This window comes from Microcoleus sp. MON1_C5 (assembly GCF_036701875.1).
Taxonomy (GTDB): domain Bacteria; phylum Cyanobacteriota; class Cyanobacteriia; order Cyanobacteriales; family Microcoleaceae; genus Microcoleus.
The window spans coordinates 57,672-115,342 of the sequence record NZ_JAUBRN010000002.1; the positions used below are offsets into that span (position 1 = coordinate 57,672).

Below are 57,671 nucleotides of genomic sequence, written 5' to 3' on the forward strand. Positions count from 1 at the left end.
TAGCTTTAGAAAAAATCTCGTAACCGTTAACCAGTTTCTGGCGGTGCATTTCAAAATTAGAGTCGTGAGCCACCTTAAAAATCTGCTGGATTACCTCTACTCCCCTATCTTTGAGGATGTGTCTGAGATCGATAAATCCGTCTTTAATTTTTAGCTTCTGGTGCTTTGCCTCTTCTCGGATTTTTAATACTTGGTTGAGGTTTACTGCGGACAAAACTGTGCTCGATACAGTGCCAATACCAATGACAGCAGCAGTCGCTTGCATCACTGCCAAATTAATTTTCAGACAGTTAAGCATTCTGTATATTTTTTGAAACCCCTGATGAGTTTGAGCAACCTGCAGCGGCGCCAGTGTCACGTACACGGGAGCTACCAGCGGCTGTATGGGCCCACCTCCGGCTAACTGTGCGAGCAATCCTATAACTCCGCGATCGGATAGAGTTTCACTTCTTGATTGATAAAAAATTTTTGCAAGCTCCACAAACTCCCCTGTCACCGGATCTCTAGCTGCCGGGAGCAATTTTCCTGTTTTGGCAGCAGGCTGTACAAGGTTGCCACTATTGAGTCGCGCCTGAGTTGCAGGAGTGAATATATAATCCATGTGGTGACTCAGTTTCCATTCAAAAAGGCAGATGTTCTGTATTGTATGCTGTTTAGGGAAACGAGGGATTAAAGGAAATGAATGAGTATCTCAAGGCATTCCAGGCTATTACCCTGTTTAGCGATCGATTGTTGGCAGACGAATATCAATCCGTGGAGATTAAACAGTCAGCTACCCAACTCAGTTTAGATGTGGAACCTTGTATTGACGAAATTAAGCAATCTGCCATCAGACTCAAGGGGCTACTTCAGGTATGTTTCAAAGATGTATCTCAGGCTGAGGATGTCTGGAATAGCAAGCCGAGAATTGCTGGAGCATCTCCTGTTGATGTCTGGGAGCAAATTGGCGAACTAAGCGGATGCGATGTGAGAATTCGCAGTTTAGGAAAACAGGGCAAATATGATGCTGTTGTTAAAGTTCGCAAATCTTGGAGCGACAAGGCGACCAAGTTAAAAACTCAGTGGTTTTTGTGGGATAAAAACCCTCAACTATTTCAAAGAGATGCTATTGGTTTTTTTGACAAAGAGAATTTGCACAAAGAGTTACGTAATGAAGTGGATTCCCAGGCAGAGCGAGTCAGTTTAATTATGGAGAATGAACTGAGTTTAATTTTTAAAGAATTACAATCTATTGATATAGAAAAAATTGAAGTTTGTATTGACTGCTTCGACCTCAACAGTCAATCTAAATTTAGAGAGCGACTACAATCAATAGGGGGAGAGATTGTATCTAAGTTTACGGAGCCACTGAAATATTTGCCGGATTCTTATATGAAGAGTTTTAAAGATACGTTGAAAGAACCTGTAGAAACTCTCGTTCATAAAAGCAATCTCGGAATTACTTTGGTCGATTTTGAAGAGTTCTGTAAAGTGATTGGCTTAATCCTAGATAATGTGATTCTAGCTGTTTTTGAAGAGCGCATGAAACTGGCAATTAAAACCGTTGAAAAAGCGATTAAATTCTACAATAATTTTTTATATAAGCAGGCGCGGTATCAGAAAGAGACGCCGGAACAGCGAGCGGCGGAAAAAGAGTGGATCGAATGCCAGCGGCAGCAACTCAGGGAAGTTCAGCAGTATATTGATGCAGTCATCAATCATTAGTGGTTAGTTATTAGTAATTGGCAATTTGTAATTAGGAGTTACTAATTAGTGTTTTAACTACTAATTACTGACTCCTAACTGCTGAATTCACGCAAACAGGACTTACGCCGAACCTAATAAATTATTTACGGCTCCATGCACACCGCACCTTAGCGCTATAATTCGCGCGTTAAACCACTTTTTGCGTAAGTCTTGCTAAAAATAGATACAAGCCCCGTAATTACGTCATGAAAATAAAAAAATTAGACTTTAGTTCAACCTCCCACTCAAGGCTGGGGAGTTAATCTAAAATCTAAAATCTAAAATCTAAAATCGAATGACTATTGATATTGACCGCTGATTTCGTAAACGATCGCGCCCAAAGACGCTAAGCTAGCTAAAATTAGCATTCCTGCCGGCATGAATTTTTGAGTTTTAACAAGGCGCACAATAAATACTATTACTAAAACAGCGGAGATGGCTGCTGCTAATGTTAAACCCCAACTTTGTCCCATAAGCTGGGCGGTGCCGGCAAAAATTAGCAGCGAACCGCTAATCAAGCCCGAAATGAGCGAGGCTTGGCTTTTGGCCTTGATATAACCCATGATGCCGCCAACGAGTGTTAAAATGCCGTAGCCGATCGCCGCTGCTGTACCTAAATTCATTTTTAATCCTCCCGATTTCACTCTTTGCATCTAAATTTATACAGCGCGGCCTGCAATTAGTGTCACGAATTGTTAGAAAATTTATTAAAGCCAGTCAGGATATGTAACTGTTATACAATTGCCATTATGTCAGCCCTAACTTCTGGTGCGATCGCCCAAATCCGTTACCTCCAGCGCCAAGCGGCATCCCTGCTGCTGTATCAATCAGTTCTCAAAAGCCCCGCAGGTCAAGCTTTTCTCGATTTGCTGCAAGCCCTTCACCACAGCGAAGTCAGCGGTTTGGAATGTCAGGTAGCTTACGGGAACTGGTTCAAAGTTCAGGCTGCTAAAAATTTAAGCTGGAAAGATTCTCTGATTTCCGAAATTCTCAAAGACGAAAACCCCTTTTCACGCCGAGCACAGCAAACAGATTTTGCAAGTTTGCCCCCCGCTTTGGTGGAGGCCGCCCGACATGATTTACAAGTGCTGCAAAATATTTACGAATGCAGCAGCGAACAGTTGAGCAAGTGGGTGCGGGTAGCGGGTCAACTTGACGCAGTGCCTCCGATTTGGCATTCAGAAACTGTAGCAGAACAGGGAGATTTGCCGCTGCACGGGAAACTAGAAAAATGGTCGAGCGCGGCGGAATCTTTGGCAGTTTATTACCGACAGTTTGGCACGGGTTTGTTTGCCGAATATCGCGCTTTTAGGTGGCGGGGAGGGGAGTTGGCAAATATTTCGCATCCCGATGGCATAACTTTAAAAGAGTTGGTTTGCTGCGATTGGCAGCGGGATGCTCTGGTGAAGAATACGGAGTTTTTGTTGGCAGGTTATCCGGCTTTGCACGTCTTACTGTACGGGAGCCGCGGTTCGGGCAAGTCTTCTTTGGTGAAGTCGCTATTAAATGAATTTGGAGCTCGCAATCTGCGTTTGATTGAAGTATCTAAATCGGATTTGCAAGATTTGCCGCTAATTGTCGAGCAGTTGCGGGGAGTTCCTCAAAAGTTTATTATTTTTGTGGATGACCTTTCCTTTGAGGAAGATGACGATGCTTTTAAAGCTCTGAAAGTTGTCTTGGAGGGGAATGTTACTGCTCGCTCTCAAAATGTGGTAGTTTACGCTACATCTAACCGCAGGCATTTAATTCGAGAGTTTTTTGACGACAGGCCTCGCCCCCGCGATGGAGACGAAGTTCACGCTTGGGATACGGTGCAGGAAAAACTTTCCTTTAGCGATCGATTTGGCTTGACTTTAACTTTTGAGCCGGCGGATCAAAACACTTATTTAACAATTGTCCGACATCTCGCAGAACTTGCTGGAATCAAACTCGCTCCCGAGGATTTGGATCACCGAGCTAAAGAATGGGCAACTCGCCGCAATGGGCGATCGGGCAGGACTGCGCGGCAGTTTGTTGATTTCCTGAAAGCAGATTTAGCCATTTTTCACAAGTAGATCGTCTGCGCTGCGAGGGCGGGTTTTACCTGAAATATGGGAAGGGAATTCATGAGCTGAATACACTCGCCATTGCAGCGCCAAAGGGCGAAAGAAAAATTCTTAAGTTTTTCATAATTTTATTGATAATAAATAACTAACACAATTTGATATAATTATCAAAATCCCCAAAGAAACCTCCAGAGCCAGAACCCATCCTGACTCCATAAATCGACCACTAAATAATGAGGAAAATATCATGGGTTTATTTGATAAAGTATCGCAGACTCGTCAAGAAACGGACGTAACGTTAGGGCCGGCAGAAGCATTTGCGGCGATCGCGCTAATTGCCGTAGCAGCCGACGGTTACATCAATGACAGCGAAAGTAAAGCGATTAGCATGACGCTATCTCGGATGCAACTGTTCCGCAGTTATCCGGATGACGTGATGAGAAAAATGCTCGATCGCCTGCTGATGATTCTGCAACGGCAAGGAGTTGAGGTACTTTTTAATGCTGCTTTGGCAACGCTTCCCGACGAACTTAAAGAAACTGTTTTTGCTGTCACAACTGATATCGCTTTAGCAGATGGCGAGGTTTCAGAAGAAGAAGAACAACTTTTGAACGATCTTTACAGTGCATTGGGGCTTTCCGAAGATATTGCCCTCAAGATTATAGACGTGATGTTGATTAAGAACAAAGGTTAAGAAAGAAAGGGAAGGAGTGAGGAGGGCGAATTTTACAATATAAAAAATTAGCGCCTACTTACTTAGCTGACAACTTCTCCAAAAGTGCGGTTTTACCGATATGATGGTTGGTAAAATTGCGATCGAATTTGCGATCGCCGTTACTACCTCAAATGCCTTTCACTTACACCCGCACTGTTCGCTTTCAAGATACCGATGCTGCTGGAGTCGTTTACTTTGCTAACGTTTTGGCGATGTGCCACGAAGCTTACGAGGCATCTCTAGCAGCATCGGGAATCAATCTCAAAGCATTTTTCAGCAATCGCCAGGTTGCCTTTCCCATAATTCATGCTAGTGTAGATTTTTATCGCCCAATGTTTGCGGGCGATCGGCTGATGATTCAATTGATGCCGAAACAAGTTACTGGCGATGAATTTGAAATTGCCTATCAAGTATTTTCGGGGGAAGTTGCAGGAAGAAGCGCTGCTAAAGCTCTTACTAAGCACGTCTGCATAGATGCAGTTAGCCGAGATCGAAAACAGCTATCTGAAGACTTGATGCAGTGGATGAGGAAATTTGAGATTGAGATTTCAAATTAGTTCTATCTTTAAATAATAGCAGGGTATGACAGTCAAATTTCTGTTTTGTTGATATTATTTCTGACTTTTTGATATTATGTCAAATCGCAATTATGCCATTGTGGGGACGGGAGCTTTAGGCGGATTCTACGGTGCTAGACTGCAACAAGCAGGTTTAGAAGTCAATTTTTTGCTACGCAGCGATTACGATCAGGTCAGAAAACACGGTTTGATTGTCGAGTCTCCCGAAGGCGACTTCACCCTCCCCCACGTCCGCGCCTACCACAACACGCATAAAATGCCTAAGTGCGACGTAGTAATTGTAGCGCTGAAAACAACTCAAAATCACTTTTTGCCCCAAATTTTGCCTCCTTTATTAAAGGATAACGGGACGGTTTTAGTATTGCAAAACGGATTGAATGTCGAACCGGAAGTAGCTAAAATTGTTGGTGCAGAACGAGTGGTTGGCGGGCTGTGTTTTCTCTGCTCTTATAAAGTTGGGCCCGGTCACATCTGCCACCTAGATTACGGCACTATCACCCTGGGAGAATATGCCCAGGACTACAAAGCAATTGGTATTACTGATAGATTGCACCAAATTGCTAAGGATTTTAAACGTGCTCATATTCCTATTAAAATGAGCGAAGATTTGCTATTGTCAAGGTGGAAAAAGCTGGTTTGGAATATTCCTTATAACGGGCTGTCTGTAGTGTTGGATGCGAGAACTGACGAACTGATGGCTAATCCCGATACTCTGATTTTAGTCAAGGAAATGATGCGGGAAGTGATAGCGGGCGCCAAAAGTTGCGATCGCATTATTCCCGATGACTTTATCCCACAGATGCTCGAATACACTCAGAAAATGAAGCCTTACCGCACGAGCATGAAAATCGATTATGATGAATCGCGGCCCCTGGAAGTTGAGGCGATTTTTGGTAATCCGATACGGGTGGCGCAGCAAGCAGGTATTAAGTTGCCCCAAATAGAGGTAGTTTACCGAATGTTGAAGTTTGTGGATGTTCAAAGACAAGAAGCAGAGAAGACGAGAAGGCTGTTAGGTTTGTCGTAATTAGTCAGTTGACTGTTGACTGTTGACTGTTGACTGTTGACTCTTGACTGTTGTCAGGAGGCGGAAATAAGCATGAGAAATTCTGCCTTCTGCATTGATTGCGATCGCCTAATAATTATTGATATTTGAGCGCAATTTCTTGCAATTTTTCTCGATTGACTTTGCCTTGAGAATTGCGCGGCAATTGTTCGACGATTACCCAATATTTCGGTCGCTTAAACTTGCTCAACTTATCTTCTAGTGCCGCTTGCAGATTTTTGACAGTAACTTCGGAATTAGCGGGAACGTAGATAGCCGTAACGACTTGACCCCAATCTTTGTCTGGCAAGCCAATTACAGCAATATCGGCAACTAAATTAGTCGATCGCACAACGGCTTCAACTTCCGCCGGAAATACATTTTCTCCGCCTGTGATAATTTTGTCGCTGCTGCGTCCAACGATATTTAAGTAGTTATTTTTATCAAAAAATCCCAAATCGTCTAATTGGAAATATTCGCTATCGCCAAAATTTTTAGGATAATAACCCAAAGCCAAAGATTTAGCATTTACCACAATATTTCCGATTTGATTATCGCACAAAATATCGCCCTTGGCACTGCGAATAGTTATTTTAGCGTGCGGTAAAATTTTACCGGAACTGTTATTGCCAGCGAGAAAATCTTGGGGTTTTAGTGTAGCAATTTGCGAGGCAGTTTCGGTCATGCCATAACTGGGCGCTAATTTGATTTGATAGTTTCTAGCTGTTTCTAAAAGTTCCGACCACGCGGGGGCACCACCCAAAAGTACGGCCCGAAACCGTCCCAGCCAATTAGCTGTATCTGGCTTTTGCAGCAGCCGTTGCAGTTGAGTTGGAACTAAAGAAATGAAAAATTCTTCTGGTTCTATGTCGCTTTTTTTACCACTTTCTAATTCTTTAAATGGCTGAATAGCGAGTTGTCCTCCGGTAGTAAAGGAACGCATGAATTGCATTAAACCGCTGACATGATATAAGGGCAAAACGCAAAATGAGTTGATTTTGTCAACTTGAAAATATTGTTGAAAACCTTGTACTGATGCTGTTAGCGTTTCCCAAGTATGGATGGCAAAACGAATTTTTCCCGACGAACCGCCGGTGGGAATCATGATCGTATCAAAACCGCTTTTACCGGACGAATGGAATTCGCGGCTATACAAACGAAGTCCGCCTTCGCGGACTGGGATATGGGGATTTTTGGGAAGCGGATATTGTCCTAAAAATATGTCTGGTTGGACTAAATCAAAGACTTGTTCCCATTCGGGTTTTACCCAGTTGGGATTGCAGAGAAAAATGGGGCCTTTGGCGGCGCGGGCGGCGGTGAAACTGGCAAGAAATTGCACGGGTTCTGGTTCGGCGAGGCAAATTTTTGGGGGTGTTTTTTGTGCGGGATTTTGGGTGATTTCAAGAAATACCCGATCGACAATTCGGGCAAATTCGCGACTGTCACAACCGATAAGCCAGTTATCGGGCAAGCCAGACTTGATATCCAGAATATTTACTGTGAGATTTGTTGCCATAGATGCTTTCACCAAGTTTTTGGATTCAAAACAATTACCTAACCCGCTTGATTTAGTCGTGGGAGTAATCTAAAATCTAAAATCTAAAATCTAAAATCTAAAATCGAATGATTGTCATCGAACCAGCAATCGGTGCCGAAGCCGAGTGCTCTCTTATTTAAAGACAATTGTGTTGCTAAGTTTAATGCTGCTTGTTTGCCGATTTCTGTTTCAAATACTGATGAGAAAACAGCGTCTATATTGTGAGTTTGACAAAATTTTCGCAGTTGGGATGGAGAACCGCATATCGCAGGTTTAATGACGAAAATACCCCGCCAGCCTTGGCTGTAGCACTCTTGAATGCGATCGAGGTTGGCTGCAGATTCATCAAGGGCGATCGGAGTTGCATAAATAGCATTTAATTCTACCATTTCCTGAAACTGTGTTACGGGCAACGGCTGTTCCAAAAATTCAATGTCTGCAGAAACGTCACTTGCTTTTACCTCGTCGCAAGCTTGCAGCCATGTTTTAGCCTCCGAGTAACTGAGTCCCCCGTTGGCATCTAACCGCAAAAATGCCGATTCTCGATCGCACAAATTGTGCATTGCTTGGATTAGCTGCTGAAAAATCTTTAATTCTTCCTTAATTGCAGCAACACCAATTTTCCATTTAAACGTGCGATATCCCTCCAACCAAAGAACTTGCAAAGCCTGCAAAGCTGTTTCACCTGCTGGCAATAAACCGCTGAACCGATTTTGCATTTTCTCCCCATTTTGGGAAAGGTAAGTTAAATTTTCGCTTTTCTCCCCCCCTTGGCAAGGGGGGGCTGGGGGGGGTGAATTTTGCTCGTTTGATAGTGCTGACTCAAATCCAAATTGACAAGCAGGCAATTCAGCAGAAATAGAGAAAATCGTCTCTTCTGAAATATTAGTCGCCAGCGATTTACAAAAATCTAAAGCTTGCTCAAAAGTTTCGGAACCAAACCAACTCAAAGGCGCAATCTCTCCCCAACCAATTTGATTATTTTCGCCCACAAGTCGCAGGATAATTCCCGATCGAATATCCCAAATGCCGTGACTTGTTTGCAGTGGACGCTTAAATTTTCGCTGATAAGTGCGAAACTCGAATTGATAAAGCATTGGTTTTTTAATTAATCATAAAATTCTCTCACAACTGATCCAAAATTATCAATATTTTCAAAATGAATATTGTGGCCAGCTTTTGGTACAATTTCCAGAAGGGCGGCCGGACACAATTTGGCAATTTCGGTATTTATAGTTGTAAATTTATCATCATATTCTCCCGCTAGCAAGAGGATAGGGATTTGATTTTGTGCCAGTTTTCCCCAGAGAGAGGGCTGGTTGCCGATTCCCATATTGCGGAGTGATTTGGCTAACTCTAAGGGATTGTTTGCTAAGCGGGTTTCTATGAGTTTGTCGAAGTGGGGAGAGTTTTTTAAAGATTTGAATAAAGGGCGATCGTACCAGTTGAATAAAAAATCTTTAATGTTGCTATTTTCCAGCTTTTGTGCTAGCTGTGAATCGGCTTCCCGGCGGTGCGATCGCTCTTTTTCTGTTTTCAATCCTGGCGAAGCTGACTCTAACACTACTTTCTCGAATCTTTCGGGAAAATGTAATGTCATGTAAAGTGCCAATCGCCCGCCCATTGAATAGCCCAACAACAAACATTTGTCTATTTGTAAATCATTTAATAACTGGATCAATGCTTGGGCAGTATTTGACATATTGTAGTAACTTTCGTCGCCGTTGACTTGGGTTTTTCCGTGGCCGGGAAGGTCAACTGCTAAGCAGCAATAACTGTTAGAAAGTAAGGGAATGACGCTGCTAAAGTCTTGACTGCTGCCCGTGAATCCATGCAAAAATAAAAGTGTCGGCTGATTCTTGTTGCCAGTTAAGGAATAGTGAAAGTTATAATTATTAAATTTGTCCATAGACAATTATACGATTCAATGTGAGGTACGGATTGCTAAATTAAAGAAGATTTTGAGAAGTCGCCCAACTCTGCAAACTCCACGAACTCCCTCAACTTAGCAAACCATACCTCCATTTTACCGGCATTTTCGATCGCCCGATCTACAAAGCAAACCCCAACGCCAGCAGCAATCCGCTCGAAAAATGCAGCGTAACTGCGATAAACTTAGAGTTGCTGACCTTTACCGGTTGGTCGTGATAGTCTGTGACATGGTGGCCAAGGTCGATCGCAAATGGCAAACTCCCAAAAATCAACAGCGTCCAAATTGGGAACATTCCCAAAGCCACAAATACCACAGTCAAAACATAAATGCTGCCGCATAGCCACTGCAACAACTCGGCACCTTTTTTCGTACCGAGTCGAACAATTGGGGATTTTTTACCCGCTGCCAAATCGTCCTCAACTTGGTGAAAATGGGAACAAAATAAAATGATACTCGTTGTAATTCCCACGATTGCCGAAGCCGCTAAATTAGTTGCAGACCAAGTTTGAGTTTGACTGTAATAAGCAGCGGCCAAGGCTAGCGGCCCGAAGGTGAAAAAGCAAATAATTTCTCCCAAACCCTGATAGCCAAGACGAAACGGAGGCCCTTGATAAGTGTAGCCGAGAGCACAGCACAAAACTACCAGCAAAATTACTGTTGGGTCTTTTTGCCACCAGCTTATGGCGCAGATTCCCGACACTCCAACTGCTAAAAACAGATTGGCTAGCCCGAAAATTAAAGTTTTATTTCCGGTTAAGTTAACTAGAGAATGCGCTTTGTTTTTATCGATGCCTGTTTCTGAGTCAAATACATCATTGCTGAGATTCAGCCATGCTATAATCAAAATGGCTGACATTAAAAATGTCGAAAAAATTGACGAATTAATCGTTTGAGTTTCGGCAAAAGCAATTGCAGTTCCTACTGAAATAGGAATCACCGCAACGCTGTACATGGGCGGCTTGATTGCCGCCAGCCACAATTTACTATTTGAACGTTCAATTAACTTTGTTGTCATTACACAAACTTGATTCAATTGATAGCAGCGTAGTAATTTTACAATTTTATTGGTGAAGAAACTCTACTCTGTATCGGGTTGAGTGCGCGGGGGGCATCCGTTGAGAGGCTTTGCGGGCGATCGCACGCCCGGTAATGCCCGTCTGCAAACCTCTGCGGGGTCGATCGCATGAGAGCCGAGATTGAGTCGCTCAATCTTAAAGTTTTATGTCTAAATGTTTCGATCGATCGCGCGTTGGGGAAGCCCTGGAAGAGGATCGTCTGTTTTCTGCCCCAAGCGAGCCCAAACTTTCCGGGAAACTCGAAAGGTCATGTTTTGCGATCGCCCTCCCGTGCTTAGATCGAAATAGGGGTTCTAGCGGGACAAAACCGCACTCTTTCTGACAAATCTGCTATTCTCGCTTTCATGACAGTAATACCGCACCGCGCTAATCTTTTACAAGACCGCAATCAACTGCATCAGTTTCTGTTAGATTGCCAGCAGTCTTTAACGGAAAAAGATCAAACAAAGATAGTTAGTATTTCTCAGGAGATTGCCCCCGTCGATCCGCTAGTTGTACTTCAAGAGATTTCCGAACCTTGCCAGCGACACTTTTACTTTGAAAAAAGAGACCCGATTTCCGGCAACAGTTTTGCGATCGCCGCCCTAGATTCGGCCATCCATCTAACAGTAGCCGGAAGCGATCGATTTGCCCTCGCTCAAAATTTTATTCAATCTTGTCTTGCCCGAACAATTGCCATCGGTACAGAACGCTTGCCCTTCAGCGGGCCGCACTTTTTTTGTAGCTTTGCTTTTTTTGATGAGAATGTCGCCACCAATTCTTACTTCCCCCCTGGTACCGTCTTTTTACCAAAATGGCAGATTACTCGCCTGAAAGATAGCTGCACAATTGTGGCAAATGCTATCATAAATTGCGACATAAATATTAATATTGTTACGGATAATATTTGGCAAAATTTTGATAAAATTGCGTCTCGCCCTTACCAAAAAATAACTTCTATTAGAAACAGTTCGATACTTTTAAAACAAATTCCTGTGAATGATGCCACTCAATTCAAAACATCTGTCAAGTCCGCTTTAGAATTTATCAAGTCTCAATATTTCAGTAAAATTGTTTTATCCCAAGCCATAAATGTCATTTCCAAAACCCCTTTTAGTTTAATAGACTCCTTAAATAACTTGCGCCTTACTTATCCCGGTTGCTACGTATTTTCCACCAGTAACGGCCAAGGTCAAAATTTTATCGGTGCCAGTCCAGAACGCTTAATCAGCATTCACAAAAATGAGTTAGTAACAGATGCCTTAGCAGGTTCCGCACCGAGGGGGAAAAATGAAGCGGAAGATGCGAATTTAGGCAAAGGTTTACTCAACAGCGAAAAGGATATTCGAGAACATCGAGTTGTAATTGATTTTATAGTCGATCGCCTGTCGAGTCTCGGTATCAATCCCGACTTTTCTCCGGTTCCTAGGCTGCTGCAACTGTCAAACATTCAGCATTTGTGGACACCCATAAGGGCTAGAATTCCCCGTGATATTCATTTATTAAAGATTTTATCCCAACTGCATCCAACGCCAGCGGTGGCGGGCGTACCGAGAGATATTGCCCTACAGCAAATTCGCGGATGCGAAAGCTGCGATCGCTCTTTGTACGCAGCACCCCTCGGCTGGATCGATCGCACCGGCAACGGCGAATTTGCCGTCGGCATTCGATCGGCTTTAATCGATGGCGATCGGGCTATACTTTATGCTGGTGCTGGTATTGTGGCGGGTTCGGAACCCGAAAAAGAACTAGCAGAAATTCAGCTCAAATTGCAGGCACTTTTAAATGCTTTAGTTTAATTCAGCTAATTTGCAGAATGTAGAGTTGTCTGGCTAATTGATTGAGTCTGTGTTAATGTTTAATTTTCACCTCCTCAAAATGTTCTACTATGGGAAAAGGATCGTAAAAATGGTGAAGCATTCTTTTCCACTCTTGATATTCAGCGGAATTCCTAAATCTAATGGTATGAGCTTCTAAATTTTCCCATCTAACCAATAATAGATATTTTCCTTGAACTTCTGTGCAGCGATGAAGTTCGTGAGATAAATATCCATCTATAGACGCTATCAGACTGGAGGCTTCTCTAAAAGCTATCTCAAAATCACCCTCAAAGCCAGATTTGACATTAAGCACAACCGCCTCAAGAATCATAAAAATGTATCCTGACAATTATTTGAGTATAATATCCTAGCACAATACAGAGTTGAGCTACTCAGGTTTAGCAATGCCAATAGATTTTCGCAACACAAATACCGTCTGGGCTTCCGTATTAGCAGAAACTTTGCAGCGGTTGGGATTAACTACCGCCGTGATTTGTCCCGGTTCGCGATCGGCACCGCTAACAATAGCCTTTGCTCAAAACAAAAAAATAGAAACTATTCCCATACTCGACGAACGTTCAGCCAGCTTTTTTGCATTAGGAATTGCCAAAAAATCATATTTACCAACCGCACTAATTTGCACATCGGGAACCGCCGTAGCCAACTTTTATCCGGCGATAATTGAAGCCAGAGAAAGTCGAATTCCGCTGCTAATATTCACCGCAGATCGACCTCCAGAATTGCGGGACTGTCACGCCGGACAAGCGATCGACCAAGTGAAAATATACGGCAATTATCCCAACTGGCAAGCCGAATTAGCGATACCTTCTGCGTCCAGAGGAATGCTAGACTATCTGCGGCAGACGATCGTGTATGCTTGGGAGCGATCGCAATTTCCAACTCCCGGCCCCGTCCATCTCAACATCCCCTTTCGCGACCCGCTTGTACCCATTCCAGACATAGCCGTAGAAGCTTTAGAAACAGAATTTAATCCCGAAGATTTCTTTGCAGGATTAGAACCAATTTTCGCAGGAGAAACCTCTACCCCCCCCAGCCCCCCCTTGTTAAGGGGGGGAGAAGAAAGTACAATGCAACAGTGGCAAAAGTGCAGCAAAGGGATTATTATTGCAGGCGTTGCACAGCCTCAATTTGCCGAAAAATACTGTAGTGCGATCGCCAAAATTTCCAAATCCTTAAACTGGCCAGTTTTAGCAGAAGGACTATCCCCAGTCAGAAACTACGCCCAACTCAATCCTTATCTAATTTCCACCTACGATTTAATCCTGCGAAACCGCGAACTAGCAGATAAATTAACCCCAGAAATCGCCCTTCAAATCGGAGACTTACCCACAAGCAAAGAACTGCGAAACTGGCTAGCCAAAACCCAACTAAAACGCTACATAATCGACCCCAGCCACCACAACTTCGATCCCCTACACGGCCAAACAATTCACCTGCGAACCTCTGTAGAGCATCTAGCCACTGCTATTTCCCCTCAAGTCCCCCCCCTTAGCAAGGGGGGGTTAGGGGGGGTTCTAACCACTGCTACCACTAATATCCCCCCTCAAGTCCCCCCCCTAAACAAGGGCGAGTCAACTCAAATCCCCCCCCTTAGCAAGGGGGGGTTAGGGGGGGTTCTAACCTCTCCATCAAACGAATACCTCCAACTTTGGCGCAACACCGAAACCCAAGTCAGACAAACAATAGACCAAAAAATCTCACCAATTAACAACATAATCGAACCCAAAGTTTCCTGGCTGCTTTCCCAAATTTTGCCGCCAGCAACACCGATATTTATTGCCAACAGTATGCCCGTCAGAGATGTAGAGTTTTTCTGGAAGCCAAACAACTTAGAAATAAAACCTTTTGTCAATCGCGGCGCTAACGGTATAGACGGCACATTATCAACAGCTTTAGCTGTTGCTCACCGCAATCAAAGCAGCATCATGCTAACAGGCGATTTAACACTTTTGCACGATACGAACGGTTTTTTAATTAAAAATAAATTTGTCGGTCATCTGACAATCATATTAATTAATAACAACGGTGGCGGAATTTTTGAAATGTTGCCCGTTGCCAAATTTGACCCGCCCTTTGAAGAGTTTTTTGCGACGCCGCAGCAGATAAATTTTGCTCAGTTGTGTGCAACTTACGGCGTGGAACACGAGATAATAGACGATTGGGAACAGTTCAAACAAAAATTAAGTTTTTTGCCAAATAGCGGGATTCGCGTCTTAGAAGTGCCAACAGACAGGCGCGCCGATGCTCAATGGCGGCAAGATAATCTAAGTAAATTTGCCAAAGATTTGTAAATTTGTAGGTTGAGCCGGTGGAAGGAAACCCAACCTACACTAATTTAAACTGCTGGTTGAGCTAGCAGCGGATCTAACTGTCCATCTGAATCGAGTTTGTGAATGTCATCGCAGCCGCCTACGTGTTGGTTATTAATGAAAATTTGGGGTACGCTGCGGCGTCCGTTAGCGCGATCGGCCATTGCTTTTCTAGCGGCTTCGTCGCCATCAATTTTGTATTCCGTGAAATTTACGCCTTTCCACCACAGCAAAGTTTTGGCGCGGATGCAGTAGGGACAGGTTTGCCAAGTATAGATTTCCACATTGGCTTTGATGCGATCGGGCTTGCGGCCCAAAATGGGATTGAGAAAATCAAGCATTTTCGGTACTGGGGTAAAAATTAAACTGGTTGGGGGATTAACGATCATTTTAGCGAAATGCCGTCAGCCCCACGTCCTACCCAAAAATCGGCGCGGGATGGAATTGCCTGCAGCAACCTGTGGCACTGTGACCCAAGTCACAACTTTACTCTACTCGGATCACTTGCTTTCACCCTAGAGAATCACCTTCGCGCCCTTATTAATATCACCGATATTTTAAGGAAACCAGAAGATGATAGATATATCGAATTCAACCGCACTGCCATGCACCCCGTACAACTCCTCCCCGGCGCTATCTCTGAAATCCTCGCTTCTGTAACCGATACAGGCGTTTTGACTCTGGCGGATCGCTACGGTTTGATGGCCGCCACCTTCGACGACTCTCTGAATGACGAAGACAGAGGCTGTATCAACCGCTTGCTGCGGGCCGTGCTCAGAGGCCGAGTGAAAGTAGTCAACGAACTTTCAGCAGCATTCTAATCGGGATTTGAAGTTTTGTTCTGAAGGCAAGGTGAGTCAGCGGTAGATGAAAATAGTGGAAACTCAGGCAGGAGTGGAAACAGCGGTAATTTGAATTCGATTTAAAGTTTTCTCCTCTAACTCAACAACGGTTTTTTTGTCAAAGCAGCCTTTACCGGCTGCTTTTTTTTTATTTAATCGCGGATTTCCAGGTTGTACTGGCGGCAGAGGTCGATCAGTTCTTGTTGGAAGCGATCGCGCACATTGAAACTTGTGTTTTAACCACGTCTAAAGCTTCAATTTTGGGCGGGAAACAACCTAAAACCCTATCAGGGATTGAAACCTTGCCTCTTTCATTGACAAAAAATACGGACGGAAAGCCGGAAACGACCTAAAACCCTATCAGGGATTGAAACTTTCGGAAGTATTCACCAGAAGAGGAGACAGGAGGAAAGAGGGTATTCTTCTCCTGACTCCTGACTCCTGACTCCTTCTTCGCCGGAAACAAGTTTACTTCCCACACTTGTCACAGCACAGGTAGTGGTCATAGATAATCTCACCTTTGATAAAAGTGGTCGGATTCAGGAATTGATTCAAACAGCAGGGTGTAGACTATTATATTTACCGCCATACTCTCCAGAGTTTAACAAAATTGAACAAAGAAGAGTCTTGGCTAAAAAGTCAAGTTCGCAAACAGCTTGATGAGTTTGATTGCTTACATTTTGGCCACCCTTGGATGTCTTGCCTTGCATCCTAACATGAGCGGTTGCTATATGTGATTTCCCAGATTATTCAGTTGAGAAAACCTCAAAATTATGACCAATCAAACAACTTCTCCACTCCTACTCAGCCCCTTCAAAATCGGAGATTTATCCTTAAAAAATCGGGTAGTCATGGCACCCCTAACGAGAGCCAGAGCCGGTGAAGCGCGGATGCCCAACGCCTTGATGGCAGAGTATTACGCTCAGCGAGCCTCCGCTGGTTTAATCATTACAGAAGCCACAGTGGTTTCTACTCAAGCTAATGGTTGGCTCAATACGCCCGGTATTTATTCAGACGAGCAAGGCGAAGCTTGGAAACAAATTGTGACTGCGGTTCATGCCCGCGAAACACCGATTTTCATGCAGCTTTGGCACACCGGACGAGCTTCCCACAGCAGTTTTCATGAAAACAATCAATTGCCAGTTGCAGCCTCTGCCATCAAAATAAACGGAGAAGGCATTCATACCCCTCTAGGCAAACAACCCTACGAAACCCCCCGCGCTCTAGAAACCGATGAAATCTCCCTGGTTGTAGAAGATTATCGCAAGGCGGCCGAACGAGCAAAAATGGCAGGTTTTGACGGTGTAGAAATTCACGGGGCAAACGGCTATCTCATTGACACGTTCCTGCAAACAAAAACCAATCACCGCACAGATTCCTATGGCGGCACAGTTGAAAACCGTTACCGTTTTCTCAAGGAAATTGTCGAGGCGATTATCACAGTATTTCCGGCAAACAGAGTGGGAGTTAGGCTTTCTCCCAACGGTATTTACAATGATATGGGTTCTCCAGAATATCGCGAAGATTTTCTGTATTTCGCAGGGCAGTTAAATGCCTATGATTTAGCTTACCTTCACTTGGTGGACGGTTTGGCTTTTGGCTTTCATGAATTGGGAACGCCCATGATGATAGCAGAGTTTCGCGATGTGTTTGCAGGGCCGCTCGTCGGCAACTGCGGATATACTCAAGAACAGGCTGAAACGGCCCTGAGCAGCAAAGTGGCGGATTTAATTGCTTTTGGTCGGGATTTTATCAGCAATCCTGACTTGGTAGAGCGTTTTACTAATGGTTGGCCGCTCAATCCGCCTGCTGAAGTGGGCGTCTGGTATTCTTTTGGGCCTGAAGGTTATATCGATTTCCCTACCTATCAGGAACCAGCAGCTATTTCTTAGTTGAGTTGTTTGGGGCGGGTTTATCAATAAATACCGAGTATGTGCATCATAGATAATGGTGAACCCGCCCCTAAAAGATTTATGGTTAATTTCTCAAAATAGGAGTCGGAGTTGGAGCCATATTTAATTTTCATCGCCCGTTGAGAGCGAGCATCTCCTATTTGTAAAAACACTTCTTCTGCCTCCGGCCTCCTGGCTTCTGCCTCCGGCCTCCTGGCTTCTGTCTCCGGCCTCCAATTTTGGGCTTGGCTGCAAAAGTGAGAGGCTCCCAGTTGAGATCGAGAACGTTTCCCCATATCCTAATAACCATAGGGTACTTCAAAACATCCAAGCTGCTAGCTCAGCGTTTGAGTGCCTGAAAAAAATCAATAGCGGAAGCGCTTTTAACAAGATGGCACAAAATCACAAATCAACGGTTATCATTACCGGCGCTTCCTCCGGCGTCGGTTTGTACGGCGCGAAAGCTCTCGCAGACAAGGGATGGCACGTAGTCATGGCCTGTCGGGACGTGCGGAAAGCCGGAGACGCCGCCCGAGAGTTGGGCATACCTGAAGGCAGTTTCTCCATCATGGAGATTGACTTGGGCGATTTGGAGAGCGTGCGTCGGTTTGCTCGGGCATTTAAGGCCAGTGGCCGGCCTCTGGACGCTTTGGTGTGCAACGCGGCCATTTATATGCCTTTGATTAAGGAACCGCTGCGGAGCCCGGAGGGTTACGAGTTGACGATGACTACCAATCACTTGGGTCATTTCCTGCTGTGCAACCTGATGATGGAAAATATGAAGCCTTCCTATTATTCCGATGCGAGAATCGTGATTTTGGGAACTGTGACTCACAATCCAGACGAGTTGGGCGGGAAGATTCCGCCGCGCCCGGATTTGGGCAATTTTGAGGGTTTTGAAGCCGGTTTCAAAGACCCGATTTCGATGGCTGACGGCAAGAAGTTTGAACCGGTCAAGGCTTACAAAGATAGCAAAGTTTGCAACGTGCTGACGATGCGGGAATTGCACCGCCGCTTTCACGAATCCACGGGGATTACTTTCACTTCGCTGTATCCGGGATGCGTTGCGGATACGCCCCTGTTCCGCAACCACTATCCTTTGTTTCAGAAGCTGTTCCCGCTGTTTCAGAAGAATATCACCGGCGGTTACGTATCGCAGGAGTTGGCGGGGGAAAGGCTGGCGATGGTGGTTGCCGATCCCGAATACAAGCAATCTGGGGCTTATTGGAGTTGGGGAAATCGCCAGAAAAAAGATGGTAAGTCTTTTGTGCAAAAGGTTTCTCCCCAGGCCCGTGATGATGAAAAAGGCGAGCGGATGTGGGAGTTGAGCGCTAAGTTGGTGGGATTGACTGACGGTGCTCAAATGGGTGCTGCCGCTGGTGCGGGCCGCTCTGCATAATTCAAAGTTACAAACCCCCTTTATCAGGCTTGGCGGTTGAAACGGCGTCTACGCACAGGAGGTGGGTAGACGCGGACTCAATAATAAAGGGGGTATTAAAGTCGGATTTGGTATGATATCAATTCCGGTTGCACTCCTCCGGAATTGTTGACTGTTGACTGTTGACTGTTGACGGGCGGGTCGAACAACTGAATGGTTGAGTGTTAACTGTTGACTCGATTTTATTATTTCGATGCAACCGGAAACGATATGATGCACCCAAATCAAAGAAACCGGGTTGTTTAGTGGCTTTGCGGGTTGTAAGTCACATCTTGCACTATTCTTAAGAACAGGCAAGATGCCTGTTCCACAAGAAAATTTATCTCTTGTGGAACAGGCATCTTGCCTGTTCATAAAAAGATTATTCAGAATGGTGCAATATCTCAGTTGTAGCGCGTCTTTTCGGACACAACCCGGTTTTTGGTTTACCCGGGCGTCCAGGACTGTTCTGGTCGCTGCCTTAGCATGAAAGCGTAGGTTTTGCAACCCAAAATATCGGCTTTTTTTTACTGTTTACGATCGACTTACACGATATTTTTTCGGATAAGAATCCGGTTGGTGCGTAAGTGTTGGGAAATGAACAGCCGTCGATCGACCTTTTGGTTTGTAGCGTCGCCGAAACTGTTGGCTGCGACGGCTGTTTCCTTTTTTGCTGTTAAGATTGATTTTTACTTGAGGGTGCTAAGTTCCTGAAAATATTTTCCCCCACTTAAGCGAGATAATAATTATATTATATGGCTTGTCGATCGCAAAAACTATTTTTATTCGCTGGTATTTTTGGGTTAGTTTTGTTGGGAAAACCAGCGCAAACATCCGCTAGCACAGTTGAAATTTTGACCTCAAATGTTGAGGATTTGGCAGCAGTCAGCAGCGGAGGCGATCGAGCTTTAGCCCCCAACGATACCACTTTTGACAAACGCGAAGACTTGCCGATAAAAGACGAGGAAACGCAGTTACCCACAGAGTCAGAACAATCGGTGGCGGCGGAAACTCCCGACTTACTGCCGTCTGCAGCAAATTCAGTCGATGTGACATCTTACACCATTCTCAAGAACAGGCAAGATGCCTGTTCCACAAGGAGTGAGTTTTCTTGTGGGGTGGGCATCCTGCCCGCCCGTAAAAGGCTTATTGACAATGGTGCCACATCTCAGGCCGATCGCACATTCAGCACAAAAACTCAAGAAACCGAGCTTTTTAACTCAGATCAAAAGCTAGAAGAAAATATTGACCGACAAAAAATTGATTTGGGTATCGATCGCGACTTGCAACTGAGTCAACTGCCCAACCCAATTTTGCCGCGAGAACCCGAATTACCAGCTCCTGAGCCGCCGCAACCGCCTGCGCCGTCTCCCCTCCCACCCACCCAGCCAACACCCGCTGAAAGCGAAATTACACCGGGGATTCCGGGTACAATAAAGGTCGCTGGGTTTGAATTTGAGGGCAACACGGCTTTTAGCGATCGCGAACTCGCAGAAGTTACGCAACAGTTTGCGGGGCGCGAAATCACCTTTGCAGAACTGATCGCAGCGGAAGCAGCCGTCACTCAAAAATATGTAGCGGCAGGATACATCAATTCCGGCGCTGTAATTCTCGCCAACCAAACCTTTCCGAGAGACGGAGGTGTGGTGAAAATTCGGATTGTGGAAGGCGGATTAGATGAAATTGTGATTACTGGAAACAGGCGCTTAAATTCAAATTACGTGCGATCGCGCCTTGAGCGCGCTACTAGACGGCCCCTCAATCGCTCTCGGTTGCTGGAAGCCTTGCAACTGCTGCAACTCGACCCCTTAATTGCCAATATTTCCGCCGAATTGCAAGCCGGAAGCCGCCCGGAAAACAGCCGCTTAGAAGTGCGGGTAAAAGAAGCAGACAGCTTTAGCGCTGAAGTGTTTGCAGACAACAACCGATCGCCCAGTGTCGGCAGTTTTCGGCGCGGTGTTCGCATCAATCAAGCAAATTTGCTCGGTTTGGGCGACGGATTAGAGGTATCTTATGCTAACACCGACGGCAGCAATGAATTCAACGGCAGCTACACAGTCCCCGTCAACGCGCGCAACGGCACGATAGGGTTCGCTGCGAGTGCTGCTAGCACCAACATCATCGAGGAACCGTTTGATGCTGCTGAAATTGAGGGGAAATCGCGGACTTACGAGTTAACTTACCGCCAGCCGATTGTCGAAAAGCCCGATCGCACTTTGGCTTTGGGACTGAGTTTTTCGCGGCAAGAAAGCGATACATTCCTGTTGGGGGAACGATTTGCGCTTTCGGCGGGAGCCAACGATCGCGGCGAAACCCGGGTTTCGGCTGTGCGCTTTTTTCAAGAATACGTGCAGCGGAGTTCCAACCAAGTGTTCGCGGCGCGATCGCAATTCTCCGTCGGCACTAATCTGTTCGGCGCTACTGCGAACGATAGCGGGCGTGACAGCCGCTTTTTGGCGTGGCGCGGACAAGCCCAATACGTGCGGCTGCTAGCGCCAGAAACCTTGCTGATTGTGCGTTCCGATATTCAATTAGCCGATCGCCCCCTGCTTTCCCTAGAACAAATTGGGATCGGCGGCGTTCAAAGCGTGCGCGGATACCGCCAAGATTTGCTGTTAACTGATAGCGGTGCGATCGCGTCTGCAGAAGTGCGAATCCCGGTTTGGCGTGTCCCGGAAGTCGAAGGTTTGTTGCAAGTCGCTCCGTTTATCGATTTTGGGGTAGGGTGGAACCAGTCGGAGGAAAAGCCGAATCCTGACTCGGATAAACTGCTGGGTGCGGGTTTGGGGCTGGTTTGGCAGATGGGCGATCGGTTGAATGTGCGTTTAGACTACGGTATTCCTTTGATAAATGCTCGATCGGGCGATCGAACTTTGCAGGAAAAAGGCTTATACTTTCGGATTAATTATTTTCCGTTTTAAATTGTAGGTTGGGTTGAGTGCGATCGAACCCTACGGTTCGCTTCGCCCAACACTTTCATCTTTAGCGCTGACGGTCAAATTTTATTAAGTGGCGGCCTCGATCGCACGATTAAACTGTGCGATGTCGCAACCGGATGTTGTATTAGGACGTTGATGGGCGATCGGCTGTATGAAGGCATGAATATGCGAGGCCGGGCGGGATTGACGAATGCTCAAAAAGCGACCTTGAAAGCGTTAGGGGCTTTGATGTGACACTCCCTGGTCTCTAGCTTGCTTCCTGCAGGGTAGACACGGAGTTTTTGCGTAGGCTTCTGCAGAAATGGTTTCTATTGTTGTTCAGCGGGGATTTGTACCACTCATAAGGTTCCTGGTCAGCGGTTGCCGATATCTTTGCACCTCACCCAAGCGGATTGGGTCAATCCGCTGCACCAGGGTTGTTAGGCGGCTGATTTTTGTCCCGTTTTTTTTTATACCACTTCCAGATAAAAGGAGATATTGGTACAAGAATACTTGCCCATAACCACTCCAAATTACCAGAAACAAAAGTTGATATCTGCTGACCTACAGAAACATCTACTTTAATTGTCTTATCAAATGTTCGTATAACAAGTGGTACTTTTTGATTCGATACATTGATAATTGCTGACAGCGTAAGATACAGATTCTGATTCCCATCTTTCGTAGGGGTGACTTCCCATTTCCACTGCGTTGTTTTACCTCTGTATACAGCCTGTTCCTGTGGAACTAATGCCTCAATCTTAAAACCTTGTCCAGAAAGGTCTGCTTCCATTCGATTTGATATCTGTACTCGTTCCGACTCAATCTGCTCATGAGACTTCAAAGAAGATTGAAGCTCTTGGACAGATTTGGTTGACGATAAAAGCAATTCGATGGTTTTAGGTTCTTCAAACTGCATTTTCTTGGGTGTGTCAAATGCAATATTCCCCCATTCGAGGTTAGTCACTATCTCATCCACAATACCCATAGAGGTCGGAGGTATGGGCGAAGCACTAGGTGAAGGCATAGGCGGCGACATGGAAGGCGTAGGTGAGAATTCTGGAGGAGGCGAATCACTAGGTGAAGGCTCGCTAGGTAAAGGCATAGGCGACATGGTGGGAGCCGAACTCTGGGTGTCTGGAAGAGGAGGCGAGTATGTGATCGCCACATATGCCATAAAAATCACGATCGCAATACCAAGTAAAAAACCAAAGATTGCAAGCTTATTTCTCATAAGTATTTCTAACTAACGCCTTTTTTCATCAAAAAGTAATTTCATGCGGATAAGGTTCTCTATCGCACGATTAAACTATGGGATGTCGCAACCCGAAACTTTATTAGGACGTTGATGGGCGATCGGCTGTATGAAGGCATGAATATTCAAGGTGTAACGGGATTGACGACTATTTCTACTGACACTTTAAACTGTCCAATCTTCGATCAATAACCCTGTTACTTTACCAAAATCTCTCTGATTACGGGTTAACAAAATCAACCCACGGAACATTGCAATTGCCGTGATCCGAGCATCCATCTTTGCCCGTTTAATCCGTTGTGACTGTAATCGATCAAATGTTGTAGCCGCACCTGCCTCGAATAAGACAAGGGGCAAAACTTTGAAGTCACTAACGAGCCGCGCCATCATTGTATAACCTTTCACTACGTCATCCGGGTTCAATACTCCGGACAGTTTTTGGAACGAGACTACAAGCTTTACAGGGCAAGGAGCATAAATAAAGTCGAATTAAATGCAACTCAGGGGTGGAGCTAACATTGATTTAATTATCCACAGTCGCTCAAAGTCCTAGAGAATAAGCCATTGGGCCATATAAAAACTGTCCGGACTATTGCGGGTTACGAGCACGATTAATATAAGCGTGACAGCCAAGCATCTGTTCATGAAACGTTACAGTCGATACGGCAAAATCTGATAGTGGGTACTGAGCCATGCGCGTCGAAAGGTTGCTAAAATCTCTCCCTGCTTGACGTTGAAGAATACTCAGATGATCTGTATCCAGTAAATATTTCATAGCTCATCTTGAGCTTCGAGGAGAGACTCATCCCCTTGGCGAATCGCTCGTCCATAGGCAAGTAGCTCCTCAAAGGCAGGTTCATCTTTGAAAGACCCTATAATTTGTTGCAACCAATTCGTTGGTTGAGAAGGCACAATTTGCTTCTGCAACTGGGCGATCGCTGCTTCCACTACTGCAAGCCGTTCCTCTAAAGTGTTAATTGCCATTTGAGTATTCCCTAATTAATCCTTCCTATCCTAAAGTAATTTCATGCGGATAAGGTCGCAGTCATAAACCGACGCTCACGGTCAGCAGCATAAGCTATGCAGGCTTTTAAATCTTCTCGCGTCAGATCGGGAAAATCATCGATAATTTCTGCTTCGGTCATCTCGGAAGCCAGGTACTCAAGCAGTTCATAAACCGTAATTCGTAAGCCGCGTACACAAGGCTTACCACCGCGTTTATTGGGTTCGATCGTGATATGGTTTCGGTAGTTCATAGTTAGAATTATCGCGATCGTGTTCTCGACCTTTGCAAAATCTTAGCCTATGGCTGTGGCTCTGGCAAGGTTGTCAATCTTGTTTTTAATACGATTTAACCCTTATTCTACGTCCCTAACTGCTGCAACAACTCTTGAATGGATAAAACAGGTATAGGCGAACTCAAGAAACCTTTATTATCGCGGGTCAGAATCGCATCTAACCCTTGAGCAACTGCACCAAAAACTTGAACAGCATCTTCAAAATCAACCAAACCAGAGTTGAAAGCTGATTCCAAAACGGCTCGATCAATAGGACAAATGACCATAGCAGTCAGCGTTTCTAAAACCGCTTGCCGTGCTTGCTCAACGCTGCGAGTATGTTTGCGAGAAATGTAGAAAATATCCGTGAGCGTTGTCGCTGTAACATAACCGATTAGTTGCCCAGCATCGATCGCTTGAAACAACAACTCCGCATCTTGAAAAAATGGCTCTCGCTGCAACAGAAAATCTAGGACAATGTTGGTATCAATTAAAACTCTAACTAAAGATACTTCTCCACCCGTCGCGCTTCCAACATTGCAGCCACGTCCTCATCTGTCGGTGCGGGTTGGTCTGTCTTTAGCAAGCCTCGCATCCGCTGAATCGCACCAGAACGATCGGCCCTGGCAACTGGCTGATCTTGTAAGGACTCAATGATGGCGCCCACTAACGCAAGGCGATCGCTCGGTGGCAGTTTGAAGACCAGCTCCTTGACTTCTTGTAGTAACATAGACGGCTCCTAAGATTGAAGGTGTCTACCATCTAGTATGAATGATCGGACGCATATTCTACACACATATTTAAACAGAAACAGATTTCCTCAGCCGTCGCACTGAAAAAAGCTATCTTTATTATATTGGGGAAAAGTCCACTTTAGGGGTGAAAGAGAGTCGATCGAACACTGGGACGATCGCACTGATATAATCCAAATATATAATTCTGATGGAACCGGAAACGATATTATTTATATAACAGGATTAAAGCTATGTCTCGCCTGTCTTCCGGCCTACTTTTTGTTTTCTTATTGCTATTTCCCTCGAAAACCTTTGCCCAAATCATCCCCGATAATAGCTTGGGTCCGGAAAGTTCCCGCACAGTTCCCGATACTATCAATAACATACCCTCAGATAGAATCACTGGCGGCGCAACTCGTGGCGTTAACCTCTTTCATAGCTTGCGCGAATTTAACATCCGTGAAGGGCGGGGAGCTTATTTTGAAAATCCCAGCGGAATTGCTAACATCTTCACCCGCGTTACGGGCGGCAACCCTTCTCATATTTTAGGAACTCTGGGAGTTTTAGGCAACGGCAACTTATTTTTAATTAATCCGAAAGGAATTATATTCGGCCCGAATGCGCGGTTAGATTTGCGCGGCTCCTTTATCGGTTCAACTGCTGACAGTATTGCGTTTAATAACGGCTTTGAATTCAGCAGCACCAACCCGCAAACATCCCCGCTGTTAACCGTTAATATTCCCGTTGGTTTAAGATTTAGAGACAATCCCGGTGCAATTGTCAATCAATCGACGGCTGTAGGAAAGGTAAACCTGCCAGCCTCTGCTGTGCCCATCCCAATTAGCGATCGAGTTGGTTTAGCAGTAGAACCCGGTCAAACTTTAGCACTGATTGGCGGCGACATCCAACTGCAAGGCGGCAATTTAACCGCCAGCGGCGGACAAATTTTACTCGGTAGCGTCGCCAGTCCCGGATTAGTTAATTTTGCACTGGCTCCTCCTGTTGCTCAGCAGGGGAATTTAGCTTTAAATTATGACAATATTCAAAACTTCGGTAATATTCAAATATCCGATGGAACCCTTATCAACACCAGCGGAATTGGTGGTGGCAGAGTAGAGTTAAAAGGTGGAAATGTCGCCCTCAGCGGGGCGCGAATTTATGCGCTGACACTGGGAAATATTGATGGTAGAGGTATCGATATCAGCGCCCAAAAGTTACGATTGGAAAACGGATCGCAATTTTCTACCCTGACTCTAGGAGATGGTGCAGGAGGCAATATCAACATCCGCGCTGCTGATTCAGTAGAAATGATCGGGCTGGGAGTTGAGGGCTATCAACAGCTTTCAATTAAATATTTGGTATCGGGAACTACAGACCCGTTTGACCCGCTATTTGTGCTGTTTAATGCTAGTGCTGGCGCTGGTTCGGGGGGGAATATTACGATCGACACCGGCCGCCTGCTCTTCAACAATGGGGTAGTAGGTAGCGGTATCACTTTTGGTGGTGGAAATGGCGGAAATTTAATCATTCGCGCCAATACTTTCGAGATGGTGGGTTCTGGAATTAACAACGGAACAGCTAAAGAAAGTAGCGGTGCGGGAGGAAGCATTAGTGTTGATGTCGCGAGATTAATTATGCGCGATGGTTCTATTCTCGGTACGACGAGTTACAGCAGCGGCCCGTCAGGGAATATCAACATTAAAGCTGCTGAATCAGTAGAATTGTCTAACAGCGGCCCGACAACAGTTGTGTCAACCGGAATTACCACCCTGAGTATCGGCTCTAACGGAAGGGCGGGGAATATTAACGTTGATACCAAGCGGTTGACTCTCTCTGGGGGTTCTGCGTTTACAGTAGGAACGGGTGTGTTAATTGGCAGGTTTTTGTTTTCTAGGGATGGGGGGCCTGCTGGAAATTTAACAGTTACGGCTACTGAATCAGTAGAAATTTCAGGTATTTCTCAACTTTTGAGCAGCGGAATTCAGAGTGCTAGTGCGCTGAGTTCTGGAACTTTGAGTTCGAGTCCGGGCGGGGATATTCGCATTGATACGCCAAGCCTAACCGTGCGCGATGGGGGGGTAATTTCTACGAGTTCTTTGGGGGTGGGAGATGTGGGGAATATTACTGTTAATGCCGATCGCATTGAGGTCAGCGGCAGCGGAAATAATGGTCTTTTTATCAGTACAATTGATGCTTCGGTGGGCAAGATATTTGGTACTAATCCCCAGGCGACGGCAAATGCCGGTTCGTTGAATCTGAATGCCGATCGACTAATTGTCAGAGATGGAGCTACAGTCACGGTGCAGGCTACGGGAACCGGACGCGCTGGTAATATTAATGTTGTTGCAAATTCGATCGCTCTTGACAACAAAGCGATGATTGACGGTACGACTGTATCAGGTACAGGAGCAAATATTAACCTGCAAGCGCGAGACATCCAATTGCGCCGCAACAGCCGAATTACCACCGATGCAGGCACTTCTGACGGCGGCAATATCAACATCAACAGCGACATTCTTGTCGCCCTCCCGCAAGACAACAGCGACATCACAGCCAACGCCCGCACAGCAGGCGGCGGCCGCGTGAATATCAATGTTCCCAATGTTTTTGGTTTTACAGCAGCGAGTCGCGAACAAGTCAGAAACAGGTTGGGGCTCAGTGACGCCGAATTTGCAGCGTTGCAAGTAAGTCCTACATCTCTGCTTCCCAGCAGCGACATCGCGGCGATTTCCCAAAGTGGCGGCCCGGCTTTGCAAGGGGCGGTAACATTTAGTTCTGTGGGAGTGAATCCCGTTCAAGGTTTAGTGGAACTGCCGCAAAATGTGGTGAATCCGGCTGCGTTAATTGCTGCAAATCCCTGCATCCAAGGGGCCGAGAACGAGTTTACTGTGACGGGGCGGGGGGGATTGCCACCGAGTCCTCACGAGGTTCTCAGCAGCAATTCTAACCAGTTTAATTGGGTGGAACCAGCCGTAGGTGCAAGTCAGCAAGTAGAAGGCCAAAGAGCATCCATAGAAGTTCGGCCAACAGAAATTATTCCTGCTCAAGGTTGGTTAATAGATGAGCAAGGAAAAGTAACCCTGGTAGCCTATAATTCTGGTGGTGGTGCATCTCTTCGCAGTCCGAAACCGACGGGTGTTTGCGTACCTCAATAGGTACTCTTCAGGTTTTAGCTAATCCGTCGCTATTTTTCTAATATTAAATTAACCAGACTTCAAAGATGCGCCGCCAATCTTCCGCCCTATTTTTTGCATTCTTACTGCTGTGTCCTTTCCCTGCGATCGCTCAAATCATCCCCGATAATAGCTTGGGTGCAGAAAGTTCGCGCACAGTTCCCGACACGATTAATAACTTACCATCGGACAGAATAGAAGGCGGTGCAACTCGCGGCGTTAACCTCTTTCACAGTTTACGCGAATTTAACATCCGTGAAGGGCGGGGAGCCTATTTTGCCAATCCCAGCGGAATTGCCAACATCTTCACCCGCGTTACTGGTGGCAATCCTTCTAATATTTTAGGAACTCTGGGAGTTTTGGGAAACAGTAACTTGTTTTTAATTAACCCAAAAGGGATTATCTTTGGCCCCAATGCTCGGTTAGATCTGCGTGGCTCATTTATCGGTTCAACTGGTAGCGGAATTCTTTTTGATAATGGCTTTGAATTTAGTGCAGCTAATTCTAATGCAGTGCCATTGTTAGCGATTAATATTCCTGTGGGTTTAAGATTTAGAGAAAATCCCGGCACAATTGTTAACTCTTCCCAAACAATGGCCCCCAAATCAGCCTTACCGCCACTACCCATAGAAATTCCTGCTTTTGAAAAACTCGGTTTAGCAGTAGACCCCGGTCAAACTTTAGCATTAATTGGGGGTGACATTCAACTCCAAGGAGGAAATCTAACTGCTTATACCGGACAAATTCTTCTGGGTAGTGTCAAGAGTCCAGGTTTAGTGCAATTTGAACCAACAGCTTTAGGTCTGAATTTAAACTATGGCAATATTCAGAACTTCGGCAATATAGAAATGAACGGTGCATTTATAAATACCAGCGGGTTAGGAGGTGGGAAAGTCGATATTCGAGGTGGAAATATTAATCTTAATGGTTCAGGAATTTATGGACTGACACTCGGAAATATCGATGGTAGAGGCATTAATATCAATTCCCAAAACTTGCGAGTAGAGGGGGGGGCGCAAATTTTCGCCTCCACACTGGGAGAAGGGAGAGGAAGCGATATCAACATCCGCGCTACTGACTCACTAGAAATGATTGGGTTGGGAATTGAGGGCTATCAGCAGCTTACAGAAAATTTTCAGACATCTGGAACAGGCAATCCCTTTATTTCGCAAATTGTTCTGTTTACTAGCGCTATTGGCAGTGGAGCCGCCGGAGATATTAACATTGAAGCCGGACGGCTGTTGATGAGCAATGGGGTAGTGGGCGGCGCCCCCACCTTTGGTGCTGGGAATGGCGGAAATTTGAATATCCGGGCCAACACCGTCGAACTCGTCAGTTCAACGCTCTATAACGGAACAACGAACGAAAGCACTGGTCAAGGCGGAAACATCACTGTTGAAGCCCAACGGTTAATTCTGCGCGAGGGCGGTGCGTTTGCCAGCTTCAGCCTGAGTGATGGAGCATCGGGGAATATCGCGATTAAAGCGAGTGAATCTGTGGAATTATCGGGTAGTCTTCCTGTAGGTCTAGGGCAAACTCGGCTCGGCACGAATACTTTTGATGGGAATGGAAAAGGTGGGGATATTACGATCGACACTAAGCGGCTGAGTGTTTCTAATGGAGCCACAATTAGTTTAACTACGGGTGCGATTTTTGGCGAAGTCGTGTTTTCTACAAGTGGGGGGACGGGAGGAAATTTAACTGTGAGAGCCTCCGAGTCTATAGAAGTCAGCGGCGACTCAAGATTTTTGGCGAATGCGGGCTATGTAGCAAGTTCTTTTGTTACTCAAACTGCAAGTTCTGGTAGAGGTGGAGATATCCGCCTCTCAACACCTAGACTAACTGTGCAGAATGGCGGCGTTATTTCTGCGGCTTCTTTGGGTATAGCCGATGCAGGAGATATTACAATTAATGCCGATCGCTTAGAAGTGCAAGGTATTGGGAGCAACAGTCGGTTGAGGAGTGGAATTGAGGCCTCGGCTGGTAGGGCGTTTAATGCTGTCAATTCCAATGCTAGCGGAAATGCCGGCTCGTTGAATTTGAATGCTAATCAATTGATTCTTCGGGATAGCGCAGTCGTTAACGTTCAGTCTTTAGGAACAGGTAGGGCTGGCAATATTAATGTTGTAGCTAACTCCATTGCCCTGGAAAATAAAAGCATAATTGATGGCACCACAGTCACTGGTTCCGGTGCTAATATTAACCTCAAAGCGCAAGATATTCAGTTACGGCGCGGTAGCCGAATTACCACCGATGCAGGTATTTCTGACGGTGGTAATATCAGAATTAATAGCGGTATTTTGGTAGCTTTACCCCGAGAGAATAGTGATATTACAGCTAATGCTCGCACAGCTAGGGGCGGACAAGTTACGGTCAATGTACCAAATATCTTTGGCTTTACAAGCCTTAACCGCGAACAAGCTAGGAGTAGTTTAGGACTGACTGATGCTGAATTTGCAGCGTTGCAAGTAAGTCCGACTTCTCTAATTCCTACCAGCGATATTGCGGCTATTTCCCAAAGTAGCGGCCCGGCTTTGCAAGGTAGTGTAACATTTAGTGCTTCTGGGGTGAATCCTGCTCAAGGTTTAGTGGAACTGCCGCAAAATGTGGTCAATCCGGCTGCGTTAATTGCTGCAAATCCCTGCATCCGAGGGCAAGCAAGCGAGTTTACCGCTACTGGGAAAGGAGGAGTGCCAGCAAGTCCTAATGATGCCCTCAGCAGCGCTGCATCGCCGTTTCCGTGGGTGGAAGAGGCAGGAAGAGATGCAACGAGCAATGTAGGGGATTTAACGGATGTAGCAGATAGACCGAAGTTGGAAGAAGGGGAAATCCGGGATCGGGAAGTTGTTCCGGCGCAAGGTTGGGTAGTGAATGGGAAAGGAGAAGTTACGCTTGTTGGATATAATCCGGGTAATGCTGCTGACTCTCGCAATCCTCGACCGATTTCTGTTTGTGTGCCTCGTTGAAATTAGTTTTTTTAACCGCAGATGTAGGCGGATTAACGCGGATTAACGCAGATAAAGAATAATATCTATTTGGGTTAGTTAGTATGTGTATCTGCGGCTGTAATTTTATTTTTTAAATATGAAGCTTTCTCGATCGCTCCGGCAAGTAATTCTGTTATTTGTGATTTCCTGTCTGCTATCCGTTGCGATTCCTCCCGGAGTTGCTCAGGTTAATCCACCGCCAGCGGTGCAGCTTGTCCGTCAAGCTCGAACTCTTTACCAAGAGGAACGTTTTTCGGAAGCTGTACCGCTGTTGCAGCAAGCGGCGGCGCAGTTTGAGGCAAAAGGCGAAAATCTCGATCGCGCCGCAGCTTTGAGCAATTTAGCTGCAACCTACGGGCAGTTGGCGCTTTGGGAACAAGCAGAACAAGCTGTGAATTCGAGTTTGTCGGCTGTGCGAACACAGGCAAAAACTCCCGAACAGCAGCGGATTTTGGCTGAAACTCTCAACATTCAAGGACAGTTGCAACTCGAACGGGGGCAGACTCAAGATGCGATCGATATTTGGACGCAAGCTGCTAAAATTTTCGAGCAAATTGATATAAAAAACCAACTTTTTCAAGTTCAAATTAATCAAAGTCGGGCTTGGGAAACTCTCGGACTTTACCCCAGAGCTTGCAAAATTCTGTTAGCTTCTTTCAAGCTGGAAAACCAAACTTGCGAAGTTTCGGCAGCGGGTTTGGAAAGTTTGAAAAATGGGTCGGTTTCTCTCGAACAAGTCCGGGCAATTCATGCTTTAGGGCGGGTGCTGCGGGTTTTGGGACAACTGGAACGATCGCATGATGTGCTGTTGGCTGGACTCGAAGCAGCCCAAAAATTAGGTAGCCGACCAGAGGAGGCTGCAATTTATCTCAATCTGGGCAATACGGTACGGGCTAAAAGCAATAAACCGGGTTTGACACCCGAACAGCGGGGTGATTGGGAACGCTTTGCCCTAGAGTATTATGCTCGATCGGCACAGGCGATGCCGGATCGATCTCTCCTACAAATTCAGGCAAAGTTAAACCAATTGAGTTTGTTGGTCGATAGCCAAGATTGGTCTAAGGCAGAGGTTTTGTGGCGTTCCATCGAACCTCAAGTCGCTCAATTTGGCTCGAATCGCGCCGGACTTTACGCTCAAATCAATCTAGCTCAAAGCTTGATGAAATTAGCTCAGTCGCCTGCGAAAACTTTGAGTTTAAGCGAGATTGACACAATGCTCGATCGCTCTGTCGAACCAGCAAACAGTTTGGGCGACAAACGAATACAAGCTTATATTCTGGCAGCTAAAGGCAAACTATCGGAAATCCAACAGCAGTATCAGAAAGCGGAAAATCTCACAACTGAGGCTTTGAGTTTAGCACCGGCGTTTCAATCTCCCGATATTGCTTACCAATTGTTTTGGCAACTGGGACGGATTCGGAAAGCTCAGGGGAATACAGAAGGGGCGATCGTTCAATATACTCAAGCTGTGAATGTACTGTCTTCTCTGCGGGGCGATTTGGTGACAGTCAATCCCGAAGTGCAATTTTCGTTTCGGGAAAGTGCCGAACCAGTTTATCGGGAATTAGTCGGGCTGCTTTTGCAAGAGGAATCTCCCAGTCAAGCTAAATTGAAACTGGCGCGCCAAACGGTGGAATCTTTGCAGTTGGCGGAATTAGACAACTTTTTTCGGGATGCTTGCGCTGATGCTAAACCACAGTCGATCGAGGAAATCGATCCTACAGCGGCGGTGATTTATCCGATTATTTTGAGCGATCGTTTGGAGGTAATTTTGTCAATTCCCGGCAAACCTCTGCGCCGCTACACTACTAGGAAGTCTCAAGCCGAGTTGGAAACTGCGTTCAGACAAGCCAAAAATGTCATCCGGCCTGCTGCTTTCCCCCGCGACAGGAGGCGACCGGTTGAACAGGTTTATGACTGGTTAATCCGCCCCGCAGAGGCGGATTTGGCGGCTAGCGGGATTAAAACCCTGGTATTTGTGCTCGACGGTTACTTGCGGAATCTGCCGATGGCTGTGCTGCACGACGGTGAAAAGTTTTTGGTAGAAAAATACAGTATTGCTTTGGCGCCGGGACTGCAACTGCTGGCACCGAAACCGCTGAGGGAAGTCAAGTTAAAAGTGCTCACCGCTGCCCTCTCCGAAGCGCGTCAAGGCTTCTCGGCTTTGCCGGGGGTGAAGGAGGAAATTCAACAAATTGCAGCCGAGATGCCGGCGAGTTCGCTGCTGAATGAAGATTTTGTCAGCGGGCGGTTGCACGATCGAATTAAAGCTTTGTCTTACCCGATCGTCCATTTGGCAACTCACGGTCAGTTTAGCTCGAATGCAGCGGATACTTTTATTGTGACTTGGGATCAGAAAGTGAATGTTAGGGAGTTCGATCGACTGCTGCGAGCCCGCACTGGGGAGAAACAACAGCCGATCGAACTTTTGGTTTTGAGTGCTTGCGAAACTGCTTCGGGCGATAACCGCGCGGCTTTGGGTTTGGCCGGGGCCGCCATTCGATCGGGTGCCCGCAGCACCGCCGCCACCCTTTGGCAAGTCAACGACGAATCTACAGCTATCTTTATGACTGAGTTTTACAAGCAACTGGCTTCTTCTAAAACCAGCAAAGCTGAAGCCCTCCGCAACGCTCAATTAACCCTGCTGAAAAACCAACAGTATCAGAATCCCTATTTCTGGGCACCTTTCGTGCTTGTGGGCAATTGGCAGTAATCTTCGATCGGGAATGGGGCATCGGGAATGGGGCATCGGGCATCGGGCATCGGGAATTGGGCATCGGGAATCGGGCATCGGGAATGGGGCATCGGGAATGGGGCATCGGGCATCGGGAATTGGGAATTTGGCATCGGGCATCGGGCATCGGGCATCGGGCTTGCAGTCAACAGTCAACAGACAACTGACAACTGACTGAAATGCAGTTGGTTTTTTGTTAAAGTTTGTAAACTGTTAAGAGTGCTTTCTGCATCTAATATTTTTTCGAGGAGTCCCATGAAGCAACTTTTGATTGCTGAGCGCTTTTGCCTAATTGCCCACGTCTTCTCAATGGCTTTTGGATTGGCAGGGTTGCTGCTGATTTTACCCCGTCCCGAATTGGTGATGAGTTTGCCACCAGCAGGGCAAACGCTATTCCAGTGGGGGATGGCTGGGGGTGGAGTAGTTTATATCATCTTTGGTGCAGCAGCAGTTGCTCTCTATGCCTTGCGGACGTTGGGTTGGGGTGCAACTCTGGCTTTTTTACTGCCTTCTGTATTTTTGTCCTTGAGTAGCGAGTTGTTGGGAACGAGTACGGGTTTTCCCTTCGGCCACTACCACTATTTGAGCGGTTTGGGTTACAAAATTGCAGGGCTGGTTCCGTTTACAATTCCCCTCTCGTGGTTTTATCTGGGACTGGTTTCCTATGTAATTGCTCGCGCTGGATTAGCTGGCGGTAAAGGTGAACTCAACTGGGTGCGCCAAATAGGGGCGATCGCCCTTGGTGCTTTGCTGCTAACAGCTTGGGATTTTGTACTAGATCCGGCGATGAGTCAAACTTCTGTGCCTTTTTGGGAGTTTGAGGAACTTGGGGCATTCTTTGGGATGCCTTACCGCAATTTGGCTGGCTGGATGGGTACGGGCGCGCTATTTATGTCTGTAGCAGCTTTCTTGTGGAGAAAAACACCGATTAAATTAGAGCGATCGGAATTGGGTTTGCCCTTAATTGTTTATTTGGTAAACTTTGCTTTCGGAGCAATTATCACTGTAACTTCGTTGGATTCTCGGTTCTGGTTCCCGACATCGCTAGCGGTGCTTCTGGGCGTAGTTCCGGCGATCGCGTTAAGCTGGATCGCTAAACCCGCAGCAGGTGACGTAACCGAAACAATGCCGTCTTTGGATACATCTGTTATCGCGGCTGAAATTCCACCTCAGCCCGTGGGCGTTTTGCGTAAGTGAGTTGCTAGCGAGCAACGGCGCCTGATTTAGCAAAAATTTACACTAAATTTTGAGCTAGTTTAAAAACCCGGTTTCTACAAAAAACCGGGTTTTTCAGCGGCGATTTTTTCATTCCCAATTCCTGTAATATGTTTGAGGTCAAAATTTTATTAAATTTTTAAATTGATACCACTTACAAAAAAAATTAACTGTAAATAAGCTCCCAATCCATCTCCCAATACGGTTGCTGTTAAGCTCGATCCCCCCTAGCCAAGGGCGGGCACGGGGGCACCGCCCCTACTAAGGGGGGGACAAGAACTTACTCTTGCGTCCCCCAACAACCAGGGGGATGCGAGGGGGATCTCCGAGGAATAAATAGTTTTAACCCAACCGTATTGACCCATATCCAGTAAGTCATTCCCAATTCTTCAATTGTTTAATAGTATGGTTTCCCCGATCGCCCCGAACCTGTTCCCCCAACTGCTGACAACTATCATTCCTGTCGCACTCCTGCTGCTGCAATTGCCCGCCGCAGCCCTTCTGATGTCGCGGTTAATTAAAGGCCCATCGCGCATCCCGCCCCTGGAACCCGATTCGCCGACGCTGGATTTGTTAGGTGTTTGTACTGCGGTAGTACCGACTTTGAACGAAGCCGATCGAATTTCGCCTTGTTTGGAAGGATTAAGCCGCCAAAGTTACGAACTCCGAGAAGCGATCGTGGTTGACAGCTATTCGGTAGACGGAACCGGAGATTTAGTCAAAGCAGCAGCACAAAAAGACCCCCGGTTTCGCCTGATTAACGACGATCCGCTGCCTGCGGGCTGGGTAGGGCGTCCCTGGGCGCTGAATGCGGGTTTTTTGGCAAGTTCCGAGAAGTGCGAGTGGATTTTGGGGATAGATGCGGATACTGTGCCGCATCCGGGTTTGATTGCGAGTTTACTCAAAACGGCGAAAGCTGGAAATTACGATTTGATTTCGCTGTCGCCGCAGTTTATCCTCAAGTATCCGGGGGAGTTGTGGCTGCAACCTGCTTTGTTAATGACTTTGGTTTATCGGTTCGGGCCGACAGGGACTGGCGGGGATGTGCCGGAACGGGTGATGGCGAACGGTCAGTGTTTCTTATGTAAGCGCGAGGTTTTAGTGGCATTGGGGGGCTATGAGGTCGCGAGGGGTTCGTTTTGCGATGATGTGACTCTGGCTCGCTATGCGGCTGCTAAGGGCTTTAAGGTGGGCTTTTTGGACGGGGCAAAAGTGTTGAAGGTGCGGATGTATGAGGGGGCGATCGAGACTTGGAATGAATGGGGTCGATCGCTCGATTTGAAAGATGCTGCTTCTGGCGGTCAAATTTGGGGCGATTTGTGGCTGTTGCTGGCGGTTCAAGGTTTGCCGGTGCCGATTGTGTTGTGCTATTTGCTGTTTGGTTCCCTGCCGCCGGTTGGTGTATTTCCCCACTTTTGGCTGTTGGGATTGAATGTATTTTTGGTTGCTGTGCGATCGGCTTTGTGTTTGGCGATCGCTCCTTCTTACGATACAACTGGGGCATCGGGTAAATGGCTGTTTTGGCTGTCACCTTTAGCCGATCCGTTGGCGTTTTTGCGTATTCTAATTTCTGCTTTAAATCAGCCTACTCAGTGGCGCGGCCGAAAGTATGAATAGTCGTTAAATTTTTGCTAGACCTTTTAAAATTGGTAGAAGTGCGAGCGCCCTTATTTTATCGAATGGGCGATCGTACTTTTCTTGATTTCCTAAATCAACCGGAAATTCGCCGATATAATCGCATTGGCACTCACTCCAATCATCACACCTAACTCCTCTCCTGTCAAGACATTTTTGATGAGAGTTCCCTGAGTATTTTGAGTGATTGCTAACTGGCTAAAACTCAAACCTCCGCTTAATCCAATCAAATCTTGACCGCTTGTAAAATCAGCAATAATATCAAATCCTTGACCCGCTTTTAAGGCAAAGATATCGTTACCGCTACCGCCAATCAAACTATCACTCCCCAATTCTCCGTAAAGAATATCATCACCTTGACAACCAGTGAGAGTATCGTTGTCTTCGCCTCCGTAAATAGTATCATTTCCTTCACACCCTCCCAGGATACCTGCTTGTTCATTACCGCTGATGAAATCATTACCTTCACCGCCACAGATGGTATCCGAACCCTGATTTCCAAACAGGTAGTCATCACCTTGACTACCAAGCACTATGTCATTCCCTTTGCCTCCAAATAAGGTGTCATTATCCTTACCGCCATCGATGAAATCATCATTTCTATTCCCATAAACTATGTCATCATCTTCCCGGCTATTGATAGAGTCATTGCCTTTCCCTCCAAAGATTACATCATTGCCCAAGTTGCCAAGAATAAAGTCATTATTTTGATCTCCAAATAGGATGTCATCACCTGTGCCACCGCTGATAAAATCATTACCTATGTTGCCGTTGAGGATGTCCTCGCTGTCGCCACCATATAAGTTGTCATCCCCCGATTTGGCATCGAATATATTGCCCAAGTTACTACCGAGTAATTCATCGTTTTTGGCAGTGCCTATTGGAATTTCCGATACACCGAGTATGGTGTTTTCAACTGAGTGAGGTTGGTTTAAGTTGGGATAGGCAATATCATCGCAGATGCACTCATCGTTGGGGAGGTTATTAGTTATTGGTGTCGGTGTTTCCGCAGGGCTTGGTGTCGGTGCCGATGCCGGTGTCGGTGTTTCCGCAGGGCTGGTTGGGGGTGTTGGTGCCGGTGTCGGTGTTTCCGCAGGGCTTGGTGTCGGTGCAGGTGTAGGTGCGGGTGCGGGTGCAGGTGCGGGTGTCGGTGTTTCCGCAGGGCTTGGTGTCGGTGTTTCCGCAGGGCTTGGTGTCGGTGTTTCCGCGCCAATATTAACGTTTAAAGTCCCAAAATTGGTTGCAGCATTCAAATTGCCAAAACTATCTTTAACCTGATTTGCTTGCAACTGAATAGTGTAAGTTTCCTTATTCTCCCAACTGCCCCCAGGAGGAGTAAACGAATAAGTCGCTGTCCGAGGCGTACCATTAGTATTAGTATCGACACTGACAAATTTTCCAGGAATCTCACCCCCAGACCAAGTGATCAAAACATCAGCACTATCCAAACTTGAAACATCGACACCATTATCATCGCTGAAAGTGACCCTCAAACTTTGACTCGATCCTCCAGTGGTAGTAATGCCAGCCGTACCATTTAAACTCGCACCTGGCGGAGTTTTGTCAATGTTATAAACTTCTCCTGTTAAATCACCATTACCAGTAATTGCACCGCCTAATGCAACTCCCAAGCTATTTTTGATGCTGTCATCATCTTTCAACTTTAACTCGATCGCGCCACTTCCCGTACCTGTGTTAACTTGCAGTTGGTAAGTCTTAGCATCCACAGCAGTTAAATTGCCAATAGTTGCACCAGTTACAACAGGTGGTACTAAAATAAAGTCAGAAACATCAACTCCTGTAACATCCTCAGAGAATTTAATTTCGTAGTTAACAGTAGCCGCAGAAGTGGGAGATGGATCAAGGCGGTTGATGGATGTAACTGTGGGGAATGTGTTGTTATAAACAACGGTATTGTCTGTACTTGTACTGGCAGTATTGTTATTGCGTGCTATATCAGTAACGCCGTTAGCTTTGATACTAGCAATTACATTACCGCTACCTGTCATCCCGTCAACAGCGACGGTGTAAATAGGGCCTCCCCCTGTGATGGTTGGCCTTAATGTTCCCGTTGCTGTACTTGCAGTTAGGTCGATATCGCGGAAATCAAAACCTGTGACTGGTTCGCTAAAAGTGACGGTAAAGTTGATGGGTTCAGAAGCTGTCGGATCGGTTTGTGCTGTTGCTTGGTTGATAGTAACAGTGGGTGCAACACCATCAATAACTATGGCTTTACTACCGCCGAGGGAGTTAGCTGAGGCTAAAGCGGGGAGAGTTAATAGGGCATCTACATCCAAATTATCTTTAATGGTGCCACCGTTGAGGGTGAGGGCGTTGGTGGCGAGGTATTGCAAGTCATCGGAGGTGTCTCCGGCTTGTACTAGATAGTTGAAGGTGAGGGTTGTACTGCCGCTACCACTAACATAAGTGGCAAACCGATCTGTTATACCGGTTTCTAGTTGCAGTTGGGGAGTAGCGGTGACGGTGACAGCTTCATCGAAGGTGACGGTGATAGGAATTGTCGTACCTACGCCGTAGGTGCCGTTGGCGGTAGTAGCGCTGACAGCAGTAACTTTGGCGGTGTTGTTGAGCAGGATGGAGACGTTGTTGCTACCAAGGTTCGCCACAGCTAAATCAGGTTTCCCATCGCTGTTGATGTCGCTGATGCTTACGGATCTGGAGTCAGTGTCAGTAGGGAAGGTGACTGGGGTGGCGAAAGTGGGGGTGGTGGCTCCGGTGGCGGTGGTGTTGAGCAGGATGGAGGATCTGGTGCCCTGGTTCCCTACTGCTAAGTCAGGTAAACCGTCACCGTTGATGTCGGTGATGCTTACGGATCTGGGGCCACCGCCACTACTGAAGTCAACTTTGGTGGTAAAAGTGGGGGTGGTGGCTCCGGTGGAGGTAGTGTTGAGCAGGATGGAGACGTTGTTGCTGCCCCAGTTCCCCACAGCTAAGTCTGGTTTGCCATCGCCGTTGATGTCACCGATGCTGACGGATCTCGGCTGAGAGCCAGTAGGGAAGTCAACTTTGGTAGCGAAGGTGGGGGTGGTGGCTCCGGTGGCGGTGGTGTTGAGCAAGATGGAGACGCTAGCGCTGCTCTCGTTTGCCACAGCTAAGTCTGGTTTGTTGTCGCCGTTGAGGTCGCCGATGGTGACGAATTCGGGTTTAGTGCCAGTAGGGAAGTCAACTTTGGTGGCGAAAGTAGGTGTGCTGGCTCCGGTGGCGATGGTGTTGAGCAGGATGGAGACATTGTTGCTGTTATAGTTCCCCACAGCTAAGTCTGGTTTCTCGTCGCCGTTGATGTCGCCGATGCTGAGGGGCCAGGGCTTAGTGCCAGTAGGAAAGTCAACTTTGGTGGCGAAAGTGGCGGTGGTGGCTCCGGTGGCGGTGGTGTTGAGCAGGATTGAGGCAGTGTTGCTGTCTCTGTTTGCCACAGCTAAATCCGGTTTGTCGTCGCCGTTGAAATCCCCGAGGCTGACGGATGTGGGAGTAGTGGCAGTAGGGAAGTCAACTTTGGTGGCGAAAGTGGGTGTGCTGGCTCCGGTGGCGGAGGTGTTGAGCAGGATCGAGGCAGTGTCGCTGTCTCTGTTTGCCACAGCTAAATCTGGTTTGCCGTCGCCGTTGATGTCGCCGATGCTTAGGGAGATGGGGCTAATGCCAGTTGCGAAGGTGACATGGGTGGGAAAGCCTAGTACGCCGGTATAGGTTTTGAGGGTGGCTTTTGTCAGAGCAAGTTTGGGCGCTTGCGGGGATGGAGGGATGAGTTGAGAGATATCCCAGTTGCCGGCCTTTTTGCTGTTACCCGTGGTAGTGGGGTTAGCGGCGATGTTTGCGCCTGTGAGTTGGTAAAGTTGATTCAGGAATTGGTGGCCTCTCTCCCCGGCTGCTACGTTACATCCATATAAGATGATGCTGGCATTGGCAGTGAGGCTGTTTCGCCACCGTTGCAACTGTTGGGCGTAGTTGTGTATGTTGCTGCTGTTAAGTTCTGTTGCGCCAAAGTATAGGCTGCCAGGGCTACCATGTGAGATGATGTGTAGCGCTTCGATGCTTGTATGCTGAGCTAAAAGTGTGGTGATTTGCTCTAGGGCATCCGGCTGGCTTTTGAGGATATAGGTTGCAGTACCCCTTTTGATCCCAGAGGCTATGTGGTTGCTGTCGGGTACTGTGGGGTCAAGGATGACTATTGCCGTTAGCTTGTTGTTAATACAGCCAGCGAAAGGAAAGTTTTTGTAGAGGCGGTTAATTGGAGGTAAAGTTTTCATCTGCTTGTGCTTCTAGTAGAATGCCTTGTTGCTAAGCAGCAAAAGTTCAGTCGCTTGATGTGAGTTAAGAGGCGGTGTTTCTACCTTGTGGTAGATGGCACGCTAGGCTTTTAACTACTAGAATTTACCATCCGTTTCCTTCGAGTGTTAGTGGTTCAGTTGTTTCATTTACAAATCTTTGTATCTTTCTGGGCGATTTTACACAAATTATAAAAAGACTCAGATGATGGGGCGGTTGAAACCGCAACTACAGAAACTTTCGTCCACTCCTAGCGGACTAAAAAATTTTCTAGATTCTATGAATAACGATCGCACAAATTTCAACACAACCTACGAACACGAGATTTTTGGCGATCGCGAGTTCCCAATTTGGCTAACTCAACAACAAATCAGCCTCGCTTGCACTACCTATCAAACCAGCAGGTTAATGTTAATTGGTGCTGTGCCAGAAACCAACAGAATCTCGGCTTTTTGGCGAATATTCGATCGCGCAATGGGCCTTTTCTGCACGCCGGAACGCCTTTATTTAAGTTCAAAATATCAACTCTGGCAATTAGATAATGTCTTAGAAGCCGGGAAATTATACCAAGGATACGATAAATTATATATACCAAGAATCGGTTATACTACAGGAGATATCGACATTCACGATATCGCTGTGGATAAAAATAATCAAATCATTTTTATTAGCACTTTGTTTAATTGTATCGCTACAGTGAGCGATCGCCACAGTTGCAAACCTCTCTGGAAACCAGGTTTTATCTCACAATATATAAATGAAGACCGCTGTCACCTCAACGGTTTGGCGATGGTGGCTGGGGAGGCGAAATATGTCACAGCATCGAGTCAGTCGGATGTGGTGGATGGCTGGCGCGATCGCCGAAAAAATGGCGGTATAGTTATTGATATCGAATCTAATGATATTATCGTCACAGGATTGTCAATGCCGCACTCACCGCGCTGGTATCAAGACAAATTGTGGTTGCTGAATTCAGGGAGAGGCGAATTAGGATATGTGGATTTAGAGACAGGGAAATTTGAGGCAATTACGTTTTGTCCGGGCTATGTGCGAGGACTGGCATTTTGGCAAAATTGGGCAATTGTTGGACTCTCGAAACCTCGGGGTGGTGACAATACTTTTAGCGGTTTAGAATTGGATGAGTTATTGGTAGCAAAGGATGCTGAGCCTCGCTGTGGTATGATGGCGATTGATTTGACTACTGGGGCGATCGTTTACTGGTTGCGGTTTGAAGGAATTGTCACGGAACTCTATGATGTGCAAGTGATTCCGACAGTCCAAAAGCCTATGGCTGTAGGTTTTCAGACTGAAGAAATTGCTCAGTTAATTACTTTGGAACTTTAACCGCAGATGGTGGCGGATGTACGCGGATTAACGCAGATAAATGTTTACAGGATTTACCCACGGGGTGTGAGAGAGAGTATTTAAGCGGGATTTGGTATTACTCAAAAATCGCGCCATTTAACGAAGTTTTTCTTAAGTCTACTCTAGCTAAATTTACACCTCTTAAATCAGTACCTGTTAAACAAGTATTGCTTAAATCTGCATAACTCAAATCGGCACCTCTGAGATTAGCATCAGATAAATTTGCTCCTGATAAATTCGTCCTCACAAGTTGCGATCCACTCAAATTGCTGCCACTCAAATTTGCCGATTGCATTTGTGCTACCATTAAGTTTGCTTTGCTTAAATTAGTGCCGCTGAGGTTAGCCAAATTCAATTTAGCATAACTCAAATCAATGTTTTCCAAGCAAAGTTCGCTCAATTGCGCGCATCGCAAGTTAGCATTAATAAAAAACCTGTCTCCAATCGCATAACGGCGCAAAAATTCGTCAACTGCAAGCCGAATTAAAACCGGTTCGCAAGTATTTTGGTAGCACCACGATGTCTCCAATAAACTAGCGGCTGCTTCAATTGCTACCTTGTCGCATTTAGAGAGCACCAAACTATTGCACCCATCCCACTCACCGTTGAGCATGAATGCCATCTCAGAAGCTGCTGCACTTGAGTCGCATAGCAAAACGGTTTCTGGTTTGGGTTGCAGCCAGTTCATTAAACCGATCGAGCTCAGGTTTTTCATTGTTGATTCAGGGTTTGTGCGTCTTCCTTAATTATAGTAGACCTCTCCCCGCGCTGAAGCGACGCGGATTCTAAACTGTTGCTACTGCGGTACTTTTTATCTAGTTCTTTAAAAGATAGGACTTATATAGTTTACGGTAGTTTCGGAATGATTAAACCACAGAGACCACAGAGGGAGCTGAGGAAGAAAAAGAGAGATAAATAATTCCGATACCGACGGATTTGATATTACGCACACGGGGCAAAGAACCAGGTTTTTGCGTCAAAATCTCCGGGAGAAATCCACATTTTTTGGGAAAAATCGGTTTTTTTTCGTAAGTCTAAAAGATGTACAAGACTCGGCTTCCTACGATCGAACTCAGGCATCGAATAAATGGGTGTTTTGGCTGTCCCCGTTAGCCTATCCGCTGGCGTTTTTGCCAATATAAGAGAACAAATAACGCACTTACAGCAGCGCAAGATCCTTGAAGCAACGGCGCGTTAACTCTATTCTGGCCGCTCCGTCATTTTGGTTGCGGATGTCAATGTTTGTAGCAAAAAAGTAAACATTTTTATCCTTTTCTAAATAACCTACATACCAGCCAATTTGAGGCTTTGTTTGTTCTCCAAAATTTGCCCAGCCTGTTTTGGCTCTAATTGTGTAATCTGGAGTTTGTTCAACAATTATGATGTCTTTCACCAGAGACAGCGATCGCTCAGAAAAGGGTAAGTCATTTTTGTATAGACGGCGGAGAAATTGAATTTGCTCGTTGGGTGTGATTCGCAGTTCTCCCTCTAACCAGAATTTGTCAATATCGTCTTTGTTACCGATTTTTTGGTTGCCATAACCGACTTTAGCTACCCATTTTTGCATTTGCTCGTGTCCGACTCGGCGGGCGAGAACTTGGTAAAACCAAACGGCGGAAAGTTTCATGGCTTCTCTCATATTCAAGTCTCGATTCCATGCGGGAATTTGCCTTTGAGTTCCATCCCAAGTTAGAATGGCAATCTCATCTGAAATTACCCCTGTTTCTAAGGAAATCAGAGAGTTGAGAATCTTAAATGTAGATGCGGGTAAAAAAGCTGTGGCGTTACGCTGCGGGTTGTGTTGATAAATCCGATCGCTATTCAAATCGTAAATTGCGATCGAGCCTTCAACTCCTAGTTCTTGAAAGTGCCGTCCAAAATTCATTGTCTCAGCAACATCTCCTCCCCGTCGTGGAGATTCTTGCACGGGAGGTGGCACGGTTAAGGCTGATTGCGGTGGCCCAACTAAAACAAAAGTAATGCAGCCTAATACAATTAAAATAACAGCGATCGCACGACGAGATATTCGGTTCATAAACTTCGATAATTTAGCCAAATCACAGGCATTAATGTCACAGGGGCGATCGACTTGTAAGGTGCGTCTGACTTACGCTGTGTAAGCAACAATTAAGGTTTGCCCCTGACGCATCCTACTATCTAGAGGTTGCAGTTGCATAATTTCTCACCTACAAAACTGCCATAATAGTTAAGGCGACCAAACAGCTTAACTGAATTACTAAGCTGAAGAACCGAAACTTCGGATCGAGGCCAGCAATGTGAATCACTGAATGTACAAGCCGAAATAGGATGTACACAACAATCAGCAAATCTACTGCTGTTCCTGAAACACCCCTAACTGTTAGAAGAAAAACAACTCCCAAATACAAAGGCAGGTTTTCTATCAAGTTGGATTGTACTCGAAATAGTCGCCAAAGCAAGCTGTCGTCGTTCTGTGTGCTGAAATCTTTTACAGATCCGCCCGCAGATAGATGCCGAATCCTGACTGTCAGCAGCATAACAACAACTGCGATCGTCCACAAAATGAAAATTGCTAAACCCCAGAGAGGGAAAGTCATATTTGTCGGTTCAATTTGCATCATATTTCTACCTTGCGAAACTGCTGCTAAGACTTTAGAAAAGTTAGATCGAATTCTGTAACATCGTCGGGCGTCAAATCCAGCCAACAGTCAACAATCACCGACGGTGCAACCGGAATCGATAGAATTCATCTGCGTTAATCTGTGTTAATCGGCCCTCATCTGGGGTTAAAAAAAGAGAAGGTATTAACCGCAGATGACAAGGGATTGACGCTGATTCACGCAGATGAACAGAAGAGAGATATGAATAATTCCGATGCGAACAGATTTGATATTACCAGTCAGGAATTTTGCTCTGGCGTTCTCATTTTTAGCTAAAACAGCTTGAGGATGCTTCGATTCTGGCTGTTTTCGGAACTCACCAAGCTCACAGCAGCATCTAACCGACAAGCTGACGCTAACTAGAGTGCGATCGCATCTCCTGAGTATCAATTCCCGCCGCTAGCAACCGAGCGTTTACAGAGGGTTTTCGGCAAGACGGTCGCACCATTGTATCGAGCAAGTGTTCGATCGCACCCGGTAGATTCTGGCAAAAACCAGTGTGTACCCGCGATGTCTGAACGATCGTACTGCGGGGTGCTACGAGCCAGTGAAAGCGCTCTCTGTGGGGAAGTTGACCGATCGCGCCAGATTCCTTGCCGCCTGCACAAATGATGGGAATGACTGCTAGGTGATTGCGAATCATTTCCAAATCCAACGTTGAGTCGATCGCCATCAAGCGCTGTTCATCAATTTCGATACGGGCTTCGAGGAATTTTTTCGTACCGCAGGAAACGATCGCCCCCACGTTGATAAACTCCTCGCGCTCGACTTTGGGAACGACGCGGATAATGGCGTAATCATACAGAAATCGATCGGGCACTAATCGCCTCCTCCAAAAAAATATGTGGTGATTCTAGCCGATTTAGCAGGTACTCGATATAAGCATCCCGATGTTGGTTGCTATCGCTGAAAGGAGAATCTCCCACCAGCCAAGTATCAGGAATTAGTTTAACGATGTTGCGAATGATTTCCGGCGTTAGCCTTTGAGTCATCTTTGAATTTGCCGCTTCCAGCGTACTGGCAAAACGCAGCAGAACGTGGTCTTTGATTGGGGGGAAACGATCGCGGCTGCGCGAGAGATAATCTTTCCAGGTGTGGTGGAAGTAGAGGGCTGCACCGTGATCGATCAGCCAAAGCCGGCGGTGCCATACCAGCATATTTGCATTGCGCGACGTGCGATCGATGTTGGTCACAAAAGCATCGAACCAGACGATTTCTGAGGCCAGATCCGCATCGGACTTCCCCGCTATCGGGTCAAAAGTGATCGAGCCGGGGAGATAGTCGAGGGCGAGGTTGAGGCCAGCACTTGCTCGGATCAAATCTTGAATTTCCGGGTCAGGCTCAGTCCGAGCCAGTTCGGGATCGAGTTCCACAAAGACGAGTTCGGGGATTGGGAGCCCGGAGGCGCGAGCAATCTCTCCCGCCACTAGCTCGGCGATCAGAGATTTGGCTCCCTGGCCCGCACCGCGAAATTTGAGCACGTACATACCATCATCATCTGCTTCGACGATCGCGGGTAGCGACCCGCCCTCGCGTAAGGGAGTGACATATCTGGTAGCAGTGACTGTTCGCAAGCTGATACTCATGCTATTTTAGATTTTCTATTTGAGATTTTAGATGCAAAATCACTGATTTTATGAGGGTTTGGAGTACGGGCTTACAGACAGTTGGATTCTTTCTTTTAACTGGGACTGATGTTAAGTAGTCTGTTTACTAAACTGATGACTAAAAGGACACAACAATGTTGTGTCCCTACGGAATTTTGCCAAATCTTGCTTTGAGACAGTCATTAGTCATCAGTTATTAATCAACTAATAACTCATGACTAACCACTAATCAGTTGTACTAACGTGGTCAATTCTCTCTAATTGCCAGAGAATTTGGTTGCCTTCGCGTCGCACCCGCGAAACTACCCAATTCCGCCAAACCCAGTTGTCTCCACGACTGGTGACAGCGCTGGCATTTACATCCATCAAATCAGCCAGTTCAGAACTGGTAATCAAGTAGCCTTTCGTCGCAACCTCGTCGGCGATGTGCAACGTTTCGATCAGATTGCGGAGGTCTTGAACCCTCACCTCGCGGGGCAAGTTCTCCAGGGTATCGGCAGTTGAGTCCATCATGGTAGAGTTGGAGATCGGAAGGTCAGAAGTTATGACATAGGATTCTATCGTTTTGTTACCAGTTGTGTCCGTTCCTTCCGAAACAATTGTGTTTTCCGAACCTAGAGGCGGTGTGGCCGCGCTGACAAAAGTGCCCGCCTGAGTCTCACCTGCAGTTGGTTTCTGCTGTTGCAGTTCGGGAGTGAGATTGTGGGAGAAGCTGCGGGCGATTTCATCGCATCTGTCGTTGTAGAAGTCGCCGGAGTGGCCGCGGACGTGTTCCCACTTGATTTGCCGGGAATTGAGCTTGTCTAGCCGGTGCCAGAGGTCTTGGTTGACAACATCTTTACCGGTTGAGGTTTTCCAGCCTTTATTTTTCCAGCCTTGAATCCATTTAGTGATGCCGTTCTTAACGTATTCGCTGTCGGTGTAAACAGTGACGGGTTCGGTTTGACCGGAATTGGCAAAAAATTCCAGCGCAGCGACTGCCGCCTGCATTTCCATGCGGTTGTTAGTAGTTTGGGGGTCTCCACCCCCGAGTTCGTGACAGTTGCCGTCGGCGAAGCAAACTACTGCACCCCAGCCACCTGGGCCTGGGTTGCCGGAACAAGCGCCGTCTGTGTAGAGGCTTTTGATTTTGGGAGTTGTCATGAGCGAATTAATTTGTTATTTAGAGGTAACTTGTTTGCAAGTGCGATAATTAAGGCAATTGAGATAGTTTTACTTGCTGCTATGAAAAATGCCAGCTTAAAGATTAAAAAGGTCGGGCTATTTATTTGTCCCTTTTCTTTGTTAATTTTTAATACTTTCGCGCAAGCACAGCCCATAGTGCCTGCTGCTGACGGTACGGGTACTGTTGTCACCCCCAGCGGCAACCGCTATGATATCAACGGCGGCAGTTTGTCGGGAGACGGCGCGAATCTTTTTCACAGTTTTGGGCAGTTTGGCTTGAATGAAGGTCAAATTGCTAATTTTCTGACTAATTCGGCTATTCAGAATATATTAGCTCGAATTGCGGGCGGGGACGCTTCGCTAATTAACGGTTTAATTACTGTCACGGGCGGCAATTCTAATCTGTTTCTAATTAATCCTGCGGGGATTGTGTTTGGCCCGAACGCGAGTTTGAATGTGCCGGCGGCTTTTACTGCAACTACTGCGAATGGTGTCGGTTTTGGTTCAAATTGGTTTAATGCTGCGGGTACAAATAATTTTAGCGCCTTGGTGGGTACGCCAAATGCTTTTTATTTTAGTGCGGGTGTACCGGGAAGTATTGTTAATGCTGGCAATTTAGCGGTGACTCCGGGGCAAAATTTGGCTTTGGTTGGCGGTACGGTTGTTAGTACCGGGCAGTTGTCGGCCCCGGGCGGACAAATTACTGTTGCTGCTGTTGGGGGCGGAAATGTTCTCCGCATTAGTCAACCGGGGCATTTGTTGAGTTTGGAAATAGCAACGGGCGGAAATGTTGGTAATTCTCCACAAACTTTGAATCCTGTTTCTTTGCCGCAGTTGCTGACAGGTACGGGTCAAAATCAGGCGGCGGGTGTTGCGGTTGCGGATGACGGTTCTGTGCGGCTTGTGGGTTCTGGTTTGCAGGTGAATTCTGGGGATGTGGCGATTGCTGCTAATGTGTCTGGGCTGCCGCAGTTGAATGCGGGAAGTGCGAATTTATGGGCTGCGGAAAATCTCACGTTAGCAGGCGCTAGGCTGCAAACTACGGGGGATTTGAGTTTGCTGGGTGGGGATGCGGTGCGGGTCAGGGACAGCGCCCCGAATCCTTTTTTGGCGCAGGCTGGGGGGCATTTATACATTCAGGGATCTCGCACTATTGATATTCTCACTCAAAATGCGATCGGCGGCTTATCTCTTCCCCCGCAATTCCAAAGCGGCGGCAATTTGAGTTTGGTTAGCAACGGCGTTATTTCGGGGGATTCCCACTTTGTTTCTGGTGGCAATTTTTCGATTCGCAATTTGTCGGGAATGCCGGGAAACTTTGTCAGTTTATTTGACCCGATTATCAGTTCGGAAGGAGATGTTTTCTTTGGAGATTATACTGGTGTTTCGCTGAAAGTCGAGGCGAAGGGGAGCATTGTTGCCGAGGATATTACAATTACTGGCCCCGATAGTGCATTGGGTAGGGAAAATGGGAATCCCGACGATCCAGATGTTGCTATTTTAACCAGCAGTCCGGCCTTGATTCTGCGGGCGGGAGTGCAAAATCTGGCAAATTCTCCTAATGTTCCTAATTCTCCTACGGATACTCCGGGTGATAATGAACAACCTATTCCTTTAGGTGACGATGCAATATTTACTCCGGCGTCTATTTTGTCGAATAATTTGATTTATGTTGAAAATATTTCGGCTGGCGGGCCGGTGATTTTGTCAGCGCCGGGAAGTATCGCAACTAGAGATATTAATGGCGGTCAAATTAATCTGGAAAGCAGGGAAGCAGGAGTGATTGTTGGGGGCAGATTAACGTCTAGTTCGACAATTAATATTCGAGCTAATGACAATATTATCTTGACAAGTGACATTTCTCGTGCTGATATCAACGGCAGTATTAGTCTGAATACGGTTCGGGGTAATATCGTCACAGGAGCGATCGATACTGGGACTTCGGGGGCGATCGAACTCAGAGCTTTTGGCAATGTGAATTTTGGGACTTTGCAGGGTTCTCAAGTTGATATTACCAGTAACTCCGGGGCATTGGGAGTTTTGACTGATGCCAATATCATTGTGCCTAATACAACACCAGTCAATATTACAGCAACTGAGAATATTAATTTGACAGCTTTTAGGGACTTAACAGTAGGTAATCTCACCGCTGCGACTGTCAATGCTAGCAGCAGCAATGGGAGTGTTAATACGGGTGCGATCGCTACTTCTGGAGATGTCAGAATTCTAGCGGGACAGGAAATCAACATAGGGGCAATAACTGTTAATACTGTCGTCACAAATCCAGTTAATTCCCTCATTTCTACAGTAAATTTGGATGCACAAACTAATATGAATCTTGCATCGATTAACGCTGGCACTGGCACTATTAATTTGAAAGCGTCCAGCGATTTAAATGCAGGGAGTTTGCAAGGTGGAGACGTTGAAATCAATAGCGCTCAGGGAAATATTGCGATCGGTAATACTACATCTCTAGGGAATATTAATATAATAGGTTCGGAAAATGTAAATTCCGGGGATGTGCGGGGAGTTGGAGTTAATATAAATAGCAATACCGGAAGTATTAATATTGACACCGCGACAGCAACAGAAAACACTGTCAATTTAACAGCGCTGCTAAATGTAAATTCCCGGGATTTGCGGGGAGTTGGAGTTAATGCAAACAGCAATGCGGGAAGTATTAATATTGGCAATATCGACGCCACAACAGGAAATGTCAATTTGACAAGTTCTGGCAATGTAAATTCCGGGGATTTGCGGGGTGTTGGAGTTAATGTAACTAGCAATACGGGAAGTATTAATATTGGGAATACGGACGCTACAACAGGAAATGTGAATTTAACCGCGCCGCTTGATGTAAATTCACGAGACTTGCAGGGAGTTGCAGTTGATGTCACTAGCAGCAGGGGAACAGTCAGCACTGGTAATATAAGTGCGGCCGAAAGTGTCGGAATTTTAGCGGGGAACCAAATCGCAATTGGGCGAATAAATGTTAATCCTGTTGTTAGTGCCGATCGCACTTCTACAGTAAATCTTAACGCTCAAAATGATATCAGTGTTGCATCGATCAATGCTCCGGGCGGTAATGTTGAGATCACAACTCCGGGTTTAGTTCGAGTGACGGGTACTTTTGACCAAAACGGCACTCCTCTTAGCGTCTCGACTCTTGGTGGCATTCAACCGGGTACAGTTACGATCCGCCACGGCGGCGGCGATGTCAATCCGCCGACGCCTTTTGCGGTGGGAGATGCGACGACTAACGGTACTGCTGGGGCGATCGCCAGCAATGCTTTGGGTACGATTACTCAGGGCCAATCGTTCATCAATTCTTACACTCAAGGCAATAGTGCGATCGTCACTACCAATCAACCAACTAATCCCGACATTCCAACTAATCCCGACATTCCAACTGATCCCGACATTCCAACTAATCCCGACATTCCAACTAACCCCGACATTCCAACTAATCCCGACATTCCAACTAATCCCGACATTCCAACTAATCCCGACATTCCAACTAATCCCAATAGCCCTAATAATCCCAATAATCCCAATAGCCCTAATAATCCCAATAATCCCAATAACCCCAATTCGCCCCCCATATCACCAAGGGATAGATTGCCATTTGATAGAGGGCGCTCGCTTTTCCCCGAACCCAACCAACCCTTTAGTCGGGAACAGCTGCAGAACCAAAACAGAATATCGCGAGATATAGGAAAACCCGGAGACAGGATGCCGCCAGAAAGAATGCAATCTCCCAGAGGGCTGAGAAATTTCATCAATTCAAATATCAGAGATTCAGTTATTCAGTCAGCATTTCGCGGCGACATCGGCAGGAATTTGGAAATCGGCAATATATCGGCCGCTTTGTCTCTGCTGGACAAATCTTTCACCCAAGAATTCCGGGAATATTTGGGCATCAACATCAGCGACGAGTTGGTATCCCCAGAGGAAACCCAAAAAAAGTTAGCATCCCTGGGCGCAGAAACGGGCACGAAACCCAGCTTAATTTATCTGTTCTCGCAGCCGGAAGAATTAAATTTAATGCTGATCACTTCTTGCGGTGAAGTGGTTCACAAAAGTGTACCGGCTGCGAACCGGCAAGAACTGCTGAAAGTTGTAACTCAGTTCAGGGATGAGATTACCAAACCGGGAGTGCGGGCTACTACGAGTTATCTACCATCTTCCCAACAGCTTTATAAGTGGATGATTGCGCCTTTAGAGGACAGTTTGAAAAAGTGCGAAACCGATACTATTTCCTTTGTTGTCGATCGAGGTTTGAGAGGTATGCCCTTTGCTGCTTTGCACGACGGACAGCAATTTTTGGTGGAAAAGTACAATCTCAGCCTGATGCCCAGCATTAATTTAACAGATACTCGCTACGTCGATCTCAGAAATTCTCAAGTTTTAGCAATGGGTGCCTCGGAATTTTCAGAGTTGAATCCTTTGCCTGCAGTTCCTGCTGAAATAGCGGCTATTTCCCGAGAGTGGCCGGGAGTTAGTTTTCTGAATGAGGATTTCACTTTGGATAATTTGAAGCGACAGCATCAAACCCGACCTTTTGGGGTTATTCACTTAGCTACTCACGGCGAATTTCGACCTGGAGCACCGAATAATTCTTTTATTCAGTTTTGGAATAGTCGGCTGCGACTGGATCAATTGCGGGATTTGAGATTGAATGATCCGCAGGTGAATATGTTAGTTTTAAGTGCTTGTCGGACTGCGGTGGGAGATGCACAGGCGGAGTTGGGTTTCGGGGGTTTGGCGCTGCAAGCGGGGGTGCAAACGGCTTTGGGGAGTTTGTGGTACGTGAGTGATGAAGGTACTTTGGGATTGATGAGTGAGTTTTACCAGCAGTTGAAGACGGCGCGAATTAAGGGGGCGGCCCTGCGACAAGCGCAAATTGCGATGTTGCGGGGAGATGTGCGTTTGGAGGGTGGCCGATTGCGGGGTTTGAGTCGGGGTGAGGGGGTGGAGTTGCCGAGTTCGCTGCAAGGGTTTGCGGATTTAAAGTTGTCGCATCCTTATTATTGGTCGGCTTTTGTGATGATTGGGAGTCCTTGGTGATTGGTGATTAGTGATGAGTAATTTGTTATTGGTTGGATATCACTGATTTTTCGGGAAAACTCGATCGCCCGCAAGCCAGCAAGTTCTCAGTGCGATCGGCCTTTTCACGATTTTTTATGCCGAGTCCGCCATCACACGATCGCTTGATATCGTTTCCGGTTGCACCGGAATTATTACAGCGGTTCCCGCTGTATCTCCAAAAAAAACCTGAAACCCAAGTTAAGCCTAAGCTAAAATCTAATTTATTGAGAAGTCTAATGAATAAATTATTCAGTCCTCTTTTAGAGGACTTGCGCTATTAGCCAGGGGTTTAAACCCCTGGCGGTATTTGGGGTTAAGTGATATTTCGGTTTAAGTTGACACCAATCAATGGGCATTGACATTTCCCTAGAAAGGCTTACTGTCGCACTTGCACCAAAGAAACCCGGTTTTTACCAAATCTGCTGACTGAAACGAAGTATTATCGTAAAAACCCGGTTTCTTGACTCCCATGCGTAAGTCCTAGTCAACTAAAGCTTGCCGCTGAGCCTCCAACAATTCTTGAATCCCGATTTCTGCCACATCCAAAATTTGATTTAACTGACTCCGGCTGAAACTTCCTTCTTCCGCAGTTCCCTGAATTTCGATGATGTTCAAATCTCCATTCATTACCACATTACAATCAATTTCAGCCGCCACATCTTCAAGATAATTCAAATCTAAAAACGCTTCTCCTTCCAAAAGTCCCACAGACACCGCCGCTACTTGACGAATCATGGGCGATCGCTCTAACTCACCTTTTTGTACCAACTTATTCAAAGCGTCAGCCACAGCCACAAACCCGCCAGTAATTGAAGTTGTGCGAGTCCCCGCGTCCGCTTGCAAAACATCCGCATCCACAAGTATGGTGCGTTCCCCCAATAGTTGCATATCCAAGCACGATCGCAAACTGCGCCCAATCAACCGCTGAATCTCTTGAGTGCGTCCCGATAATTTCATAAATTCCCGCTCTTGTCGCTGCGGCGTAGAACCAGGCAACATTCGGTATTCCGCTGTTAGCCAACCTTGTCCGGTATTCTCCAGAAATCTCGGCACTCCCGGCTTGATTGTAACGCTGCAAAGTACCTGAGTATCGCCACTTTTTGCTAGCACCGAGCCGCTAGCAAATTTAGTAAACTGTCGATCGAAACTAATCGGACGAAGTTGATTGGGTCGTCTGCCATCTGGACGCTGGAAAGACATAATATTTAGGTGATTGGTAATGGGTAATTGGGCATTAAACAATTAAAATAGGATATGAATATTCCGGCTTTTTTTGATTGGGTAAATATGCAGTCATTCAATCTAAAATCTAAAATCTAAAATCTAAAATGCTATGACGATTGACCTTTAGCCTCGATCAATTGGAGAATATCCTGCTGGACTTGTTCAGGCGATCGATCGCCATCCACAGTTAACAGTTTGTTGCGGTATTCATAATACTCTAAAAGAGGAATAGTGCGTTCGTGGAACAAATCGAGGCGACGCTGTAAAATTTCAGGGTGGTCATCCGATCGATCGCGCTCGATCGACCTGCTGAGCAAAACCTCGATCGGCACTTTCAGCCAAACTGCCCAATCTAGCTCCTGCGCCAACTCCTCTAATAAAAAATCCAACTCCTCAGCTTGAAAAGCAGTTCGCGGATAGCCCTCCAACACCCAGCCATTAAAGACATCCCACAGCAGCAGCCGGCGGCGAAAGAATTCAATCATAGTTGCGTCGGGAACTAATTCCCCTCTTTCGACATAAGACACCGCCCGCTTGCCTAAATCTGTGTCTTCTGCGATCGCCTCCCGTAGAATGTCCCCCACAGCCAGCAAAGGAAGGCTCAAATTGCTGCACAGTAGTTCAGCCTGAGTTCCCTTTCCCGCTCCTGGCCCTCCCAGAATCACCACTCTCACAGTCCCTGCTCCTAGTGCCGCGACATTCAAAATTTTACGCGATGTGTGTACCTTTTCTTAAAAGCCCTGGACGCAGCGAGACTCTCATCACCTTGGTTTTTCACCCTATAACTGTATAAATGTCAAGCTCCAAGCCGTATTTTGGTAAAAAACCCCGTTTCTGTGTAAGTGCTAATAGAGTTCAAAAATCGCACAAACGACTGCGAATGCCACTGCAGCTAGCTTTTGACAACTTGTATATATAGTGTTCGATCCGATGTGCACTCGGCCCCGTACACTATATATTGTCAAGCAGGCTTCAGCCACGCCAAGGTCGGAGCTGCACTCAAGACTTAGTTGCTGATTAAATATTGCCCTATGGTTGCTCAGTTACAAACCCCTAAACTAAATTTAAACCACAGCTTGCCCTACACAGTTCAAGGGCTGGTGCAAGTCTTTACAGGCCCGCACCGCTGCTTTTTTACCAGTGTCATGGCTCAGGCCCTCCGAATTGCAGGACAGGGAGCTCCCGTGCTAGCGGTGCAGTTCCTCAAAGGGGGAATTAATCAAGGGCATCAGCATCCGGTGCGGCTGGGGCAAAATTTAGATTGGGTGCGCTGCGATTTGTCACGCTGCATTGAGAAGGCCGATTTAGATGAGCTGGAGACGCGATCGCTCCAACAATTGTGGCAGTATGTTCAAAATGCAGTGCGCGAAGGTCGTTATTCCTTAGTTATTCTCGATGAATTGAGTTTAGCGGTTAATTTGGGCTTGATTCCCGAAGCCGAAGTGGTGGCATTGATTGACAACAAGCCGCATCATTTGGATATGATTTTTACCGGGCCATCCATGCCGCAAATAATTTTGGATGTAGCCGACCAAATTACTGAAATTCGCCGCAGTTAAGGACAATAATTCAAGTTGCGAGATCCTTTTTAGCGCTCGCATTTTTTATGTAAAAAAATAGGCGATCGCTTAGCTCAAAGAGCGATCGCACGCTATCAATTTAGCAGCGACGTTACGATTGAACTACCGGATCGAACACAACAGTCAATCGATCGGCCGGCACCATCCGCTTGAGAATTTTCAAGTGACCGTCTGCATCAGACCAACTGCGAAACTCACCCACAACAACCTTTTCCACATTTGGAAGCGAGCGAACTATAGTCCACGGCTTGAGACGTTTTTCTTGCAACATAATATATATCTCCTTGGTAAATTGGAGCCAAAGCCAGTCCCCATGCTTTGGCAGGGCCGAGGACTGGCTTTTGACTTTGTAAACTTGCCCTTCTCTAAGAACATAGCACAAAAAAAATAGTTTGTGATTATATCTTATTTTCCGCTTTCTTTATACCTAATTCCTACATGACAAATGATTAAACTAAAAACTTGTTAATTCTTTAATTCGCAACTCAAAACTATTTCATGACTAACACTTGGACTACACTTGGGGTGCAGCGTGACTAATAAATTCTGCCTTCTACCTTCTACCTTCCCTTTACAAATCCCGCCGTGACAGCAGAAACCAGATCCCACCCAAACCCAAAACACCGCACAAAACCCCGCCTTCCCACCCAAAAACAGTCCCCCCCGGCAAATGTCCAGGCTTTGCTTTAGAAGTAAAATTCAGCTCCGAATAGTATACCCACTGGCTGTTAACCCGCCAGCCCACTCGATCGCCAAACTTCTCCCAAACTGTAGCATCATAAACACCAGCCTTTCCTCCCGACTTTACCCACAAACCCTTTTGCACAGAAAAACCAAATCTGCGGTGACTGTGCCGCACCCAAAGTTGATCGATAGTCTGCAAATCCTTAGCGGGAAACTTCCTAATATCTTCCTCGCTCAAATAACCGCGTGAAACTTGCTGCATCACCTCCAGCATTTTCACAGAAGTTTCCTCATCAGCACCCCGCCAATTTTTAGCAGCCAGCAGCCTTGCCAAGTGAGAATAATCAATACCTTTTTCGGACTCTAAATTCACAGAAACTAGCGGAGGATCAGTCACCGGTTGAGTCGGCACCGAAGGACTAATGACAGTTGCCTGCTGCGACTTTTCGAGCACAGGGACAATAACAACAGGAGGTTTTAAAGCATCCAAAACTTCGACAGCCGATTTGTAGCGATCTTTAACATATTCCTGAATCAACTTATCCAAAACCTGACCTAAATCCTGGCTAATTTGTGTTCCTTTCGGCAAAGCCTCCCTCCAAAGCCACCGGCCTTCAAGCGGATCGTAAAGGTCATCGTGAATGTCTCCATAGATATCCAGGTAAGGCATAACAGAAGTCAGCAAGCGAATGCAAGTCACCCCCAAACTATAAAGGTCGCTAGCAGGAACAGCCCTACCGTGACGCTGTTCTAGAGCCGCGTAGCCGGGAGTTCCCAACTTAGTTCCCGTTTTGGTAGGAGCAGCAGCTACTACCTGTTTAGAAACCCCAAAATCTATCAGCACTAACTTACGATCGCGAGCTCGGCGGATCACATTCTCAGGTTTAATATCGCGGTGAATTACATTTCTGTCGTGAACAAACTTCAATAAAGGCAACAAATCTAACAGCAGTTCGCAAGTTTTAATTTCGCTATAAGCACCGTACTTTTCTAACTCATCCTTTAAATTATAGCCATCAATAAACTCTTGCACTAAATACAAGCGCCCATCTTCCTCAAAATAAGAAATTAACTGAGGAATTTGCGGGTGCTTCAGTTCGTATAACCGCCTTGCCTCTTGTTCAAACAGCCGAACATATTTTTTAAAATGACCGGGCTTCCGCTGAAACTCTTG

The 57,671-nt window shown here is 46.3% G+C and carries 47 protein-coding genes (2 of these 47 cut by a window edge); 22 read left to right on the top strand and 25 right to left on the bottom strand.

All coding sequences use genetic code 11. The features are described from left to right. Positions 1 to 601, bottom strand: partial view of a hypothetical protein gene (locus QUA71_RS01520; RefSeq protein ID WP_333219608.1) — the beginning only. The gene continues 812 nt to the left of window position 1, outside the view; only the first 601 of its 1,413 coding nucleotides appear in the window; it begins with the start codon at positions 599 to 601; its stop codon lies off the left edge, out of view. A gap of 77 nt (positions 602 to 678) precedes the next feature. On the opposite strand from QUA71_RS01520, the gene QUA71_RS01525 reads away from it, so the two are divergent. Further along, positions 679 to 1,704: a hypothetical protein gene (locus QUA71_RS01525; RefSeq protein WP_190657233.1), complete on the top strand. Its 1,026-nt coding sequence runs from the start codon at positions 679 to 681 to the stop codon at positions 1,702 to 1,704. A gap of 320 nt (positions 1,705 to 2,024) precedes the next feature. Here QUA71_RS01525 and QUA71_RS01530 read toward each other — a convergent pair whose 3' ends face one another. Continuing rightward, entirely contained in the window at positions 2,025 to 2,348 is a 324-nt protein-coding gene (locus QUA71_RS01530) for a TMEM14 family protein (RefSeq protein ID WP_190735279.1), read from the bottom strand. A 126-nt stretch (positions 2,349 to 2,474) separates the two neighbouring features. On the opposite strand from QUA71_RS01530, the gene QUA71_RS01535 reads away from it, so the two are divergent. The 4 genes from QUA71_RS01535 (at position 2,475) to QUA71_RS01550 (ending at position 6,090) form a co-directional block, all read left to right on the top strand. After that, complete coding sequence (locus QUA71_RS01535) at positions 2,475 to 3,779, top strand: ATP-binding protein (protein ID WP_333281361.1); 1,305 nt, start codon at positions 2,475 to 2,477, stop codon at positions 3,777 to 3,779. 238 nt (positions 3,780 to 4,017) lie between these two features. After that, positions 4,018 to 4,464, top strand: a complete 447-nt coding sequence (locus tag QUA71_RS01540) for a tellurite resistance TerB family protein (RefSeq protein WP_190739853.1) — start codon at positions 4,018 to 4,020, stop codon at positions 4,462 to 4,464. Between the two features lie 152 nt (positions 4,465 to 4,616). Then, a complete protein-coding gene (locus QUA71_RS01545) occupies positions 4,617 to 5,042 on the top strand; it encodes a thioesterase family protein (protein WP_333281631.1) in 426 nt (141 codons plus the stop codon). Positions 5,043 to 5,118: 76 nt separating this feature from the next. Then, positions 5,119 to 6,090, top strand: coding sequence for a putative 2-dehydropantoate 2-reductase (locus QUA71_RS01550; protein WP_333281364.1), 972 nt, complete (start codon positions 5,119 to 5,121; stop codon positions 6,088 to 6,090). Positions 6,091 to 6,205: 115 nt separating this feature from the next. Here QUA71_RS01550 and QUA71_RS01555 read toward each other — a convergent pair whose 3' ends face one another. The 4 genes from QUA71_RS01555 to menA form a co-directional block, all read right to left on the bottom strand. Beyond that, positions 6,206 to 7,624: a 2-succinylbenzoate--CoA ligase gene (locus tag QUA71_RS01555; RefSeq protein WP_333281367.1), complete on the bottom strand. Its 1,419-nt coding sequence runs from the start codon at positions 7,622 to 7,624 to the stop codon at positions 6,206 to 6,208. 83 nt (positions 7,625 to 7,707) lie between these two features. Next, positions 7,708 to 8,742 carry an o-succinylbenzoate synthase gene (locus tag QUA71_RS01560; protein ID WP_333281369.1) on the bottom strand — a complete coding sequence of 345 codons (1,035 nt, stop codon included), beginning with the start codon at positions 8,740 to 8,742 and terminating at the stop codon, positions 7,708 to 7,710. 11 nt (positions 8,743 to 8,753) lie between these two features. Next, positions 8,754 to 9,554 (bottom strand): 2-succinyl-6-hydroxy-2,4-cyclohexadiene-1-carboxylate synthase, encoded by an 801-nt coding sequence (gene menH, locus QUA71_RS01565; RefSeq protein WP_333281372.1) that lies wholly within the window; start codon positions 9,552 to 9,554, stop codon positions 8,754 to 8,756. A 142-nt stretch (positions 9,555 to 9,696) separates the two neighbouring features. Beyond that, the gene (menA, locus tag QUA71_RS01570) at positions 9,697 to 10,593 is read right to left on the bottom strand and encodes a 2-carboxy-1,4-naphthoquinone phytyltransferase (protein ID WP_333281375.1); all 897 of its coding nucleotides are present in this window, start codon (positions 10,591 to 10,593) and stop codon (positions 9,697 to 9,699) included. A gap of 405 nt (positions 10,594 to 10,998) precedes the next feature. Between menA and QUA71_RS01575 the strand changes: the two genes are divergently transcribed. Continuing rightward, positions 10,999 to 12,432, top strand: coding sequence for an isochorismate synthase (locus tag QUA71_RS01575; protein WP_333281378.1), 1,434 nt, complete (start codon positions 10,999 to 11,001; stop codon positions 12,430 to 12,432). Between the two features lie 52 nt (positions 12,433 to 12,484). Here QUA71_RS01575 and QUA71_RS01580 read toward each other — a convergent pair whose 3' ends face one another. Next, positions 12,485 to 12,784, bottom strand: a complete 300-nt coding sequence (locus tag QUA71_RS01580; RefSeq protein WP_333281381.1) for an antibiotic biosynthesis monooxygenase — start codon at positions 12,782 to 12,784, stop codon at positions 12,485 to 12,487. A gap of 73 nt (positions 12,785 to 12,857) precedes the next feature. Here QUA71_RS01580 and menD point away from each other — a divergent pair, with 73 nt between their 5' ends. Continuing rightward, a complete protein-coding gene (menD, locus tag QUA71_RS01585) occupies positions 12,858 to 14,765 on the top strand; it encodes a 2-succinyl-5-enolpyruvyl-6-hydroxy-3-cyclohexene-1-carboxylic-acid synthase (protein WP_333281384.1) in 1,908 nt (635 codons plus the stop codon). 44 nt (positions 14,766 to 14,809) lie between these two features. On the opposite strand, the gene grxC is transcribed toward menD, so the two are convergent. Further along, entirely contained in the window at positions 14,810 to 15,124 is a 315-nt protein-coding gene (gene grxC / locus QUA71_RS01590; protein WP_190657209.1) for a glutaredoxin 3, read from the bottom strand. A 264-nt stretch (positions 15,125 to 15,388) separates the two neighbouring features. On the opposite strand from grxC, the gene QUA71_RS01595 reads away from it, so the two are divergent. The 5 genes from QUA71_RS01595 (at position 15,389) to QUA71_RS01615 (ending at position 21,855) form a co-directional block, all read left to right on the top strand. Further along, positions 15,389 to 15,604, top strand: a complete 216-nt coding sequence (locus QUA71_RS01595; protein ID WP_006633950.1) for a hypothetical protein — start codon at positions 15,389 to 15,391, stop codon at positions 15,602 to 15,604. A 519-nt stretch (positions 15,605 to 16,123) separates the two neighbouring features. Further along, the gene (locus QUA71_RS01600; RefSeq protein ID WP_445243742.1) at positions 16,124 to 16,285 is read left to right on the top strand and encodes a transposase; all 162 of its coding nucleotides are present in this window, start codon (positions 16,124 to 16,126) and stop codon (positions 16,283 to 16,285) included. Positions 16,286 to 16,398: 113 nt separating this feature from the next. After that, positions 16,399 to 17,517, top strand: coding sequence for an alkene reductase (locus tag QUA71_RS01605; RefSeq protein ID WP_333281388.1), 1,119 nt, complete (start codon positions 16,399 to 16,401; stop codon positions 17,515 to 17,517). A gap of 391 nt (positions 17,518 to 17,908) precedes the next feature. Continuing rightward, positions 17,909 to 18,916, top strand: coding sequence for a protochlorophyllide reductase (locus QUA71_RS01610; protein WP_333281390.1), 1,008 nt, complete (start codon positions 17,909 to 17,911; stop codon positions 18,914 to 18,916). Positions 18,917 to 19,689: 773 nt separating this feature from the next. Then, positions 19,690 to 21,855 (top strand): ShlB/FhaC/HecB family hemolysin secretion/activation protein, encoded by a 2,166-nt coding sequence (locus QUA71_RS01615; RefSeq protein ID WP_333281393.1) that lies wholly within the window; start codon positions 19,690 to 19,692, stop codon positions 21,853 to 21,855. A gap of 415 nt (positions 21,856 to 22,270) precedes the next feature. Here QUA71_RS01615 and QUA71_RS01620 read toward each other — a convergent pair whose 3' ends face one another. Next, positions 22,271 to 22,819, bottom strand: coding sequence for a hypothetical protein (locus tag QUA71_RS01620; protein WP_333281396.1), 549 nt, complete (start codon positions 22,817 to 22,819; stop codon positions 22,271 to 22,273). A gap of 34 nt (positions 22,820 to 22,853) precedes the next feature. Between QUA71_RS01620 and QUA71_RS01625 the strand changes: the two genes are divergently transcribed. Then, positions 22,854 to 23,102: a hypothetical protein gene (locus tag QUA71_RS01625; protein ID WP_333281399.1), complete on the top strand. Its 249-nt coding sequence runs from the start codon at positions 22,854 to 22,856 to the stop codon at positions 23,100 to 23,102. Between the two features lie 170 nt (positions 23,103 to 23,272). Here the strand turns inward: QUA71_RS01625 and QUA71_RS01630 are convergent, their stop codons facing one another. From QUA71_RS01630 to QUA71_RS01650, 5 genes are all read right to left on the bottom strand, one after another. Next, on the bottom strand, positions 23,273 to 23,512 hold the full coding sequence (locus tag QUA71_RS01630; RefSeq protein WP_333281402.1) for a hypothetical protein: 240 nt from the start codon (positions 23,510 to 23,512) through the stop codon (positions 23,273 to 23,275). 366 nt (positions 23,513 to 23,878) lie between these two features. Next, positions 23,879 to 24,091: a hypothetical protein gene (locus QUA71_RS01635; RefSeq protein WP_333281405.1), complete on the bottom strand. Its 213-nt coding sequence runs from the start codon at positions 24,089 to 24,091 to the stop codon at positions 23,879 to 23,881. Positions 24,092 to 24,132: 41 nt separating this feature from the next. After that, positions 24,133 to 24,363: a DUF433 domain-containing protein gene (locus QUA71_RS01640; RefSeq protein WP_333218638.1), complete on the bottom strand. Its 231-nt coding sequence runs from the start codon at positions 24,361 to 24,363 to the stop codon at positions 24,133 to 24,135. Between the two features lie 107 nt (positions 24,364 to 24,470). Then, the gene (locus QUA71_RS01645; protein WP_333281635.1) at positions 24,471 to 24,875 is read right to left on the bottom strand and encodes a PIN domain-containing protein; all 405 of its coding nucleotides are present in this window, start codon (positions 24,873 to 24,875) and stop codon (positions 24,471 to 24,473) included. Between the two features lie 11 nt (positions 24,876 to 24,886). After that, positions 24,887 to 25,114, bottom strand: coding sequence for a hypothetical protein (locus QUA71_RS01650; protein ID WP_006633944.1), 228 nt, complete (start codon positions 25,112 to 25,114; stop codon positions 24,887 to 24,889). A gap of 255 nt (positions 25,115 to 25,369) precedes the next feature. On the opposite strand from QUA71_RS01650, the gene QUA71_RS01655 reads away from it, so the two are divergent. The 6 genes from QUA71_RS01655 to cruG all read left to right on the top strand — a co-directional run bounded on the left by QUA71_RS01655 (position 25,370) and on the right by cruG (position 36,844). Beyond that, positions 25,370 to 28,273, top strand: coding sequence for a two-partner secretion domain-containing protein (locus QUA71_RS01655; RefSeq protein WP_333281408.1), 2,904 nt, complete (start codon positions 25,370 to 25,372; stop codon positions 28,271 to 28,273). 65 nt (positions 28,274 to 28,338) lie between these two features. Then, positions 28,339 to 31,257: an S-layer family protein gene (locus QUA71_RS01660; RefSeq protein ID WP_333281410.1), complete on the top strand. Its 2,919-nt coding sequence runs from the start codon at positions 28,339 to 28,341 to the stop codon at positions 31,255 to 31,257. A 118-nt stretch (positions 31,258 to 31,375) separates the two neighbouring features. After that, positions 31,376 to 33,991, top strand: a complete 2,616-nt coding sequence (locus QUA71_RS01665; protein ID WP_333281413.1) for a CHAT domain-containing protein — start codon at positions 31,376 to 31,378, stop codon at positions 33,989 to 33,991. Beyond that, complete coding sequence (locus QUA71_RS01670; RefSeq protein ID WP_333281416.1) at positions 33,982 to 34,179, top strand: hypothetical protein; 198 nt, start codon at positions 33,982 to 33,984, stop codon at positions 34,177 to 34,179. The genes QUA71_RS01665 and QUA71_RS01670 overlap by 10 nt, the downstream gene beginning before the upstream one ends. A gap of 88 nt (positions 34,180 to 34,267) precedes the next feature. Further along, a complete protein-coding gene (gene cruF, locus QUA71_RS01675) occupies positions 34,268 to 35,209 on the top strand; it encodes a gamma-carotene 1'-hydroxylase CruF (protein WP_333281418.1) in 942 nt (313 codons plus the stop codon). A 423-nt stretch (positions 35,210 to 35,632) separates the two neighbouring features. Next, positions 35,633 to 36,844 (top strand): 2'-O-glycosyltransferase CruG, encoded by a 1,212-nt coding sequence (gene cruG, locus QUA71_RS01680; RefSeq protein ID WP_333281638.1) that lies wholly within the window; start codon positions 35,633 to 35,635, stop codon positions 36,842 to 36,844. 89 nt (positions 36,845 to 36,933) lie between these two features. Here cruG and QUA71_RS01685 read toward each other — a convergent pair whose 3' ends face one another. Then, the gene (locus QUA71_RS01685) at positions 36,934 to 41,127 is read right to left on the bottom strand and encodes an FG-GAP-like repeat-containing protein (RefSeq protein WP_333281423.1); all 4,194 of its coding nucleotides are present in this window, start codon (positions 41,125 to 41,127) and stop codon (positions 36,934 to 36,936) included. A 298-nt stretch (positions 41,128 to 41,425) separates the two neighbouring features. Here QUA71_RS01685 and QUA71_RS01690 point away from each other — a divergent pair, with 298 nt between their 5' ends. Further along, positions 41,426 to 42,490: a TIGR03032 family protein gene (locus tag QUA71_RS01690; RefSeq protein ID WP_333281425.1), complete on the top strand. Its 1,065-nt coding sequence runs from the start codon at positions 41,426 to 41,428 to the stop codon at positions 42,488 to 42,490. 97 nt (positions 42,491 to 42,587) lie between these two features. On the opposite strand, the gene QUA71_RS01695 is transcribed toward QUA71_RS01690, so the two are convergent. The 6 genes from QUA71_RS01695 to rnhA form a co-directional block, all read right to left on the bottom strand. Continuing rightward, on the bottom strand, positions 42,588 to 43,226 hold the full coding sequence (locus QUA71_RS01695; protein WP_333281428.1) for a pentapeptide repeat-containing protein: 639 nt from the start codon (positions 43,224 to 43,226) through the stop codon (positions 42,588 to 42,590). 444 nt (positions 43,227 to 43,670) lie between these two features. Further along, the gene (blaOXA, locus tag QUA71_RS01700; RefSeq protein ID WP_333281431.1) at positions 43,671 to 44,546 is read right to left on the bottom strand and encodes a class D beta-lactamase; all 876 of its coding nucleotides are present in this window, start codon (positions 44,544 to 44,546) and stop codon (positions 43,671 to 43,673) included. 151 nt (positions 44,547 to 44,697) lie between these two features. Next, positions 44,698 to 45,111, bottom strand: a complete 414-nt coding sequence (locus QUA71_RS01705) for an MAPEG family protein (RefSeq protein WP_333281434.1) — start codon at positions 45,109 to 45,111, stop codon at positions 44,698 to 44,700. 394 nt (positions 45,112 to 45,505) lie between these two features. Then, positions 45,506 to 45,970, bottom strand: a complete 465-nt coding sequence (locus tag QUA71_RS01710; protein ID WP_333281437.1) for a DUF3037 domain-containing protein — start codon at positions 45,968 to 45,970, stop codon at positions 45,506 to 45,508. Next, positions 45,948 to 46,736 (bottom strand): HipA family kinase, encoded by a 789-nt coding sequence (locus QUA71_RS01715; protein WP_333217453.1) that lies wholly within the window; start codon positions 46,734 to 46,736, stop codon positions 45,948 to 45,950. Before QUA71_RS01715 ends, QUA71_RS01710 begins: the two co-directional genes overlap by 23 nt. 246 nt (positions 46,737 to 46,982) lie before the next feature. Then, a complete protein-coding gene (gene rnhA / locus QUA71_RS01720) occupies positions 46,983 to 47,900 on the bottom strand; it encodes a ribonuclease HI (RefSeq protein ID WP_333281440.1) in 918 nt (305 codons plus the stop codon). A gap of 81 nt (positions 47,901 to 47,981) precedes the next feature. Here rnhA and QUA71_RS01725 point away from each other — a divergent pair, with 81 nt between their 5' ends. Then, the gene (locus QUA71_RS01725) at positions 47,982 to 52,988 is read left to right on the top strand and encodes a CHAT domain-containing protein (protein WP_333281443.1); all 5,007 of its coding nucleotides are present in this window, start codon (positions 47,982 to 47,984) and stop codon (positions 52,986 to 52,988) included. 501 nt (positions 52,989 to 53,489) lie between these two features. On the opposite strand, the gene rph is transcribed toward QUA71_RS01725, so the two are convergent. Then, the gene (rph, locus tag QUA71_RS01730; protein ID WP_333281446.1) at positions 53,490 to 54,209 is read right to left on the bottom strand and encodes a ribonuclease PH; all 720 of its coding nucleotides are present in this window, start codon (positions 54,207 to 54,209) and stop codon (positions 53,490 to 53,492) included. A 131-nt stretch (positions 54,210 to 54,340) separates the two neighbouring features. Then, a complete protein-coding gene (locus tag QUA71_RS01735; protein WP_333281641.1) occupies positions 54,341 to 54,907 on the bottom strand; it encodes a nucleoside monophosphate kinase in 567 nt (188 codons plus the stop codon). A 357-nt stretch (positions 54,908 to 55,264) separates the two neighbouring features. Between QUA71_RS01735 and QUA71_RS01740 the strand changes: the two genes are divergently transcribed. Further along, positions 55,265 to 55,792, top strand: coding sequence for a P-loop NTPase family protein (locus tag QUA71_RS01740; protein ID WP_333281449.1), 528 nt, complete (start codon positions 55,265 to 55,267; stop codon positions 55,790 to 55,792). 112 nt (positions 55,793 to 55,904) lie between these two features. Here the strand turns inward: QUA71_RS01740 and QUA71_RS01745 are convergent, their stop codons facing one another. Together QUA71_RS01745 and QUA71_RS01750 are read right to left on the bottom strand one after the other, a co-directional pair. Then, positions 55,905 to 56,084 carry a hypothetical protein gene (locus QUA71_RS01745; protein ID WP_006633030.1) on the bottom strand — a complete coding sequence of 60 codons (180 nt, stop codon included), beginning with the start codon at positions 56,082 to 56,084 and terminating at the stop codon, positions 55,905 to 55,907. Positions 56,085 to 56,384: 300 nt separating this feature from the next. Continuing rightward, positions 56,385 to 57,671, bottom strand: partial view of a GUN4 domain-containing protein gene (locus QUA71_RS01750; protein WP_333281453.1) — the 3' portion only. Its footprint extends 213 nt past the window's final position; only the last 1,287 of its 1,500 coding nucleotides appear in the window; its start codon lies off the right edge, out of view; it ends in the stop codon at positions 56,385 to 56,387.

Bases quoted from the DNA above. Each gene is read 5' to 3' on its own strand.
- QUA71_RS01715 (WP_333217453.1), bottom strand. From the start codon at position 46,736: ATGAGTATCAGCTTGCGAACAGTCACTGCTACCAGATATGTCACTCCC.
- QUA71_RS01650 (WP_006633944.1), bottom strand. From the start codon at position 25,114: ATGTTACTACAAGAAGTCAAGGAGCTGGTCTTCAAACTGCCACCGAGC.
- QUA71_RS01615 (WP_333281393.1), top strand. From the start codon at position 19,690: ATGGCTTGTCGATCGCAAAAACTATTTTTATTCGCTGGTATTTTTGGG.
- QUA71_RS01540 (WP_190739853.1), top strand. From the start codon at position 4,018: ATGGGTTTATTTGATAAAGTATCGCAGACTCGTCAAGAAACGGACGTA.
- QUA71_RS01690 (WP_333281425.1), top strand. From the start codon at position 41,426: ATGAATAACGATCGCACAAATTTCAACACAACCTACGAACACGAGATT.
- menA (WP_333281375.1), bottom strand. From the start codon at position 10,593: ATGACAACAAAGTTAATTGAACGTTCAAATAGTAAATTGTGGCTGGCG.
- QUA71_RS01660 (WP_333281410.1), top strand. From the start codon at position 28,339: ATGCGCCGCCAATCTTCCGCCCTATTTTTTGCATTCTTACTGCTGTGT.
- QUA71_RS01745 (WP_006633030.1), bottom strand. From the start codon at position 56,084: ATGTTGCAAGAAAAACGTCTCAAGCCGTGGACTATAGTTCGCTCGCTT.
- QUA71_RS01580 (WP_333281381.1), bottom strand. From the start codon at position 12,784: ATGATTCTTGAGGCGGTTGTGCTTAATGTCAAATCTGGCTTTGAGGGT.
- rph (WP_333281446.1), bottom strand. From the start codon at position 54,209: ATGTCTTTCCAGCGTCCAGATGGCAGACGACCCAATCAACTTCGTCCG.
- QUA71_RS01705 (WP_333281434.1), bottom strand. From the start codon at position 45,111: ATGATGCAAATTGAACCGACAAATATGACTTTCCCTCTCTGGGGTTTA.
- cruG (WP_333281638.1), top strand. From the start codon at position 35,633: ATGGTTTCCCCGATCGCCCCGAACCTGTTCCCCCAACTGCTGACAACT.
- rnhA (WP_333281440.1), bottom strand. From the start codon at position 47,900: ATGACAACTCCCAAAATCAAAAGCCTCTACACAGACGGCGCTTGTTCC.
- QUA71_RS01640 (WP_333218638.1), bottom strand. From the start codon at position 24,363: ATGAACTACCGAAACCATATCACGATCGAACCCAATAAACGCGGTGGT.
- QUA71_RS01595 (WP_006633950.1), top strand. From the start codon at position 15,389: ATGCACCCCGTACAACTCCTCCCCGGCGCTATCTCTGAAATCCTCGCT.
- QUA71_RS01695 (WP_333281428.1), bottom strand. From the start codon at position 43,226: ATGAAAAACCTGAGCTCGATCGGTTTAATGAACTGGCTGCAACCCAAA.
- menD (WP_333281384.1), top strand. From the start codon at position 12,858: ATGCCAATAGATTTTCGCAACACAAATACCGTCTGGGCTTCCGTATTA.
- cruF (WP_333281418.1), top strand. From the start codon at position 34,268: ATGAAGCAACTTTTGATTGCTGAGCGCTTTTGCCTAATTGCCCACGTC.
- QUA71_RS01560 (WP_333281369.1), bottom strand. From the start codon at position 8,742: ATGCTTTATCAATTCGAGTTTCGCACTTATCAGCGAAAATTTAAGCGT.
- QUA71_RS01725 (WP_333281443.1), top strand. From the start codon at position 47,982: ATGAAAAATGCCAGCTTAAAGATTAAAAAGGTCGGGCTATTTATTTGT.
- QUA71_RS01610 (WP_333281390.1), top strand. From the start codon at position 17,909: ATGGCACAAAATCACAAATCAACGGTTATCATTACCGGCGCTTCCTCC.
- QUA71_RS01575 (WP_333281378.1), top strand. From the start codon at position 10,999: ATGACAGTAATACCGCACCGCGCTAATCTTTTACAAGACCGCAATCAA.
- QUA71_RS01740 (WP_333281449.1), top strand. From the start codon at position 55,265: ATGGTTGCTCAGTTACAAACCCCTAAACTAAATTTAAACCACAGCTTG.
- QUA71_RS01555 (WP_333281367.1), bottom strand. From the start codon at position 7,624: ATGGCAACAAATCTCACAGTAAATATTCTGGATATCAAGTCTGGCTTG.
- QUA71_RS01665 (WP_333281413.1), top strand. From the start codon at position 31,376: ATGAAGCTTTCTCGATCGCTCCGGCAAGTAATTCTGTTATTTGTGATT.
- blaOXA (WP_333281431.1), bottom strand. From the start codon at position 44,546: ATGAACCGAATATCTCGTCGTGCGATCGCTGTTATTTTAATTGTATTA.
- QUA71_RS01625 (WP_333281399.1), top strand. From the start codon at position 22,854: ATGGGCGAAGCACTAGGTGAAGGCATAGGCGGCGACATGGAAGGCGTA.
- QUA71_RS01605 (WP_333281388.1), top strand. From the start codon at position 16,399: ATGACCAATCAAACAACTTCTCCACTCCTACTCAGCCCCTTCAAAATC.
- menH (WP_333281372.1), bottom strand. From the start codon at position 9,554: ATGGACAAATTTAATAATTATAACTTTCACTATTCCTTAACTGGCAAC.
- QUA71_RS01530 (WP_190735279.1), bottom strand. From the start codon at position 2,348: ATGAATTTAGGTACAGCAGCGGCGATCGGCTACGGCATTTTAACACTC.
- QUA71_RS01655 (WP_333281408.1), top strand. From the start codon at position 25,370: ATGTCTCGCCTGTCTTCCGGCCTACTTTTTGTTTTCTTATTGCTATTT.
- QUA71_RS01545 (WP_333281631.1), top strand. From the start codon at position 4,617: ATGCCTTTCACTTACACCCGCACTGTTCGCTTTCAAGATACCGATGCT.
- QUA71_RS01525 (WP_190657233.1), top strand. From the start codon at position 679: ATGAATGAGTATCTCAAGGCATTCCAGGCTATTACCCTGTTTAGCGAT.
- QUA71_RS01635 (WP_333281405.1), bottom strand. From the start codon at position 24,091: ATGGCAATTAACACTTTAGAGGAACGGCTTGCAGTAGTGGAAGCAGCG.
- grxC (WP_190657209.1), bottom strand. From the start codon at position 15,124: ATGCTTGATTTTCTCAATCCCATTTTGGGCCGCAAGCCCGATCGCATC.
- QUA71_RS01550 (WP_333281364.1), top strand. From the start codon at position 5,119: ATGTCAAATCGCAATTATGCCATTGTGGGGACGGGAGCTTTAGGCGGA.
- QUA71_RS01535 (WP_333281361.1), top strand. From the start codon at position 2,475: ATGTCAGCCCTAACTTCTGGTGCGATCGCCCAAATCCGTTACCTCCAG.
- QUA71_RS01685 (WP_333281423.1), bottom strand. From the start codon at position 41,127: ATGAAAACTTTACCTCCAATTAACCGCCTCTACAAAAACTTTCCTTTC.